This is a genomic window from Salegentibacter agarivorans (assembly GCF_900113135.1).
Classification (GTDB): domain Bacteria; phylum Bacteroidota; class Bacteroidia; order Flavobacteriales; family Flavobacteriaceae; genus Salegentibacter; species Salegentibacter agarivorans.
Genome location: NZ_FOOH01000029.1, coordinates 1 through 50,845, shown reverse-complemented (window position 1 = coordinate 50,845; position 50,845 = coordinate 1). Strand labels below are relative to the sequence as shown.

General features: G+C 37.9%; 45 protein-coding genes. 30 read left to right on the top strand and 15 right to left on the bottom strand.

What is annotated here, in order from left to right:
- Nucleotides 1–509 precede the first annotated feature (509 nt).
- The 13 genes from pth to BM084_RS16580 all read left to right on the top strand — a co-directional run bounded on the left by pth (nucleotide 510) and on the right by BM084_RS16580 (nucleotide 13,257).
- The gene (gene pth, locus BM084_RS16640; RefSeq protein ID WP_057482765.1) at nucleotides 510–1,139 is read left to right on the top strand and encodes an aminoacyl-tRNA hydrolase; all 630 of its coding nucleotides are present in this window, start codon (nucleotides 510–512) and stop codon (nucleotides 1,137–1,139) included.
- Nucleotides 1,140–1,146: 7 nt separating this feature from the next.
- The gene (locus BM084_RS16635) at nucleotides 1,147–2,085 is read left to right on the top strand and encodes a bifunctional riboflavin kinase/FAD synthetase (RefSeq protein ID WP_093306139.1); all 939 of its coding nucleotides are present in this window, start codon (nucleotides 1,147–1,149) and stop codon (nucleotides 2,083–2,085) included.
- On the top strand, nucleotides 2,075–3,394 hold the full coding sequence (locus tag BM084_RS16630; RefSeq protein WP_075325539.1) for an HTTM domain-containing protein: 1,320 nt from the start codon (nucleotides 2,075–2,077) through the stop codon (nucleotides 3,392–3,394). The genes BM084_RS16635 and BM084_RS16630 overlap by 11 nt, the downstream gene beginning before the upstream one ends.
- A gap of 59 nt (nucleotides 3,395–3,453) precedes the next feature.
- Nucleotides 3,454–4,665 carry an alpha/beta hydrolase-fold protein gene (locus BM084_RS16625; RefSeq protein ID WP_093306137.1) on the top strand — a complete coding sequence of 404 codons (1,212 nt, stop codon included), beginning with the start codon at nucleotides 3,454–3,456 and terminating at the stop codon, nucleotides 4,663–4,665.
- Nucleotides 4,666–4,747: 82 nt separating this feature from the next.
- Entirely contained in the window at nucleotides 4,748–6,019 is a 1,272-nt protein-coding gene (gene serS / locus BM084_RS16620) for a serine--tRNA ligase (RefSeq protein ID WP_075325541.1), read from the top strand.
- A gap of 13 nt (nucleotides 6,020–6,032) precedes the next feature.
- A complete protein-coding gene (locus tag BM084_RS16615; RefSeq protein WP_317040680.1) occupies nucleotides 6,033–7,856 on the top strand; it encodes a tetratricopeptide repeat protein in 1,824 nt (607 codons plus the stop codon).
- A gap of 9 nt (nucleotides 7,857–7,865) precedes the next feature.
- Nucleotides 7,866–8,174 (top strand): DUF4286 family protein, encoded by a 309-nt coding sequence (locus tag BM084_RS16610; protein ID WP_075325543.1) that lies wholly within the window; start codon nucleotides 7,866–7,868, stop codon nucleotides 8,172–8,174.
- Nucleotides 8,175–8,177: 3 nt separating this feature from the next.
- Nucleotides 8,178–9,008 (top strand): 16S rRNA (adenine(1518)-N(6)/adenine(1519)-N(6))-dimethyltransferase RsmA, encoded by an 831-nt coding sequence (gene rsmA / locus BM084_RS16605; protein ID WP_075325544.1) that lies wholly within the window; start codon nucleotides 8,178–8,180, stop codon nucleotides 9,006–9,008.
- Nucleotides 8,989–10,338 carry a magnesium transporter gene (gene mgtE, locus BM084_RS16600; protein WP_093306133.1) on the top strand — a complete coding sequence of 450 codons (1,350 nt, stop codon included), beginning with the start codon at nucleotides 8,989–8,991 and terminating at the stop codon, nucleotides 10,336–10,338. The genes rsmA and mgtE overlap by 20 nt, the downstream gene beginning before the upstream one ends.
- A gap of 354 nt (nucleotides 10,339–10,692) precedes the next feature.
- Nucleotides 10,693–11,673 (top strand): 2-hydroxyacid dehydrogenase, encoded by a 981-nt coding sequence (locus BM084_RS16595; RefSeq protein ID WP_093306131.1) that lies wholly within the window; start codon nucleotides 10,693–10,695, stop codon nucleotides 11,671–11,673.
- A 183-nt stretch (nucleotides 11,674–11,856) separates the two neighbouring features.
- Entirely contained in the window at nucleotides 11,857–12,243 is a 387-nt protein-coding gene (locus tag BM084_RS16590) for a VOC family protein (RefSeq protein ID WP_075325547.1), read from the top strand.
- Between the two features lie 101 nt (nucleotides 12,244–12,344).
- Nucleotides 12,345–12,830, top strand: coding sequence for a DUF6428 family protein (locus BM084_RS16585; RefSeq protein WP_075325548.1), 486 nt, complete (start codon nucleotides 12,345–12,347; stop codon nucleotides 12,828–12,830).
- Between the two features lie 10 nt (nucleotides 12,831–12,840).
- A complete protein-coding gene (locus BM084_RS16580) occupies nucleotides 12,841–13,257 on the top strand; it encodes an arsenate reductase ArsC (protein WP_075325549.1) in 417 nt (138 codons plus the stop codon).
- Nucleotides 13,258–13,380: 123 nt separating this feature from the next.
- On the opposite strand, the gene BM084_RS16575 is transcribed toward BM084_RS16580, so the two are convergent.
- The 5 genes from BM084_RS16575 to BM084_RS16555 all read right to left on the bottom strand — a co-directional run bounded on the left by BM084_RS16575 (nucleotide 13,381) and on the right by BM084_RS16555 (nucleotide 18,211).
- Nucleotides 13,381–14,031 carry an SDR family oxidoreductase gene (locus tag BM084_RS16575; protein WP_075325550.1) on the bottom strand — a complete coding sequence of 217 codons (651 nt, stop codon included), beginning with the start codon at nucleotides 14,029–14,031 and terminating at the stop codon, nucleotides 13,381–13,383.
- Nucleotides 14,032–14,119: 88 nt separating this feature from the next.
- Nucleotides 14,120–15,922, bottom strand: a complete 1,803-nt coding sequence (locus tag BM084_RS16570; RefSeq protein WP_075325551.1) for a GNAT family N-acyltransferase — start codon at nucleotides 15,920–15,922, stop codon at nucleotides 14,120–14,122.
- A 6-nt stretch (nucleotides 15,923–15,928) separates the two neighbouring features.
- Complete coding sequence (locus BM084_RS16565; RefSeq protein ID WP_075325552.1) at nucleotides 15,929–17,179, bottom strand: aspartate kinase; 1,251 nt, start codon at nucleotides 17,177–17,179, stop codon at nucleotides 15,929–15,931.
- Nucleotides 17,180–17,185: 6 nt separating this feature from the next.
- Nucleotides 17,186–17,656, bottom strand: a complete 471-nt coding sequence (locus tag BM084_RS16560; protein ID WP_075325553.1) for a GNAT family N-acetyltransferase — start codon at nucleotides 17,654–17,656, stop codon at nucleotides 17,186–17,188.
- Nucleotides 17,657–17,728: 72 nt separating this feature from the next.
- Nucleotides 17,729–18,211, bottom strand: a complete 483-nt coding sequence (locus BM084_RS16555) for a GNAT family N-acetyltransferase (RefSeq protein WP_075325554.1) — start codon at nucleotides 18,209–18,211, stop codon at nucleotides 17,729–17,731.
- Nucleotides 18,212–18,414: 203 nt separating this feature from the next.
- Here BM084_RS16555 and fbp point away from each other — a divergent pair, with 203 nt between their 5' ends.
- Nucleotides 18,415–19,422, top strand: coding sequence for a class 1 fructose-bisphosphatase (gene fbp, locus BM084_RS16550; protein WP_075325555.1), 1,008 nt, complete (start codon nucleotides 18,415–18,417; stop codon nucleotides 19,420–19,422).
- Nucleotides 19,423–19,485: 63 nt separating this feature from the next.
- On the opposite strand, the gene BM084_RS16545 is transcribed toward fbp, so the two are convergent.
- Nucleotides 19,486–19,908: a tellurite resistance TerB family protein gene (locus tag BM084_RS16545; protein ID WP_093306129.1), complete on the bottom strand. Its 423-nt coding sequence runs from the start codon at nucleotides 19,906–19,908 to the stop codon at nucleotides 19,486–19,488.
- Nucleotides 19,909–20,062: 154 nt separating this feature from the next.
- Between BM084_RS16545 and BM084_RS16540 the strand changes: the two genes are divergently transcribed.
- Genes BM084_RS16540 through BM084_RS16530 form a run of 3 tightly spaced genes read left to right on the top strand, consistent with a single transcriptional unit; the run spans nucleotide 20,063 to nucleotide 25,219 of the window.
- Nucleotides 20,063–21,082: a ligase-associated DNA damage response exonuclease gene (locus tag BM084_RS16540; RefSeq protein WP_075325556.1), complete on the top strand. Its 1,020-nt coding sequence runs from the start codon at nucleotides 20,063–20,065 to the stop codon at nucleotides 21,080–21,082.
- A 49-nt stretch (nucleotides 21,083–21,131) separates the two neighbouring features.
- Nucleotides 21,132–22,727 (top strand): ATP-dependent DNA ligase, encoded by a 1,596-nt coding sequence (locus tag BM084_RS16535; RefSeq protein ID WP_093306126.1) that lies wholly within the window; start codon nucleotides 21,132–21,134, stop codon nucleotides 22,725–22,727.
- A gap of 17 nt (nucleotides 22,728–22,744) precedes the next feature.
- Complete coding sequence (locus BM084_RS16530) at nucleotides 22,745–25,219, top strand: ligase-associated DNA damage response DEXH box helicase (RefSeq protein ID WP_075325558.1); 2,475 nt, start codon at nucleotides 22,745–22,747, stop codon at nucleotides 25,217–25,219.
- On the opposite strand, the gene BM084_RS16525 is transcribed toward BM084_RS16530, so the two are convergent.
- The gene (locus BM084_RS16525) at nucleotides 25,216–25,725 is read right to left on the bottom strand and encodes a DUF1440 domain-containing protein (RefSeq protein WP_075325559.1); all 510 of its coding nucleotides are present in this window, start codon (nucleotides 25,723–25,725) and stop codon (nucleotides 25,216–25,218) included. The genes BM084_RS16530 and BM084_RS16525 overlap by 4 nt on opposite strands.
- 101 nt (nucleotides 25,726–25,826) lie before the next feature.
- Here BM084_RS16525 and BM084_RS16520 point away from each other — a divergent pair, with 101 nt between their 5' ends.
- The gene (locus BM084_RS16520; RefSeq protein ID WP_075325560.1) at nucleotides 25,827–26,606 is read left to right on the top strand and encodes an amidohydrolase; all 780 of its coding nucleotides are present in this window, start codon (nucleotides 25,827–25,829) and stop codon (nucleotides 26,604–26,606) included.
- Here the strand turns inward: BM084_RS16520 and BM084_RS16515 are convergent.
- Together BM084_RS16515 and BM084_RS16510 are read right to left on the bottom strand one after the other, a co-directional pair.
- The gene (locus BM084_RS16515; RefSeq protein ID WP_075325561.1) at nucleotides 26,593–28,206 is read right to left on the bottom strand and encodes an Ig-like domain-containing domain; all 1,614 of its coding nucleotides are present in this window, start codon (nucleotides 28,204–28,206) and stop codon (nucleotides 26,593–26,595) included. The genes BM084_RS16520 and BM084_RS16515 overlap by 14 nt on opposite strands.
- Nucleotides 28,207–28,264: 58 nt before the next feature.
- Entirely contained in the window at nucleotides 28,265–28,945 is a 681-nt protein-coding gene (locus BM084_RS16510) for a ComF family protein (protein WP_093306123.1), read from the bottom strand.
- A gap of 61 nt (nucleotides 28,946–29,006) precedes the next feature.
- Here BM084_RS16510 and BM084_RS16505 point away from each other — a divergent pair, with 61 nt between their 5' ends.
- The 7 genes from BM084_RS16505 to BM084_RS16475 all read left to right on the top strand — a co-directional run bounded on the left by BM084_RS16505 (nucleotide 29,007) and on the right by BM084_RS16475 (nucleotide 38,091).
- On the top strand, nucleotides 29,007–29,891 hold the full coding sequence (locus BM084_RS16505; RefSeq protein ID WP_083634133.1) for a hypothetical protein: 885 nt from the start codon (nucleotides 29,007–29,009) through the stop codon (nucleotides 29,889–29,891).
- Between the two features lie 63 nt (nucleotides 29,892–29,954).
- Nucleotides 29,955–31,493, top strand: coding sequence for a glycine--tRNA ligase (locus tag BM084_RS16500; RefSeq protein ID WP_093306121.1), 1,539 nt, complete (start codon nucleotides 29,955–29,957; stop codon nucleotides 31,491–31,493).
- A 118-nt stretch (nucleotides 31,494–31,611) separates the two neighbouring features.
- The gene (locus BM084_RS16495; protein ID WP_075325565.1) at nucleotides 31,612–34,578 is read left to right on the top strand and encodes a GEVED domain-containing protein; all 2,967 of its coding nucleotides are present in this window, start codon (nucleotides 31,612–31,614) and stop codon (nucleotides 34,576–34,578) included.
- Between the two features lie 21 nt (nucleotides 34,579–34,599).
- A complete protein-coding gene (locus tag BM084_RS16490) occupies nucleotides 34,600–35,151 on the top strand; it encodes a DinB family protein (RefSeq protein WP_075325566.1) in 552 nt (183 codons plus the stop codon).
- Nucleotides 35,152–35,191: 40 nt separating this feature from the next.
- A complete protein-coding gene (locus BM084_RS16485) occupies nucleotides 35,192–35,962 on the top strand; it encodes an exodeoxyribonuclease III (protein ID WP_075325567.1) in 771 nt (256 codons plus the stop codon).
- A gap of 121 nt (nucleotides 35,963–36,083) precedes the next feature.
- On the top strand, nucleotides 36,084–37,031 hold the full coding sequence (locus BM084_RS16480) for an OmpA/MotB family protein (RefSeq protein WP_075325568.1): 948 nt from the start codon (nucleotides 36,084–36,086) through the stop codon (nucleotides 37,029–37,031).
- 22 nt (nucleotides 37,032–37,053) lie between these two features.
- Entirely contained in the window at nucleotides 37,054–38,091 is a 1,038-nt protein-coding gene (locus BM084_RS16475; RefSeq protein WP_093306119.1) for an NADP(H)-dependent aldo-keto reductase, read from the top strand.
- 27 nt (nucleotides 38,092–38,118) lie between these two features.
- Here the strand turns inward: BM084_RS16475 and BM084_RS16470 are convergent, their stop codons facing one another.
- The 6 genes from BM084_RS16470 to panC form a co-directional block, all read right to left on the bottom strand.
- Nucleotides 38,119–39,258 carry a M23 family metallopeptidase gene (locus tag BM084_RS16470; protein ID WP_075325570.1) on the bottom strand — a complete coding sequence of 380 codons (1,140 nt, stop codon included), beginning with the start codon at nucleotides 39,256–39,258 and terminating at the stop codon, nucleotides 38,119–38,121.
- Between the two features lie 78 nt (nucleotides 39,259–39,336).
- Nucleotides 39,337–40,701 carry a DNA repair protein RadA gene (gene radA / locus BM084_RS16465; RefSeq protein ID WP_075325571.1) on the bottom strand — a complete coding sequence of 455 codons (1,365 nt, stop codon included), beginning with the start codon at nucleotides 40,699–40,701 and terminating at the stop codon, nucleotides 39,337–39,339.
- A 19-nt stretch (nucleotides 40,702–40,720) separates the two neighbouring features.
- The gene (locus BM084_RS16460; protein WP_075325572.1) at nucleotides 40,721–41,869 is read right to left on the bottom strand and encodes an alpha/beta hydrolase; all 1,149 of its coding nucleotides are present in this window, start codon (nucleotides 41,867–41,869) and stop codon (nucleotides 40,721–40,723) included.
- Between the two features lie 37 nt (nucleotides 41,870–41,906).
- On the bottom strand, nucleotides 41,907–42,872 hold the full coding sequence (locus BM084_RS16455; protein WP_075325573.1) for a lysylphosphatidylglycerol synthase transmembrane domain-containing protein: 966 nt from the start codon (nucleotides 42,870–42,872) through the stop codon (nucleotides 41,907–41,909).
- Between the two features lie 4 nt (nucleotides 42,873–42,876).
- Entirely contained in the window at nucleotides 42,877–43,227 is a 351-nt protein-coding gene (gene panD / locus BM084_RS16450; RefSeq protein ID WP_075325574.1) for an aspartate 1-decarboxylase, read from the bottom strand.
- Nucleotides 43,228–43,230: 3 nt separating this feature from the next.
- Nucleotides 43,231–44,088 carry a pantoate--beta-alanine ligase gene (gene panC / locus BM084_RS16445; protein WP_075325575.1) on the bottom strand — a complete coding sequence of 286 codons (858 nt, stop codon included), beginning with the start codon at nucleotides 44,086–44,088 and terminating at the stop codon, nucleotides 43,231–43,233.
- Between the two features lie 110 nt (nucleotides 44,089–44,198).
- Here panC and BM084_RS16440 point away from each other — a divergent pair, with 110 nt between their 5' ends.
- From BM084_RS16440 to BM084_RS16420, 5 genes are all read left to right on the top strand, one after another.
- A complete protein-coding gene (locus BM084_RS16440) occupies nucleotides 44,199–45,011 on the top strand; it encodes a glycogen/starch synthase (RefSeq protein ID WP_075325576.1) in 813 nt (270 codons plus the stop codon).
- A gap of 28 nt (nucleotides 45,012–45,039) precedes the next feature.
- Nucleotides 45,040–46,593 carry a BamH family beta-barrel-assembly machinery protein gene (locus tag BM084_RS16435; protein WP_245764398.1) on the top strand — a complete coding sequence of 518 codons (1,554 nt, stop codon included), beginning with the start codon at nucleotides 45,040–45,042 and terminating at the stop codon, nucleotides 46,591–46,593.
- Nucleotides 46,594–46,609: 16 nt separating this feature from the next.
- Complete coding sequence (gene glmS, locus BM084_RS16430) at nucleotides 46,610–48,457, top strand: glutamine--fructose-6-phosphate transaminase (isomerizing) (RefSeq protein ID WP_075325578.1); 1,848 nt, start codon at nucleotides 46,610–46,612, stop codon at nucleotides 48,455–48,457.
- Nucleotides 48,458–48,719: 262 nt separating this feature from the next.
- Nucleotides 48,720–50,234: a F0F1 ATP synthase subunit beta gene (gene atpD, locus BM084_RS16425; protein ID WP_037317700.1), complete on the top strand. Its 1,515-nt coding sequence runs from the start codon at nucleotides 48,720–48,722 to the stop codon at nucleotides 50,232–50,234.
- Between the two features lie 78 nt (nucleotides 50,235–50,312).
- A complete protein-coding gene (locus tag BM084_RS16420) occupies nucleotides 50,313–50,606 on the top strand; it encodes a F0F1 ATP synthase subunit delta/epsilon (protein ID WP_075325579.1) in 294 nt (97 codons plus the stop codon).
- The last annotated feature ends 239 nt before the right edge of the window (nucleotides 50,607–50,845 follow it).

Sequence of the window (50,845 nt, the reverse complement as noted above, 5' to 3'; positions counted from 1 at the left end):
AAAAAGCTGTTCCAGGATCTTTTAAGCTGGATCAGGAGAAGGTTACGAATGATGGTGATGAAAAGCTGGAAAAGCTGGAAACCTCTTCACCGACAACTAAGGCGTATGGGTTATAAGGGGAATTTTCTGAAGATATCGGTAACCCGATGGAGAAACTCCTCCACCAATTTAATACACTATGCCCTGCCCAATAAGTACTTCTCAGAATTAGGGTTGTACGCAATGGACACAGTTGAAGGGAATACTTTGCATCAGTACTATCAAACAGTACTGAATAAGATTTAACATGAGCCGTGTACGAGACCCGTATGCACGGTTCTGTAAGAGGGATGAAGATAATAAATGCTCAAATATTTATTATCTTCACCCTACTTGATTGTTTTAAAAGTTTTTCAAAATCAACCTTAACAAACTACCTGGGAAGCCAGTTCAGCATTTAAATCTGGATTATCGGGTAAAAACTTTTAGTTAGATATTCTAATAATTTTATCTTTACCAAAACAATTGTTATGCTGTCTTTCTTCGGAAAAATACTCAGTAAGAAAAAGCCCCAGGAAGAAGAACAAGATCCCATGAAGAAATTTTTGATCGTAGGTCTGGGAAATCCAGGTCCTAAGTATGAGAACACCCGTCACAATATTGGATTCAAAATCTTAGATTATATAGCCGAAAAGGAAGAGGTGAGTTTTTCTACAGAAAAATTAGGAGATATAGCTACATTTAAGTTTAAAGGCCGAACCTTTATAATGCTAAAACCTTCAACTTATATGAATTTAAGCGGGAAGGCTGTTAACTACTGGCTTCAAAAAGAGAAAATTGAATTACAGAATTTATTGGTGATTACAGATGATCTAAATTTAGCATTTGGTACTATTCGGCTAAAAACCAAAGGTAGTGATGGTGGTCATAATGGCTTAAAAGACATTCAAAACACCTTAAACACCACGAAATACAATAGGTTTAGATTCGGGATTAGTGACGAGTTTTCCAAAGGTCAGCAGGTAGATTATGTTTTAGGAGAATGGGGAGAAGAAGAGCGAAAGGAATTGCCAGAACGTTTACAGAAATCAGCCGAATTGGTAAAATCTTTTGGCACTGCAGGCGTTTCAAATACTATGAATTCATTTAACGGAAAATAAGTTGGCCTTGAAAATACATAAAGGAGCAAATGCTTTTAAAGGTGAAAAACAAACCGTAGTCACCATCGGTACTTTTGACGGGGTTCACGCCGGGCATCAAAAAATTATAAAACGGCTGGTAGATGCCGCTAAAATTGAAAACCTTGAATCTGTTATCTTTACTTTTTTTCCGCATCCAAGAATGGTTCTGCAAAAAGAAAGCGGGTTAAAACTTATAAATACCATAGAAGAACGTACCGAAATCCTTGAAAAAACAGGGATAGATCATTTGGTGGTGCATCCTTTTACCCAACAATTTTCAAGACTTACCGCGCAGGAATTTGTTCGTGATATTCTGGTAAATCGTTTAAAAGCAAAAAAAGTAATTATTGGTTACGATCATCGTTTTGGTAGAAATCGTACCGCAGATATAAATACCTTAAAACAGTTTGGTGAAGAATATGGTTTTGATGTAGAAGAGATCACCAAGCAAGAAGTAGATCAGGTAGCAGTAAGTTCTACAAAAATTAGAAATGCACTTCTAGAAGGCCGGGTAGAAAAGGCCAATAGTTATATGCAATCTCCTTTTTGCTTAACTGGAAAGGTGGTAAAAGGCCGTGGATTGGGAAAAGAATTTAATTATCCTACCGCTAATTTAAATATTGCAGAAGATTATAAGTTAATTCCAAAAAACGGGGTGTATGTTGTGTGTTCTAAAATTGAAGGAGAACGCTTTTTTGGGATGATGAATATTGGCACTAATCCCACTGTGGGAGGAAAAGACCAAACCATAGAAACTTATTTCTTTAACCTGGACCGGGATCTTTATGGCACCGAGCTAAAAATAGAAATGCTGGTAAGGATTCGCGATGAGAAAAAATTTGATTCTGTAAATGCTTTAAAAATCGCAATGAAACAGGACGAAGCTTTCTCAAGGCAATATATTAGAGACAATTATGCTCAATAAATGGCTTTTTAAGCAGGTAGATAATTCGGCGCTTATTGCTTTCCGAATTATTTTTGGCTTGCTTATTACCATTGAAGCCATCGGTGCAATTTTCACCGGTTGGATTCGCAGAACTCTCATTGAGCCCGACTTTACTTTTAATTTTATAGGTTTTGAATTCCTGCAACCGCTGCCAGGAAACGGAATGTTATATTACTACGGAATTTTAGGGCTGTTCGGTATTTTTGTAATGCTGGGCTTTAAATATCGTTTCAGTATTTTTTGCTACACCATTATGTGGGCGGGAGTTTACCTAATGCAGAAATCTTCTTATAATAATCATTATTATTTATTGATGCTTTTATGCGGAATAATGTTTTTTCTTCCCGCACACCGCTATTTATCTTTTGATGCCTGGAAAAAACCCTCGTTAAAAAAAATTGCCATGCCACGATGGGTTTGGCTTTTTATCGTACTACAGTTATGGATAGTTTATACTTACGCTTCAATTGCAAAATTATATCCAGATTGGCTTGATGGTACTTTGCCGGCTATGCTAATGCGTGGAAAAGCCGATTACTGGCTGGTGGGAGAATTTCTTCAGCAGGGATGGGTTAGGTATGTAATAACTTATTTCGGCTTAATCTTCGATTTATTAATTATCCCGGCGCTCTTATGGAAACCAACAAGAATGCCGGCTTTTATCCTTGCCATTTTCTTTCATCTTTTTAATAGTTTTATTTTTCATATTGGGATCTTTCCTTACTTATCGTTGGCTTTTTGCCTGTTCTTTTTTCCTTCAGAAAAGAGCAATAAATATATACTTCGGAATAAAAAACCTTATTATAATAAAGGAGAAATTATTATTCCCTCGTATAGAAAACCATTAATTACAGTGCTTTCTATTTGGTTTGTAGTTCAAATCGCTTTACCGCTTAGGCATTGGTTTTTTCAGGATAATGTGTTATGGACAGAAGAAGGCCACCGTTTGAGTTGGAGAATGATGCTGCGCTCCCGCTCTGGAAAAACCACTTTTAAAGTGGTAGAGAAAGGAAAAAGAGACACGATTTATGTGAATAAAGCACGCTATTTAAGCCGAAAACAAATTCGTTCGGTAAGTGCTAAACCTGATATGATGTGGCAGTTTGCGCAGCATCTTAAGTCAGATTATGCTGAAAAAGGAAAAGAGGTACAAGTGTTTGTAAAATCTAAGATAAGTATCAACGGACGTCCTTATGAGCCGTTTATTGATCCAAAAGTAGATCTCGCTGCAGAAGAATGGCAGCATTTTAAACACCACGATTGGATTTTACCTTCAAAATTAGATTGAGGATTTGTAGGATTTTTCTCATTTGAATTAATAACTTAGATGAGTTTAAAAATCAAACGATGAAATTTAAATTATTACTAGTCTTAATTTTATTTAATTTTTCAGTTTACGCTCAACAGAAAATTCAAATAGGAGAAACGCGAAGCTTTCATTCAGAAATATTAGATGAAAATAGAAAGCTGCAAATCTATTTGCCCAAAAGTTACATAAAGGGAGAAAAAACCTATCCGGTGTTATATCTCCAGGATAGTTATTACAACTTTACGCACGCGGTGGGAACAGTAGAATATCTTGTTCTTAATCAACTTATTCCTGAAATGATTATTGTTGGAATATTAAATACCCGGCGAATTCGGGATCTTACTCCTGCATCTCACGGGTTAAGCGAATATCACATGAATAGATTACCTAATCGCGGGGGAGCCGATAATTATCTCAATTTTATGGAGAAAGAATTAAAACCTTTTGTAGAAGAAAACTATCGCGCGGCTCCCTATAATATTTTAGTAGGACATTCCTTGGGCGGACTTCTTAATACTTATTGTTTCTTCAAAAAACCCAATCTTTTTAATGCCTACCTAACTATTAGTCCGAGTTTATGGTATACCAATAACTTATTAGATAAAGAATTAGATGAGGTAATCAAAGATAATCAGGAGATAGATTCTAAGTTTTATTTGACTATAGCCAACGAAGGAGGAACAATGTTGGGGAATGTATATAAGCTTGCTGGAAAACTTGAATCTTATATTTCAGAAGATAAAGAAGTTGATCTAAAATTTAAATTTGAGCCTATGTTTGAGCAAACTCACGGTAGTATTGGATTGCCATCAATTTTTAACGGACTGCAATTTATTTTCGAGGATTTGGAATATGAATTACCGGACAATAAAGAAGTGATTTTCGCAGAAAATGGGTTGCAGAAAATGATTGAAGAAATCCAGGATCACTATGCTAAACTGTCCAGGGAATATGGTTTCAGAATTAGTGATGAGGGGGCTATGAACAATTTGGGATACAATTTCTTTAATAAGGAAGGTTTTGCGGATGCGGCTGTGAAGGTCTTCAAATTAAATTCTGACAATCATCCCGATTCATTTAATGCCTATTCGAACTTGGGAGCGGCGTACGAGAAAGCTGGAAACATTGAGGAAGCTAGAAAATATTATGAGAAAGCATTGAAAATGTTGAAAGCCACCGGTGATCCCGAATGGGAATTTTACCAAAACGATCTTGATGATCTAAATGCACAAGAAAAAAGGAAAGTTTAAATGCAGATTAGCTTTAAGCCTTAAGTGAATTTCTTTTCTAGTTTTGTTACATTTGCAGCTTCAAATTAGGAAATAGAAAGCTATGTTACAGGTTAATAATATCAAGGAAAATAAAGAAGAATTTATTAAAGGACTCAAAAAACGAAATTTTGAGGCTGAAAGTATTCTTGAAGAAGTTTTACAGTTAGACGAAAAACGTCGTGCTACCCAGGTAAAACTCGATGATATTTTAGCTGAATCTAACCGGCTTTCCAAAGAAATTGGAATGATGTTCAAAAATGGCGAACATCAAAAAGCTAACCTAATTAAAGAGAAAACAGGGAATCTAAAAGAAGATTCTAAAGCGCTTTCTGAAGAACTTTCAGAAACAATCTTGAAACTTGAAACCTTACTCTATACTATTCCTAACGTACCACACGAATCTGTGCCCGCAGGAACTTCCGAAGATGATAACGAAGAGATTTTTAAGGAAGGTGATGTGCCGGTACTTGCAGAAGGTTCATTGCCACACTGGGAACTTGCCAAAAAATACGATATTATAGACTTTGAGCTGGGGAATAAAGTAACCGGCGCCGGATTTCCGGTTTATAAAGGAAAAGGAGCACGCTTACAGCGTGCTTTGATCACTTATTTTTTAGATAAAGCTATTGATGCCGGTTATACCGAATATCAATTGCCTTTAATGATTAACGAAGCGTCTGGTTTGGGAACAGGACAGTTGCCGGATAAAGAAGGGCAAATGTACCATGTCACGGCTGATGATCTTTATATGATTCCAACTGCCGAGGTGCCTATGACGAATATGTACCGCGACCGTTTGTTAACCGATAAAGATTTTCCAATTGCCTGTACCGGTTATACGCCTTGTTTTAGACGGGAAGCAGGTTCGTATGGCGCCCACGTTCGCGGACTTAACCGATTACACCAATTTGATAAAGTGGAGCTGGTAAGAATTGAAAAACCTGAAGATTCTTATGCGGCTTTAGATAATATGGTGGAGCATATTAAAGATATTCTGGCCGATCTAAAATTACCTTACCGAATTTTAAGACTTTGCGGCGGTGATCTTGGTTTTACAGCAGCGTTAACTTACGATTTTGAAGTGTTTTCTACCGCACAAGATCGCTGGTTGGAGATTAGCTCTGTTTCAAATTTTGAGACTTTCCAGGCTAACCGACTTAAACTTCGCTATAAGAATAAAGAAGGTAAAAAAGAGTTGGTGCACACCTTAAACGGAAGTGCTTTAGCCTTGCCTCGTGTCCTGGCCGGAATTCTTGAAAATTACCAAACAGAAGATGGAATTAAAGTTCCCGATGTCCTGGTGCCGTATACTGGTTTCGATCTTATAGATTAAGCGCTTAAAAATATTGATTCACAGGGCAAATCCTTATCTTTACGGGATGCGCGCGGCCTTTGTTATATTATTTTTGTTTTGCTCTATTTCAGGTGCTAGCGCGCAGTCTGAGGTTTTGGCGCGTAATTTTTTTGATCAGGGAGAATTTGAAAAAGCCCTGAAAACCTATGAAAAATTAGTTGAGGAAAATCCGCAGAATACTTCTTATTTTTTCGGATTGGTAGAAAGCCATCAGCAATTGGAGAATTTCTCCCGGGCTGAAGAATTACTTCGAAATAAATTAAATAATTCGGCAAATAATCCAACGCTTTTAATAGAATTGGGGCATAATTATGAACTTCAGCAGAACACCGAAAGAGCGGAGCAATTCTATGCAGAAGCCTTAAGCGCGGTAGATGCTCGTCCTAATTACGCCTATTCCATAGCCAGAACTTTTCAGAAATACAGTTTGCTTGAAAATGCTGCAGCAACCTATGAAAAGGCAATGCAACTAAATAATGAGCTAAACTTTAATATGCAACTTGCAAGAATATATGGGGAGCAGGGTAAAACCGAACTTATGTTTGAGAATTACCTGGAACTTGTAGATGCAAATCCTGATTTTTTCCCGATCGCCAATCGAGAATTCGGTAAGTATATCTCAGCAGATGCTTCAAGTGAAGCCAATACAATTTTTAGAAGGTTGTTGCTCACTAAGCTGCAAAAAGATCCCAGCCTACTTTATAACGAAATGCTGAGCTGGCTTTTCACACAGGAAGAGGAATTTTTGAAGGCTTTTTCTCAGGAAAAAGCAATATACAGGCGTAGTGATAAAAGTTTACAAAGTATTTTAAATCTTGCGGTTATGGCTCGGGAAGCTTCAGATTTTGAAGCCGCTAAAGAAATTGTTGAATACGTAATAGAAGAAGCACCTTCAGAAAATATCGTGTTACAGGGTAACCAGTTTTTATTAAAAATGCGGGTAGAAAATGAAAAAAAGGAAAATTATTCTGAAATAGAAAAGAGATATACTGAATTATTAGAACAATTTGGCACCGGACTAAACACGCTGAATTTACAACTTGATTTCACAAATTTCCTTGCCTTTAAGCAAAATAAAAAAGAAGAAGCTATCGCTTTATTGAAACAGGTTTCAGATAAGGCAAATCGCGATTTTGATAAAGCGATGATAAAAATTGCAATGGCCGATATTTTGGTGATTCAGGAGAAATTTAACGAAGCGCTTATCTATTATTCCCAGGTTCAAAATTTGGTAAAAAACGATCAAATCTCTCAAAACGCCCGATTTAAAGTGGCAAAAACCAGTTATTTTAAGGGGGATTTTAAATGGGCAAAACAGCAGTTGGATGTTTTGAAATCTTCTACGTCGCAACTTATTGCCAATGATGCAATGGAGCTTAGTTTGCTTATTGAAGACAATTCTATAGAAGATTCTACCCAAACCGCGCTTAAAAAATATGCCCGGGCTGATTTGCTCGCTTTTCAGGAGAAAAATTCTGAATCAATTGAACTTTTAAGTGAGATTTTAAACCTTCATAAAGGAGAAAAAATTGAAGATGAAGCTTTGCTAAAACAAGCTCAACTATTTGAAGAAACCGGCCAGCTGAGAAATGCTGAGAATAATTATCTCGCAATAATCAAAGGTTTTAATGCTGATGTTCTGGCCGATAACGCTCATTATTATTTAGCCGAATTATATGCAAATGAGTTGCAGAATCCTGAAAAAGCCAAAGAATATTACGAACAAATAATTTTTAATTTTGCCGATAGTATTTATTTTGTGGAAGCTCGCAAAAAATATCGTGCGTTAAGAGGAGATTACGAAGAAACCCCTTAAAAAATCAAGATGTATATATATAACGTAACTATAAATATTGAGGAAGCTATTCACGATGAATGGGTAAAATGGATGAAGGAAGAACATATTCCCGAAATGCTGGATACCGGAAAATTTAAAAAAGCTTTAATGACCCGCGTGATGGTAACTGAAGCTATGGGTGGCATTACGTATTCGGTGCAATACACCGCCGAAAGTAAAGCTGAACTTGATAAATATTATGAAGAAGATGCTGAAAGGTTAAGAGGAAAAAGTAAAGCTTTTGAAGGCAAGTTTGTTGCTTTTAGAACCGAAATGCAGGTAATTAGCGAGCAATAATTTATGGGAAAATATAAGAAAAGAGCCAGATCTTCACAATCTGAAGACGGTGAAGTACGGGCAAAAAAGCATCTTGGGCAGCATTTTTTAACCGATGAAAATGTTGCTGAGCAAATAGCCGAAACCCTTACCTATAAAGGTTACAATAAAGTGCTTGAAATTGGCCCCGGAATGGGCGTTCTCACCAAATATTTGTTAAAACAGGATGCTGAGGTTCACGTAATAGAAATTGATACCGAAAGTGTTGCTTACCTGCAGGAGCATTATCCGCAACTGGAAGATAGAATTCATCAATTCGATTTTTTGAAGTATGATGTAGCAACTGCTTTTCGGGACGAAGCTTTTGCGATTATTGGTAATTTCCCCTACAATATTTCAACCCAAATTGTTTTTAAAGTTTTAGAATTAAAACACCAAATTCCTGAGTTTTCTGGAATGTTTCAAAAGGAAGTCGCGAAGCGAATTTGCGAAAAAGAAGGCAATAAAACCTACGGAATTCTCTCGGTATTGGTTCAGGCTTTTTATGAAGCTGAATATTTATTTACCGTTCCGCCTTCAGTCTTTAACCCGTCACCCAAAGTAGAGAGTGGGGTTTTGCGTCTAACAAGAAAAGAAGATTTTAGCCTGCCCTGTAACGAGAAATTATTTTTTAGGGTAGTAAAAACAGCGTTTCAGCAGCGTAGAAAGACGATGCGCAATAGTTTAAAAACTTTCAATTTACCCGATAATTTAAGGGAAGATCCTATATTTGACAAACGTCCTGAGCAACTCGGTTATCAGGATTTTATAGATTTGACCCTTAAAATTGAGCCGTATGCAGTTTCAAATCAGTAGTGAGTTAATAGAAAAATTACAATTCCTCATAGAACAGCAGAATAACGAGGAATTGCTATTGCACCTTGAAGATGTGCACCACGCTGATATTGCTGAAATTTTAACTGAACTTTCTTTAGAAGAAGCTACTTATATTGTTAAGCTTCTGGACAGCCAGAAAACGGCCGAGGCATTAATGGAGCTGGAAGAAGGCGTGCGGGAACGTATTCTTGATACCCTTTCGGCAAAAGAAATTGCTGAAGAGCTTGAAGAAATGGATACCGATGATGCTGCCGATATCATTTCTGAACTTTCTCCCGAGCGTCAGCAAAATGTTATTGCCGAACTCGTAGACGAGGAACACGCTGATAATATTGTAGAACTGCTGCGTTACGATGAAGATTCTGCCGGCGGACTTATGGCTAAGGAACTTGTAAAAGTTAACGAAAACTGGAGTGTGACCGGTTGTATGACCGAGATGCGCGAACAGGCTGAAAATGTTACCAGGGTACATTCTATTTACGTTGTAGACGATAAAAATAAGCTTAAAGGCAGGCTTTCACTTAAAGATTTACTCACCGCACCAAGTCACGCGAATATCCAGGATGTTTATATTCCGCAGGTAGATTATGTAAATGTGCATACCGAAGGCGAAGAAGTGGCCCGGGTAATGCAGAAATATGACCTGGAAGCAATTCCCGTGGTAGATGAAATGGGTCGTTTAGTGGGAAGAATTACCATTGATGATATTGTAGATTTTATTAAAGAAGAAGCCGAAAAAGATTACCAAATGGCTTCCGGTATTTCAGAATCTGTAGAAGCCGACGATAGTTTATGGCGCCTTACCAGGGCTCGATTACCCTGGTTGGTTCTTGGACTTTTTGGAGGTTTGGGTAGTGTTTACATTATGAAAGGGTTTGAAGAAGCCCTGGAGCAATTTCCAATTTTATTCTTTTTCACTCCTTTAATTGCCGCGATGGCTGGAAATGTTGGTGTACAATCTAGCGCGATTATTGTTCAGGGACTTGCAAATGATAATTTACGGGGTAGCTTATTACAGCGTTTAATAAAGGAAGTAGGCCTTAGTTTAATAAATGGAGTTGCATTAGGAATCCTGGTTATTTTATTTGGGTTAATTGTTGGGCAGGACCAATTGGTGAGCATTACCATAGCTGCATCTTTACTTTCGGTAATTATTGTGGCCGCACTGGTGGGAACTTTTGTACCCATTATTTTAAATAAACAAGGTATTGATCCCGCGATTGCTACCGGTCCTTTTATCACAACCAGCAATGATATCTTCGGAATTTTTCTCTTCTTCTATATTTCTAAATTAGTACTTGGTTTTTAACTAACAGGCTTCAGGCTTTAAGTTTTAAAAATCATTCTTTAACTTTGGTTTTTCGTAATGAAAGTTCCCTTGAATAAATCTGGGGAATTAATTTGAAAACTAAATTAGGTTGTTTGAATTGTCATCCTGAACTTGTTTCAGGATCTAGCATGTTAGAAGCTGAAACAAGTTCAGCCTGATGTAAAATTTTCACACAGCCTCATAAAACCTCACTTAGTGAGTAAACAAATGAAACCGCCTTCATTTCAAAATCCATTTTTTCTAACTTAATTTTATTTATAATGCGGATAAGCCAGTTTTGAGCTTAATCCCGGCGGGCGTTATATATAAAAATTAAAAACTCAATTTAGAGCAATGATTATCTTACATTCAGATACCAATCATCCAACTTTAATCAAACAATTACAAGATGCCGGGCATCAAAATATTGAAGGCTTTACCCAATCTCGGGAAGAAACGCTGGAAAATCAACATCTCTACGATGGGATCGTTATTAGAAGTCGATACACTATAGACAAAGAATTTATTGACGCCGCACCAAATTTAAAATTTATCGCAAGGGTAGGCGCCGGGCTGGAAAATATTGATGTAGAATATGCTGAATCACACGGAATCACTTTATTTTCTGCACCTGAAGGAAACCGAAACGCTGTAGGCGAACACACTTTAGGAATGCTTCTTTCGCTTTTTAATAGGTTAAATAAGGCTGATAGGGAAGTACGCGATGGTCTCTGGCACCGTGAAGAAAACCGTGGCTTGGAATTAGACGGAAAAACTGTGGGAATAGTAGGCTACGGAAATATGGGAAAGGCTTTTGCTAAAAAATTACGCGGATTTGAAGTTGAGGTAATCTGTTACGATATTAAAGAGGGTTTAGGCGATGAAAATGTCCGTCAGGTCTCTTTAGAAGAATTTAGGGAGAAATGTGATGTAGTAAGTTTGCATACGCCCTGGACGCCCGAGACTGACCAAATGGTAAATAAAGAATTTATTGATGCTTATAAAAAACCGTTCTGGTTTATAAATACTGCCCGCGGAAAAAATGTAGTTACGGCAGATCTTGTAGATGCTTTAAAAGACGGCCGTGTACTTGGTGCAGGGCTTGATGTTCTGGAATACGAAAAAGCGTCATTTGAAAGTCTTTTTTCTAATAAAAAGAACGTTTCGTTAAGTATAGAAAATCAAATTCCAGATGCTATGCGTGAACTTATGTTTTTGAATAACGTGATTTTGAGCCCCCACGTTGCCGGTTGGACCTTAGAATCTCACGAGCGCCTGGCCAGTGTAATCGCCGGTAAGATCATAGATAAATTCGGAAGAGGAGAAGAAAAGTAATTTTTTCTAAATATTTAGAATAAACCTCACAGGACTCCGAGACCTGTGGGATTCTTTATGATTTTTCGTCATTGCTAGGAAGTGATAGCAGACGCGGCAATCTGTAACTTGTTTTAGTAATTGATCGTAGTGCAATTATTTCTACCGAATTATCGTATTTTCAGGAAAATTAATTCAGAAAAAATGGATAAAAGGGTTACAGGAATTGGTGGAGTTTTCTTTAAAACCAAAGATCCGAATGCGGTAAAAGAATGGTACAGCAAGCACCTTGGTTTAAATACAGACCAATGGGGTTGCACATTTTGGTGGCTGGACGAAAACGGAAACAAATGTTCTACTCAATGGAGTCCGTTTAAAGAAAATACCAATCATTTTAAACCTTCAGAAAAAGATTTTATGATGAATTACCGCGTGGAAAACCTTGAAGAATTGCTGGAAACTTTAAAAGCCGAAGGTGTAGAAGTTATGGATGAAATTCAAAAAGTAGAAGAAGGGAAATTCGGCTGGATTATGGATTTGGAAGGAAATAAAATAGAGCTTTGGGAACCTAACGATAAAGCTTTTCTCTAAGCTAAAACATTCTTTTTTAAGTATAAACAGAAATAATATTTGATTCTTCTTTTTTCTAATTCTTATTAATCGTAATATTGCGATATACAAATATTAAAATTATGAAAACATCAGAACTATTCGATTTGTTGAGACAACATCAGGAAAAACCCCTGTTGTTTGAGTACGCACCCAACTTATTGGTTGGAGCAAATTATCATATTACCGAAGTAAAACACCTAAAGATAGACTCGGTAGACTGTGGCGCGGGAACCGATGCCTGGAACGAAACTATTATTCAGTTATGGGAAAGTCCGGAAGAAATTGGAAAAACCGAATTTATGCAAGTTTCCAAAGCTTTATCTATTTTAGATAAAGTTGGCCAAATGAAAGCGTACGATATAGACGCTGAGGTAAAGTTTGAATACAGCAATGCAAATTTTCACACCGCTCAATTATTCGTAACCGGCTTTAGTATTAAAAATGGAAATTTATTAATGAAATTAGACGTAAATCCAACCGATTGCAAGGCGAAAGAAACCTGCGGTGTTGCAGAGCCGGCAATGGAAAGTGCTAACGCATGTGCACCCGGTGGTGGTTGCTGCTAAAAAACCTAATATGAAGAACGTACTCGTACTTTGTACCGGAAATTCTTGTAGAAGCCAGATGGCGCATGGATATTTAAAGCATTTTGCCAAAGAGAGGGCTACAATTTACAGCGCAGGAATTGAAACCCATGGGTTAAATCAACAAGCTGTAGCCATTATGAAGCAGGATGGAATAGATATTTCTAGCCATACCAGCAACCACGTAGATGAATATGCTGCTATAGATTTTGATTTTATCATTACCGTTTGCGATCACGCGAACGAGAATTGCCCGTTTATTCCTTCGGAAAATGCAGTGAGATTACATCAGAATTTTAAAGATCCTTCAAAAGTAGAAGGTTCTGAAGAAGAAGTTCAGAAGACTTTTAAAACCACCAGGAATGAAATTAAAGCCTGGTGTGAAAAATTTGTGAATGATAATCTATAAAACAAAAAATGCTGTTTGTAATTTAAACGTCATCCTGAACTTGTTTCAGAGCCTGCCCCGGTTTTGGATCGGGGATCTAATATTTGAAATTATCAAACAGCATTTTATAATTTGATCTCTTTATTAATTATTCTGGCTCAATTCAATAAGAGCAGATTTAATAGATTCTTCTCCTTCCAGCGCCTCGAATGCCATATTTTTTCCTAAAGGATCGGCAAGGCACATCACCAGTAAAAAGGCAACATCATCACGTGAAATTTCTCCACGTTCATTCAGTTTTAAGTCTAATTTTACCTTGGCAAGCCCCATATCATCAGTCAAAGCACCTGGCCTAACGATAGTATAAACAATTCCGCTATCTACTAAATAATCATCGGCTTCTTTTTTGGCTCTCAGGTAATGTTCAAGGTCTCCACCTTCTTCCGGCTTATCGGTTCCCATCGCGCTAAGCATGATGAATTTTTTTACGTTGAATTTCTTAGCAGCATCAACCATTTTTTTAGCACCTTCCTGGTCTACCGCCGTGGTTTTGTCAGGGCCGGTGCTACCACCAGAACCTGCTGCAAAAATTACCCGGTCAATTCCTTTAAAAGCGTGTTCTATATCACCTTCAAGGTCTGCCATCACGCTTTCAACATCCATATCGTCAAAGATTTGCTTCTGTTCCTCTTTACGAATCATTGCGATTGGCTTAAAATTTTCGGTATTATTTAAAATTTCAATAACCCTTTTTCCTGTTTGTCCGGTAGAACCGGCTATCAATATCTTTTCCATTTTTTCTTTAAATTTTAATCAGTTTGAAGATAAGGATGAATTAAAAACCTTCATAATGAATGCTTCAGAATAACATGAAATTAACAGCTTAATGTATTGAATTAAATTTTTCTTCCAGTTCTTTCTGAAACTCTTCCATCACCGGCTTTACGGTGCTTTCAGGTAAATCTTCAATTTTTATATACATTAATCCATCTACCGCATTATTAAAAAGTGGGTCTACATTAAAGGCTACTACTTTTGCATTCTGTTTAATGTATTTTTTAATTAAAACCGGTAAACGCATATTTTCTGGCTCAATTTCATCAATAATTTTATCGAATTTATTGAGATCGGCATCGCTGGCGTCAAAAACAAGATCTTTATCGGCGTCTTTTAGTTTTACTTTAAACTCTTTTTTCGGTTTAATATATTGCGCCACATTTGGATCGAAATAATGAGATTTCATAAACTCGATCATTAAAGATTTAGAGAAATTTGAGAATTTATTACTAATGCTCACGCCACCAATAAGGTATTTATGCTCGGGAAAACGTAGGGTACAATGTACAATCCCTTTCCAAAGTAAAAAGAGCGGCATTGGTTTTTGCTGATATTCTTTAATGATAAATGCGCGACCCATTTCTATAGACTGGCTCATCATTTTATGCAATTCTGGCTCAAACCTAAATAATTCCTGTAGGTAAAACCCATCAATCCCGTGCCGGGCATAAATTTCATTTCCCATACCCATACGGTAAGCACCGGCTACCTTTTTGGCTTCATTATCCCATAAAAACAAGTGGTAATAATATTCGTCAAATTTATCAAGGTCGGTAGCATTGTTGGTGCCTTCACCAATTGCCCTAAAAGTTATTTCCCGTAACCTTCCAAGCTCGGCTACGATATGCGGAATCACCTCTTTTTTTGCAAGGAAAACTTCGTAATTCTTACTGGAGAGTAACCGCTTGTCCATTTGGCGGCAGTTTTCTACCTCTATTTCCATAAGTGCCTGCGCCGTTTCTGCTGCAATTTTTTTGGGAGATTTTGGAAGTTTTAGGTGTTTGGGTATTTTCTCAAAAAGTTTTTTCTTTTCAAAAACGTTGGCCAGCATATAGGTTTTCCGACGTAAAAATGCAGTGAAAGCTTCTAAATTTGAATGTTCTAATTGGTCTTCTACCAAAATGGGATTACCAATTCTCACCTTAATTTTTCTTCTTTTTTGGGTAAGCATTTCGCTGGGAAGTTTGGCGGTACGCAAAATATCGCTCATAGAAGCCAACTTATAGAAAAAAGTAGAATTTTTAGCGTGGAAATAAATAGGGACAACCGGAACTTTTGCCTTTTGAATAAGTTTCATTGCAGCAGGTTCCCAGGGCTTGTCTACAATAAGTTTCTCGTCTTTATAGGTAGAAACTTCGCCTGCCGGAAACATACCCAGGGCGTGGCCTTCTTTTAAATGAGAAATCGCTTCTTTAATTCCGCCTAAACTAGACTTTGCATCCTTATGGTCTTCAAAAGGATTCACCGGCATAATATAAGGCCGTAACGGGTCTAAACGATGCAAAAGAAAATTAGCAATTACCTTATAATCGGGGCGCTGGTGTAGTAATAATTTCATTAAAATCATTCCATCAATTCCGCCAAGAGGATGATTAGAAATGGTAATAAATGCACCAGATTTGGGAATTCTTTTTAAATCTTTCTCGGGAATTTCAAAATCTATTTCAAAACCTTCTAAAATTGAATCAATAAAATCAATTCCATTTAAGTTTTTTCTTTTCTGGTATTCTTTATTTAACCTGGAAAGTTTAGTAGTTCGAAGAATTAACCAACCTATTGAGGTTCCAAACAGACCTAGTTTTTGGAGGTTCATTACTTTGGCAACTTCCCTGGCACTTACAATTCCCATATAAATTTAGTTTCGGGTTACAATTTGAAGCGTGTTATGGGTAAGCTGTTTTAGCAGTATTTCTTTATCTTTTTCAAGGCTTTTAATCGCTTCATCGTTAAAATGCCGAATGGTAAAAAGGGAAACTCCTGGCACAAAACTCACTTTAAACCTGGCTTTTAAATGCTGAATTAATTTTTCTAACAGGTTAAATTTATTGTCTACACAAACCGAAAAACTAATCGCAGAATTTTGAATTAAATCTACCTTCATTTGATATTGATGAAAAAGCCTGAAAACCTCACTGATATTTTCTTCTACCATAAAGGAAAAATCCAGTGTGGAAAGTGAAATTAAAACCAGGTCTTTTTTAACGATAAAACAAGGAATTTCAGGAAAAATAAGTTGCCCTTTTCCAACTTTGGTACCTTCGCTTTCGGGATTTAAAAAGGGTTTTACAAAAAGCGGAATTTCTTTTTGTTGAAGTGGTTGTAAAGTTTTTGGGTGAATTACCGACGCTCCATAAAATGCTAATTCAATAGCTTCTTCATAAGAAATTTGCTGAAGTAACTCCGGGTTTTGAAATTCTCGAGGATCGGCATTTAAAACTCCGGGAACATCCTTCCAAATAGTTACATTTTCAGCATTTAAGCAATAAGCGAAAATTGCCGCGGTATAATCACTACCTTCTCTACCAAGCGTGGTGGTAAAGTTATTGGGATCTGAACCAATAAAGCCCTGCGTAATATTTACCTGGCTTATATTTAGATTGGTTTGAATTGCTTCGTGGGTATCTTCCCAATTTACACCGGCATCCCGGTAAACACTATCGGTTTTAACAAGATGCCTCGCATCAAGCCAGTTATTTGCTATGTTTTGGGAATTGAGATATTCACTAACTATGGTAGTAGAAACCAACTCACCATAGCATATTACCTGGTCGTAAACAAAGTCGTACTGCTCAGACTTATTATGCTGAAGAAAATTTCTAAGTTCAGTAAAAAGTGTATTTATTTTATTGAAAACCGGGGATTTAATTTCCGCAAAAAGTTCGTTTATTATCTCAAAATGTGCATCTTCAACCGCTTGTAGGCTTTCGGGAATTTGCTTTTCAAAAAGATAATCTTTAATAACAATTTCCAGCGCATTGGTGGTTTTTCCCATCGCCGAAATCACGATCACTTTAGGGCCGTTACCGGTTTTCTCTAATACATTTTGAACATTTTTTACTCCTGCCGCATCTTTTACCGATGCGCCTCCAAACTTAAAAACCTTCATAAAAATTTAATCGATGTTTTTCTGAATTCCGGTTTCATCCATATGCACGGTGTACCAGTTTTTCTTGATGTCTGCTCCCGTATTTTCATAGAATTCCTGGGCATTTTTGTTCCCTTCAGAAACTACCCACTCTACTCTTTTAACGCTATTTTCGTGGCCATATTTTACGACTCTTTTATAAAGAGCACCGCCAAGACCTGTGCCCCGCATACTTTCTCTAACAATTAGATCTTCCAGGTGAACGGTACGGCCTTTCCAGGTAGAAAACCTAAAATAAACCAGCGCCATCCCTTCAATTTTACCTTTTACATCTGCGACAAAACATTTAAAATTGGCTTCATCAAAACCCTCATGTTCCAAATCACTTACGTGAATTTGAACCTCATCTGCTGCACCCTCGTAAGAAGCAAGTTCTTTAATAAGTTCCAAAACCGCGGGCATATCTTCCCGCTTAGCTTCGCGTATAACGTATTCCATAAGTCTGGTATTTCTACAAAAGTAGGAATAGATTTTAATAAAAAGGGCTAATTATATAGGCTTAGCGTATTATTAACGTGTTTTCTCGAGAAATTTGTCCATTGCTTGCTCTTCCATTTGCACAGTACACCAATGGGTAAAAACAGTGGCACCACTACGGCTGTAAAAATCACGTGCGTGGGTATTCCAGTCTAAAACCACCCATTCGGTACGTTTTACACCTTCTTCTTTCGCAAATTGAATCACACGTTTATAAAGGGCATTTCCTAAACCTTTGCCTCTCATATTCTCTCTTACTACCAGATCCTCGAGGTGTACGGTTTTTCCTTTCCAGGTAGAATATCTAAAATAGCATAATGCCATTCCTTCAATCTTTCCTGCAGCTTCGGCTACAAAACAGGTAAACGACGGATTTTCCCCAAAACCATCTGTTTTCAGGTCTTCCGCAGTAATAATTACTGCCTCGGGCTCTTTTTCGAATTCAGCCAGTTCCTGTATAAGTTCTATAACCGCTGACATATCTTCTGGCCTTGCTTTTCTAATTGTAAATTCCATTTTTTAATTTGTTTTCGTTACAAAAGTAAAGATTGAAATTTCAAATTAGGGATTTCATAAAATATCCGCTGAAAAAATTAGTAAGTAAAGTCTGAAAATAGGTTGTATTAAAATTTCGTAAAATTCAATATAATTTTTACGAAAACGTTTTAGTAACTAAATAAAATGAATAATTTTGACGCAACTAACGATATTAGTACATAATGGTTAAGAAAAATCAGACTTTAGGCGAATTTATAATAGAAAATCAGGAAGCATTTCCTTATTCTTCGGGTGAACTTTCCCGCTTAATTAGGTCCTTACGCCTGGCGGCTAAAGTGGTAAATCACGAAGTGAATAAAGCAGGCTTAGTAGATATTTTAGGCTTGCATGGAGATACCAACATCCAGGGAGAAGATCAGCAAAAACTAGATGTTTATGCAAATGAGACTTTTATTCAAACCCTGATAAATCGTGAAATTGTCTGTGGAATTGCTTCCGAAGAAAACGACGATTTTATAACTATTTCAGGTAAAAATAACGATAATAGAAATAAATATGTGGTGCTTATGGATCCGCTAGACGGAAGCTCCAATATTGATGTAAATGTATCTGTTGGAACTATTTTTTCTATTTATCGTCGTGTGACTCCAATCGGAACCCCAGTTACAAAAGAAGATTTTTTACAACCCGGCAATAAACAGGTGGCTGCCGGTTATATTATTTATGGGACTTCTACGATGCTGGTTTATACCACGGGCTGCGGAGTGAATGGGTTCACCCTCAATCCCGCGCTGGGATCTTGGTATTTATCACATCCCGATATGAAATTTCCGGAAGACGGGAAGATTTACTCTATGAATGAGGGTAATTATGTGCATTTTCCCGATGGTGTAAAGAAATACATAAAGTACTGCCAAGAAGAAAAAGAAGACCGTCCCTATACATCAAGGTATATTGGTTCTATGGTTTCAGATATTCATCGGAATATGATTAAAGGCGGAATTTTTATTTATCCTAAAAGTTCTAAAGCCAGCAACGGAAAACTGAGATTATTATATGAATGTAATCCTATGGCCTTTATCGTGGAACAGGCGGGAGGTAAGGCCACCGATGGTTTTAGTCGAATTATGGATATTCAACCTACAGAATTACACCAACGTGCGCCATTTTTCTGCGGAAGTAAAAATATGGTAGAGAAAGCTGAAGAATTTATGCAGACATATGGATAGAGATAATGGCCTAATAGAAAAGTGATATAATTTTCAGTTAGGCCATTATTCAATATTTTAATCTTATTTATCCAGTAAATACTGGTAATCTTCAAAATTAAGTTGACCGCTAAAAATCTGGATAGATCTTTTTATAATTTTTTCTGCATTTTCACTTGAAAAACCAAGACCTATAGCATAACGTTTAATGAGGGTTTCTTCTTCATTATCTATTTCGTTATCGGCAAAAATAATCTTAAAGAGGTCGTGCAACCGCTCTAAACGTTTTTCGGCACTATTATAAGAGTTAATAGGGAATTCAGCCGGGCGTTTAATCACCATTTTATATTCCTGTTCGCTTATATCTAGTTTACGGGCAAAACGCTCTAAAAGAACACGTTCCTTTTCATTGATTTTTCCATCTACACTCGCCAGGTTTACAATAGATGCAAAATGGTTAATGTTGCGAAGATGTTCCCCCGAATCAAATAAATCTGAAAATGACATTTTTAATATTTTGGTACTGCAAATATACTTAAAGCTTAAAATAAAATTCATCAAAAAACTTTTAAAAGTTTAGGATTTCATCAATCGCTAATCTTTTCTTAATCCCTTTTTTAAGCCTTTCATTTTCGGTAATTTCATTTTAAGTACTCAAAAAATGAAACCACCATTACTGGCTTTTAATAAAAAAGGAATTTACTGCGAAGCTGCAGATGTGTATCTGGACCCTTGGAAACCGGTAGACAAAGCTATTATTTCCCATGGCCACGCCGATCATTCTCGGTGGGGGCATAAAAAATATATTACGCATCACAGCAATGTTCCTATTATAAAGCATCGCCTGGGTGAAATTGAAGTTTCCGGGAAAGAATGGAATGAAACTTTTAGCATTAATGGCGTAAAATTTTCCCTTCATCCCGCCGGGCATATTATTGGTTCTTCGCAAATTAGGGTAGAATATAAAGGCGAAGTTTGGGTTTTTACCGGCGATTATAAAGATGAAGACGATGGTGTAGCGGTGCCTTATGAACCGGTAAAATGCCACACATTTATCACCGAATGTACTTTTGGTTTGCCTGCTTTTAAATGGCAGCCGCAAGCGGAAGTTTTTACCGAAATTAATAAATGGTGGCAGCAAAATAAGGAAGACGGTAGAACCTCTGTGATCTTTGGATATTCCCTCGGAAAAGCACAGCGTTTACTGAAACATCTTGACACTTCTATCGGTAAAATTTACACTCATGGCGCTATAGAAAATATGACAGAGGTGATTCGCCCTTTATCTGAAATGCCCGAAACTACGAGGGTTACCCGTGATACCAAAAAGAATGAATTTAAAGGAAGTATCGTGGTGGCTCCTCCAAGTGCCCACGGCAGTCCCTGGATTAAGAAAATGGTGCCTTATGTTACAGCTTCTGCAAGTGGCTGGATGACATTTCGCGGAGCCCGAAGAAGACGTGCTATAGATCGTGGTTTTGTTTTGTCTGATCATTGCGATTGGCAGGGACTTTTGAAATCTATAAAAGCTACCGGGGCCGAAAAAGTTATCTGTACTCACGGTTATACCGATATTTTCTCCCGCTATTTAAGAGAATTAGGCTATGATGCCCGAACTGAAGAAACACAATATGAAGGGGAAATGGGAGAGGAAGAATCGAAAAAAGAAATCGAAAACTAAATGCTTTGTCACTTCGAAAGCGGTCGAGAAGTAAATAAACTAAACTAAAATGAAGGACTTTGCAGAGCTTATAAAAACCCTGGACAGCACCAACAAAACCACTTTAAAAGTTGAGGCCTTAACGCATTATTTTAAAAATGCCGAAGAAAAAGACAAGGTTTGGACCATCGCTATTTTATCACATCGCCGCCCGCCAAGACCTGTAAACACCACTTTAATGCGTCAATGGGCATCAGAACTTGCCAATATTCCCTTGTGGTTATTTGAAGAATCCTATCACATTGTAGGCGATCTGGCCGAAACAATCGCGCTGGTGATTCCATCGGCAGAAGAATCTTCAGAAAAAAGTCTGAATCAATTTCTTCAGGAAATACTGGAATTAAAACCTAAAACCGAAGCAGAGAAAAGGAACTATTTACATAAAAACTGGCTTGCACTTAATTATTACGAACGCTTTGTTTTCACTAAACTTATCACCGGAAGTTTTCGAATAGGAGTAAGTCAAAAATTAATGACACGTTCACTTTCAAAGGCAACTGATATCGACGAAGATATTCTTGCCTATAAGATGATGGGTAACTGGAAACCTGAAAAAACCACTTTTAAAAAACTGATTTTAGAAGAAAACGAAGAAGATTATTTATCAAAACCTTACCCGTTTTACCTGGCCTACGCAATAGATGGAGAAGTTGAAGACTTGGGAGATGTAGCCAATTGGAGTGCAGAGCATAAATGGGATGGCATCCGATCCCAGGTGATTGTTAGAAATGACGAACTTTTTGTTTGGAGCCGTGGGGAAGAGCTGGTCACCGATAAATATCCTGAATTTGAAGATTTCGTAGGTAAAGTTCCTAATGGAACGGTAATAGACGGCGAAATATTACCTTTTCCAGATGGCAAAATTGGGACCTTTAAAGATCTGCAAACCCGAATTGGAAGGAAAAATATCAGTAAAAAATTACTGGAAAAAACTCCCGTAATTTTAAAGGCTTACGATGTTTTGGAATGGAAAGGAGAAGATATAAGAACCGAGCCGTTTATAGAAAGGAGAAAAATTCTGGAGAAGCTTTATGCTGAAGTTGCTGCTGAGGAAATTCCCTTGCATTTATCTGAACGAATTTCTTTTAAAAACTGGGTTGAAGTAGCCGAAGAAAGAGAGCGTGCGCGAGAAGAAAAATCGGAAGGATTAATGCTAAAAAGATTGGATTCGCCATATTTAGTAGGAAGAAAAAAAGGCGACTGGTGGAAGTGGAAAGTAGATCCGCTTACAGTAGATGCAGTGCTCACTTATGCCATGCGTGGTCACGGTAGACGAAGCAATTTATTTACAGATTATACTTTCGGGTTGTGGGACGATGATAAAAAGGAACTGGTGACTTTTGCCAAAGCCTATTCCGGTTTAACCGATGCCGAATTTAGAAAACTGGATAATTGGATCAAGAAAAACACTTTAGAGAGGTTTGGCCCAGTTAGAAGCGTAACTCCACACCATGTTTTTGAAATCGCTTTTGAAGGAATTGCAGAATCCAAACGCCATAAAAGTGGAGTAGCAACCCGTTTCCCAAGAATGGTACGCTGGCGAACCGATAAAAATATACACGAAGCAAATACGCTGGGTGAGTTGCGGGATTTAATACCGGACTAATACGGAAGGATTAAAACATGAATAGAAATCAACTTACTGAAATTGCTGAAACCTGGTTTTCTAACCAGGGGTGGAAACCTTTTGCTTTTCAGAAACAAACCTGGACGGCTTTTTTGCAAGGGAAAAACGGACTCTTAAACGCGCCCACAGGAAGTGGAAAAACCTATGCACTTTGGGTGCCTATAGTGCTGGATTATTTAAAGAAAAACCCGGATTATAAAACAAAGCAGAAAAAAGGTTTAAAAGCAATTTGGATTACACCACTTCGTGCTCTTTCAGTGGAAATTGAACAATCGGCGCAACGATTTGCTGATGAAATTGGAAGTGGTTTAACTATAGGAATTCGCACAGGAGATACCCCGCAAAAAGTTCGGGCTGCGCAAAAGAAATCAATGCCCGATTTGCTGATTACTACTCCAGAAAGTTTGCAATTATTACTTTCTTCAAAAAACTACGATAAAACTTTTAAAAACCTAAGTGCCGTGGTGGTTGACGAATGGCACGAATTACTGGGCACAAAACGAGGTGTGCAAATGGAACTGGCGTTATCTCGTTTAAAAACGGTTTCAAAAAATTTAAGAATTTGGGGAATCTCAGCCACGATTGGGAATTTAGAACAGGCGCGGGAAGTTTTACTCGGTCCTAATTCAGAAGCCTTCCAAAATTCGGTATTGATAAGAGCGAACTTGAAGAAGAAGATCAGCGTAAAATCTATTATTCCAGAGAAAATGGAAAAGTTTCCCTGGCGTGGGCATTTGGGTTTACACTTGATTGATGAGGTAGTGCCGATTATAAAGAATTCCAGAAATACGTTGCTTTTTACCAATACTCGCTCGCAATGTGAATTATGGTTTCAGAAATTAATGCATAAATATCCGGAGTTTGCCGGGGAAGTGGCAATGCACCACGGCAGTATTAACAAGGAAACCAGGCTTTGGGTGGAACAGGCCATTAGAAATGAAACTTTAAAAGCTGTGGTTTGTACGTCGAGCCTTGATTTGGGAGTGGATTTTGCCCCTGTGGAAACCATTATTCAAATTGGTGGGCCTAAGGGTGTGGCCAGGTTTTTACAACGAGCAGGCAGAAGCGGCCACCAACCTGGAAAAGAAAGTGTAATTTATTTCTTACCCACTCACGCTATAGAACTTATTGAAGCTTCAGCTTTACAAAAAGCGGTACAGAAGACTGCCGTGGAAGATAGAATTCCGTATTTGTTAAGTTTTGATGTTCTGATGCAATACCTCACAACTTTAGCGGTTTCCAATGGGTTTTTTCCGAAGGAAATCTGGCCGGAAATTAAATCTACGTTTTGTTTCCAGGGAATTACTGAAGATGAATGGTTATGGATCTTGAATTTTGTAACTAAAGGTAGCCAGAGTTTGCAGGCTTATGATGAATACAAGAAAATTGAAATTGAAGAAGACGGACTTTTTAAAGTAAATAACCGTGGGATTGCAATGCGCCACCGTTTGCAGATTGGAACGATTGTGAGCGATGCGGTTTTAAGTGTAAAATACCTAAAAGGCGGTTATATTGGTACAATTGAAGAATGGTTTATTTCCAAACTAACGCCCGGAGACGTATTTACCTTTGCCGGTAGAAACCTGGAATTAGTGCGAATTAAAAGTATGCAGGTTTTAGTTAGAAAATCGAAGAAAAAGACTTCTAAAGTCCCCAGTTGGATGGGCGGTAGAATGGCATTTTCCGCGCAGATGAGTGAATTGCTTCGGGAAGAAATGTATGCCGCTTCTGCTTCTACTTCTGCAGTTTCTTCGGAAAAATCAGAAGAATTAAAAGCTTTACAGCCAATTTTGGAAAGGCAGCAAAAAGAATCTATTATTCCAAAGCAGGATGAGTTTTTAATTGAAACTTTTAAAACCAGGGAAGGTTATCACGCAATCTTTTACCCGTTTGAAGGTCGATTTGTACACGAGGCTTTGGGAAGTTTACTGGCGTATCGCATCAGTTTGCTTTCTCCAATTTCCTTTAGTATTGCTTTTAACGACTATGGCTTTGAATTGCTCTCAGACCAGGAAATTGATATGCAGCAAGTTTTGGATAACGATCTTTTTTCCGCAGAATTCCTTATGGATGATCTTTATAAAAGTTTAAACGCTACAGAAATGGCCAGGCGAAAATTCAGGGATATTGCAGTAATTGCCGGGATGGTTTTTACCGGTTACCCGAATAAACTGATTAAAAGTAAACATTTGCAAAGCAGTTCGCAGTTGCTATTTAGCGTTTTTAAAGATTATGAGGACGATAATTTATTGTATTTGCAATCTTTCAGGGAGACTTTTGAGCACCAGTTGGAAGAAGGCCGATTAAGATTTGCTTTAGAACGCATTCAGCATCAAAATATCATTTGGAAAAACTGCGAAAAACCAACGCCGTTTTCTTTCCCCATTATTACCGACAGGTTACGAGAAAAATTATCTTCAGAAAAACTGGAAGACAGGATTAGAAAAATGTTGAAAAGTCTGGAGAATTAATTTCTTTCATTCAGTCTTTTAAGAACGGTACTTCTAACAACTTCAGTGGTAATTCCAAACAGTACGTGGGCAAACAGCTCGTTCATTTGCATTTTAATGGGCACATCTGTAGGCTTAGGCTCCAGCCCCATCATAGGAAGCGAAGTTTCGTGTGTTGAAATCCAGGTAGAACCACCTAAAATTATCCCATCCCTAATATTTAATTCTTCGTTGTCTTTCTTTCCAAAACCATAAGCAGCCCCAACGCTGGCACCCATAGGGAAATTTACTAATTGCTCGGCCAATTCTTCATTATTAACACTTATAGGAGACCCGGTGATTTTTGTAGAAAGATCGTCTACAATTTTAATTTGGGCAGAACGTTGCTCTATTTTTCTAACCGGTAGAAAATGTTCAACCAGGCTTTTTACCGCTGTACCGGCAAGTCCGCCAAGTACTCCTGCAAGAAGCCCGCGGCCGGTAGCTTTAGAATAAGAATCTTTATTTAGTAAGGCTTGTACTTTCATAATTAGCTATTTTACAGATTAAAACTATCCATTATGTGAGTTTTCTACAATTGTTTAACAAGGATTTAGCAGCAGATATTTAAAATTTGGTAATTTTGAATATGGCACAGAAATTAAACACCGCACTAATTCAGGCAAATTTAAAATGGGAAGATCCCCAGGCTAATCGCAGCTTTTTTTCAAAAGAAATTAAAGCACTTTCAGAAGAAATTGATCTTATTATTCTTCCGGAAATGTTTACTACCGGGTTTAGTATGAACGCCAGTAAATTAGCCGAAAAAACCGATGGTTTAACGCTAAACTGGATGCGTGAAATGGCAAAATTGAAAGACGCTGCAGTTACCGGAAGCGTGATTATTTCTGAAAATGATAATTTCTACAATCGGCTTTTCTTTGTTTTTCCTGACGGAAGTTATAAAATCTACGATAAACGACATACGTTCACGCTTGCTAAAGAAGATAAAACCTATACCGCCGGAAAAGATAGATTAATTGTTGATTATAAAGGCTGGAAAATTTGTCCGCTGGTTTGTTATGATCTTCGTTTTCCTGTTTTTGCAAGAAATACCGAAGATTATGACCTTTTGATCTATGTTGCCAACTGGCCAAGCAAGCGTGTTTTTGCGTGGGATACACTATTAAAAGCCCGGGCTATAGAAAATATGAGTTACTGTATTGGCGTTAATCGTACCGGAAATGACGGTGATGGCTACGAGTATAATGGCCACACAGCAGCTTACGATTGTTTGGGAAAAAATCTTACAGAGCTGTACCGCGAAGAACCTTTTGTAAAAGAAATTACGCTAGATAAAAAACATCTTGAGGAAACGCGTGGGCAGTTAAAATTTCTCCAGGATCGCGATGAATTTACTCTAAAGTAAAAGTCTCTGGCATATCCCAATTAGACCTAACATCTATAGTATCCCGATAATATTGAATTTCTTCCGGTTGAATTCTTTTTAAGTAATTTCCGGTATCCCATTTTCGGTTTTCATTATCATCAAAAATTACCCGAATAAGGTATTTACCGGGCTTTAAATACTGAAAATGTAAATTGGTATCGCCATTAGAATATTTTTCTGTCTGTACTTCTCCTTTTTCATTAGTAAGCTGAACCAGCAACGGAAATCGATTAACATTCTGAAGCCTTAGAATAATACTGCCATAATCTGCATAAGATTTGGTATTTAAACTTTGCTGAAGGGTATCGTTGGTTTCTTCAAAAAGATCGGTAATAGCACCGGGTAAAGCAGTTACGCGATAATCGGTGCTTTCTTCTTTTTCAAAAGAAATTACAATTTCGTTTTCCAACCTGCGCATTTCAGCATTAAAAGGAACAATTACTGAATCTCCATCCCGAATACTAATAAGCTCCCGGTTAAAATTTGTAATTGGAGTGTTGGCTTTCAACTTAAAATCCTGGCCAAACCCTATTCCGCCAGAAGGTTCTGTGGTAATATTTAGGGAATCACGGTCGGCTTCTGCTATTTTTGTGAATAGGGTGTCACGGCGGGTAGGGCTAACTACTTCAAAAGAAAGGCTGTCGTATTCGGGACGAATATTATACCAATAGTAAAGTGTATCGGTTTTTCTATCTTTTACAATTCTGGATTTAAAACCTTCAGGTTCTGGGGTTAATAAATTAATTTCTACACTATCTACTCCTTTTTTCCCTTCGTAACCGAATAAAATTTGATTTCCTTTTAGGAGTTTTGGTCTTTTAGGCTCAAATTCCAGTTCTTCTGTAAAGATGGTGATTTGGTAAGTAGAATCTGTAGGTAGCGTGATATAATCTTCAATAAACCCTATTTTTTCGTTCTTAGGATTAAAATTATAATTATCGTTTTTGTCTTCTACTGCAAGAATCTGGTACGTGCCTTCCTTAAGGTTTTCCAGTTCAAAATTTACGCTACTATCTAACGTGTAAGTTATATATCTTGGAGTTTGTTTGTAGACCAGGGAATCTGAAAAAGTTGAATCTACTTCATATAAAAAAATAGAAATAAATTCGTTTGGAGCTTTCAAATTAGCGTCTTTTATAGTTCCAGAAATTTTTAAAGAGTCCAGGTAGTCACCGGTGGAGAAAACATATTTAAAATATGGTAATGGGTTGCCCTCGTTATTATCTACAATACTTTTTCCAAAATTTATGGTATAAGTAGTATTTTCCTGAAGAGAATCCATATTTTGGATACGTACATCTTTACGTGCCGTACCCATTGGAATAATTGTGGGCCGTGGTTCTATTGGAGGCGAAATTACTATTTGTTGGCGTGCATCTTCTAACTTCACATATTCGTTAAAGAAAATCCTGATTTCTTCTGCAGAGAAATTAGTATTGTAATTTTCTGGGTTTGCCCTAATAAATTTTGGCGGTTCTTCGTCTTCAGGGCCCCCTTCAGGCATTCCTTTTTTAGCGCATCGCACACACAGCAAAAGTAGAGCAACCACAAGTAAAATTCCCGGAATTCTTTTCAGCATAATTTAAAAATGAAATCTAAAGGCAAAGAAACAATTATTTTAGGTTTTAACGTGAGTATCAATCGGTAATTGCCATAGTCGCTATACTTAATTTAGTGTTTTTAATTTCCAGTAACTTATTGCCGCAAGCTTCCAAAGTAGCTCCCGTGGTCACCAAATCGTCTACCAACAGGATATGTTTGTTCTCTACTATTTCTGAATTTTCTATTATAAATGTAGCATCAATACTGCCCCACCGGCCAAGACGTTTTTTAAAGGTTTGGGTGCGTGAACCAGATTTTTTTACCAGAACGTTTTCAATAAATTCGGTATCTAATTTTTTGGCGAGTTCCTGTCCAAAGCCGGTAACCTGGTTGTATCCCCTTTGTTTTAATTTTATACGATGAAGTGGAACTGGGATTACACAATCAATTTTTTTAAACGCGGGATGTGATGCCAGTTCTTCTCCCAGCCAGGATCCCAGGAAGGCTCCCACCTCTTCCTGCTTTTTATACTTAAGATTATGAATAAGATTTTGCACCATTCCTTTCTTTTTAAAATAAAGTAGGGAAGTTGCATTTTCTAGAGGTAAACGGGCAGAAAATACTTTTTTGCTAAGGTTTTCGTTATCAAGGTGATAATTAGTGGTTGGGAGTTTATGTAAACAGGAAGTACAAATTACTTTTTCTGTCTTTAACAAAGGGCTGTCACAGCAGTTACATACTGCAGGATAGAATAGGTTTGCTAAATCGTGAAACATTTGTTAAGTCCTTGCTGTTTACCTTATTAAACTCCTAAATTTACAAACAAAATTTATTAATATGATGACCGAAAAGAAAAACAACACCGCGCTTAAGATTTTAACCGGAGTGTTAGCTGTGGCCTTACTGGCCTTAGGTATCTATACAATTAAATTCTATAACGAAGAGAAAGAGAATAAAGCAATTCTTACCAAGGAGAAAGAGGTAATAGAAGACGAGCTTAATGATCTAATTAAGAAATACGATGAGGCCATAGATGAAAATCAGGTGATGGATCAAAACCTGGTAGATGCCAGGAATAGAATAGAGCGTTTACTGGATTCAGTAGAAGATAATGAAGCCAACCTGGTTTTAATTTCTCGCTATCGCAGGGAAATTAGCAATTTAAAATCCGAGAAAGATCGTTTATTTAGAGTGGTAGATAGTCTAAACCGCCAAAACCAAATGATGTCTCAAACTTTAGACAGTACTAACATAATTCTACAGGAAAGAACCAGGGTTTCAGATTCTTTACAAACTACCAACCAGGATCTTTCTAACAAAGTAGATCGGGCAGCGCAGCTTAAAGTCACCAATTTACGTGGGGAAGGAGTTATTGTAAGAAATAGTGGTAAACTGGTAGAAAACGACAGAACCCGAAGAATAGACCAAATTAGAACTTGCTTTACTATAACGGCTAATGATCTTGCCGGGCCGGGAGAAAGGAATATGTATGTGCAGGTTTATAATCCTGAAAATGAATTGGTAGGTGATGAAATTGTGGTAGAACACGAAGGCGGGCCTATGGTATATAGCGCGGCTTCTAAAGTTTATTACGAAAACAACGAGTTGGATGTGTGTTTGTTAGCTAATACCAACGAAAATAGATTGCTGGAAGGTACTTATAAAGTTTACGTATATGCCGATGCGATTTTACTGGGAACAGCATCTTTTAACCTAAGATAATTAAAACTTAAAATTCAAAGGCCGCCCTGCTGTTTATCAGGGCGGTTTTTTTATTTTTGTGCTATGGCAAAACAAGAAGATTTTTTTAAAAATGTAATATCCCATGCTAAAGAGTATGGGTATATTTTTGCATCGAGCGAAATTTACGACGGACTTAGTGCTGTTTACGATTACGGGCAAAATGGGGCTGAATTAAAGAAAAACATCAAAGATTACTGGTGGAAAAGTATGGTGCAGTTGCACCAAAACATCGTTGGTTTAGATGCGGCGATTTTAATGCACCCTACCACCTGGAAGGCTTCGGGTCACGTAGATGCGTTTAACGATCCTTTAATTGATAATAAAGATTCTAAAAAACGATATCGGGCCGATGTTTTGGTTGAAGATTATGCTGAAAAGATCAATCAAAAAGCACAAAAGGAAATTGCAAAAGCAAGGAAACGTTTTGGAGATAAGTTTGATGAAGAAGAATTTGTAAGTACCAACCCCAGGGTTATTCGTTATAAAAAAGAGGAGAAAGAAATTCTTGAGCGCCTTGCCAAATCACTTACCGATGAAAATTTGGCCGATGTTAAAGCGCTAATTGAAGAGTTGGAAATTGCCTGTCCCGAAACGGGTTCTAAAAACTGGACAGATGTTAAGCAGTTCAATTTAATGTTTGGAACCAAGCTGGGTGCTTCAGCCGATTCTGCTACAGACTTATATTTGCGTCCTGAAACTGCCCAGGGAATTTTCGTGAATTTTTCTAACGTGCAAAAAACCGGTCGGATGAAAATTCCTTTTGGAATTGCACAGATAGGAAAAGCTTTTAGAAATGAAATTGTTGCGAGACAGTTTATCTTTCGCCAGCGGGAATTTGAACAAATGGAGATGCAATTTTTTGTGCGTCCCGGCGAAGAATTAAAATGGTTTGAGCACTGGAAAGAAACCCGCCAGAATTGGCACGCTTCTTTAGGTTTAGGCGAAGAAAATTACCGTTTTCACGATCATGAAAAAATGGCGCATTATGCTAATGCTGCTACCGATATAGAATTTAATTTCCCTTTTGGATTTAAAGAATTAGAAGGAATTCATTCCAGAACAGATTTCGATTTAAAAGCACACGAAGAACATTCAGGGAAGAAATTACGTTTCTACGATCCTGAATTAAAAGAAAATTACGTGCCTTATGTAATTGAAACTTCAATTGGCTTAGACAGAATGTTCTTAGCGGTTTTTTCAGCTTCATTAAAAGAAGAAGAACTGGAAGGCGGAACAACAAGAACGGTTTTAAAACTACCTGCTGTATTGGCGCCAACCAAGGCGGCGGTACTGCCACTAGTTAAAAAAGATGGTTTGCCAGAGCTTGCTCACGAAATTATTGAAGAATTAAAATGGGATTTTAGAGTTCAGTATGACGAAAAAGATGCGATTGGCCGTAGATATCGCAGGCAGGATGCTGCGGGAACACCATTGTGTATAACTGTAGATCACGATTCACTTGAAGATAAAAAAGTGACGGTGCGTTACCGTGATACTATGGACCAAAAACGCGTAGATATTACAGAGCTTAAGACACTTATTGAACAGGAGATAGATTTTAAGACCTGGATGAAGAAATAACTTAAAAGTGTTTTTTAAAATTATTAAAAGGAGCGATTAATCAACTTAATCGCTCCTTTTGTTTTAGATACGCATAGAATCATTATTTTTAGAAAGTAAAAGAAGAAGTCTCATCACAATGAAGAAAATTTTATTCCTTTTAGTTTTAATTTTTGGTTTTCATTCTATATTTCTGGGTCAGGATAGAGAAACAGCAGGCCCGGTTTATATAGACTCTGCCAAAGCAGTAACTTCTTCTGCAATGTCTAAAAGGAAATTAATTCCGCCGGCAAAAGAATTCAAAATCTACAATCCAAGAAATCGGGGAATTAACAAAATTGTTCCGGGAAAAGGTTTACCAAAAACCAAGGATGAAGCGCTTCAGCAAAAAATGGGTGAAATCCCTGTGAAGGCTCCCAACTTTACGTTTGAAGCTGCTTCTACACAAGCCACTCCTACAGATCCTACCGGGGCTGCGGGGCCAAACCATTATGTAAACGGATGGAATTCGGCTTTTTCAATTTTCGATAAATCGGGCAACAGAATTATGGAACCTGCTTCTCTTGCCAGTATTGGTGGCGAGTTTACCAATGAAACCCTTGGAGACCCTATTATTTTATACGATGAATTTGCCGATAGGTTCATAATTTCACAGTTCAGCGATACCCCCGAAAGTTTTTTAATCGCAGTCTCACAAGGTCCAGACCCAATGAATGACGGTTGGTACACTTATCGCTTTACCACAAACGGGGTTTTGCCAGATTACCCGAAGATTTCAGTTTGGGGAGACGGTTATTATATCACCACTAATAAAAATACCAGGACCGCCGCCACAAGTCAGGTGGTGTATGCTCTGGAAAGGGACCAAATGCTGGCCGGGGAAACTGCCCAAATTATGTCATTTCCATTGCCCGGTATTAGAACTAACGGATTTTACAGTCCGGCCGGTTTTTCAGGGATTGGAAACGAAATACCTCCTCGGGGAAATTCGCCTATAGTCTTTCTACAAGACGATTCGTGGGCAGGGGTTAATGAAGATCATCTAAAGCTCTGGCTTATTGATGTAGACTGGAATAACCCTTCGGCTTCAACTATTTCAGAATCACAAGAATTAGGAGCGGCAGAGGGAGTTTCGCCTTTTATAGCCACATTTGACGGAGGCTCTTTTTCGAATCTTTCACAACCCGGCGAAGATACTCCCGAAATTGACGTATTACAGGCTACAATGATGTATATGACCATTTACAGACGATTTCAAAATTATAATGCTGTGGTTATGAATTTTGTGGTAGATGTAGATCCCAGTGCGGCCGAGCACGCTGGAATACGTTGGTATGAATTACGCCAGCAAACCGATGGCGGTCCCTGGAGTGTTTACCAGGAAGGAACTTACGCCCCCGATAATAGCGACCGATTTAGCGGAAGTATAGGCCTTGATGCGGAAGGGAATATTGCTCTAGGTTACACGGTTTTAAATGATAATCCGCAAAATCCGGTTTTTCCCTCGCTGCGATATACGGGGAGATACCTTAATGATGAACCGGGAATTATGACTATTGAAGAGCAAAATATTATTGAAGGCGAAAGTCCAAATCCCAATTCCCGCTACGGGGATTATGCGCATTTAAGTGTAGACGCGGCAGATGGACTCACTTTTTGGCATAACGGTGAGTATTTTGTAGGCCAGGAAAGGAAAAATCACGTAGGCGTTTTTAAGATAGCACCAGATTTTGATAATAATCTTGGTGTAGTTTCTTTGGTTAGTCCGCAAGATGCAAGTTTAGGTACAAACGAAGAAATAACTATTAAAATCAGAAACTATGGTAGAAATGCGCAATCTAATTTTGAAGTTAGTTATAGCATAAATGGCGGTGCTGAAGTGACTGAAACTTTTGAAGAAAGTATTGCAGCAACAAGCTCTGCAGAATTCACTTTTTCTGAAACCGCCGATCTTTCTGAAGTTGGAGAAACCTACGAATTTCTTTTCAGCACTAATTTAGAGGGAGATGAAAATAGAGAAAATGATACAATAACTACTTCAGTTAGACATTTGCCGCCAAACGATGTTGGAGTAACTTCAATTGATGCTCCTCAAACCGGTGAGAGCTTAGGAAATTCAGAAGAAATAACCGTGAGTATAGAAAATTTTGGAGGCGAACCACAACAGGATATTCCGGTTTTTTACCAGGTTGGTAATAACACACCGGTAAGAGAAGTTTTTAATGACACGCTGGAAGTGGGAGGTCTTGAAGTTTATACTTTTAATCAAACTGCAGATATTTCACCTTCCGGAAGCTATAGAATTACCGCCGGCACACGACTGGAGAACGATTTTGATGCCAGAAACGACACAAGTGTAAGATCTGTAGCTAATTTAGATTGTATTCCTGAAGGCTCTGATTGTAGTTTTGGTGACGGAATTTCGTTTTTTGAATTAGAAGATGTTCTTAACGAACGTATTCCCTGTGGAAATGGTTATGCCGATTTTATTGGTCTTTCGGCTACTTTAGACCGTTCACAGGGGGAATTTACCGTTTCGGTGCAATCTCACTTTGCTGAAGAGGATAAGGAACAATTCTCAATGTGGATAGATTTTAATGACGATGCCGTTTTTGACGATGACGAACGCGTAATCTCTTCTGAAGTTATTCCTAATGCTAATACGTGGTATTCTTACAATTTTAGTATTCCCGCTGATGCATCTTTAGGGCAACATCTTCTGCGAATAAGAGCCGGAGACACCAGTTTTGACGGTGATCTTAATAATCCGTGTGAAGTAATGGATTATGGAACCACCCACGATTATTCAGTAAATATTACCGATTCTACTTTAGATATTGAAGATTTTATTCTTAACGAAGCCGAATTGGTGGTGGTTTCAGAAGAAAATAAACAGTTTAGAGTAATTATGGAAACCGATTATGATGAAACCCTAAGAATTACGGTTCATAATATTTTAGGACAAAAAATGTTAGAAAATCAGGTAGAAAATAACGGTACAGGCTATGTTTATGAGCTTGATATGTCTTACGCAGCACGAGGGGTTTATTTAGTAAGAATGGGAACGCGCGAAGTAGGAAAAGTAAAACGCTTTATAGTAGAATAGACTTAAATCATAATTTTAAAGGTGTATACTCAAGAATTTACACACAGGCTTGATGAACTTACGCACAGGTTTAAAAAGACATTTGGAGAGCTCAGTGAAAGCCAAATTCACAGGAAACCAGATGCCGAGACCTGGAGTATTGCCCAAAATTTAGAGCATCTGATTTTAATAAATGAGTCGTATTTCCCGGTGATTGATAGGCTGAGAAATAAAAATCATAAAAAACCATTTACGGCAAAATTGGGTTTTTTGGTAAATTTCTTCGGAAAAGTTATTTTAAAATCGGTACAACCTGATACTTCAAAAAAGACCAAAACCTTTTCAATTTGGAAACCTTCTGAAAATACAGCTTCAGAAGATATTCTAAAAAGATTTATAGAACACCAGGAAAAATTAAAACAGAAAATCCTAGATTCTGAAGACTTACTGGAGCAAAACTCGGTAATATCTTCTCCTGCAAATCCTAAAATTGTCTATAAACTTGATGCTGCTTTTAAAATTATTCTTGCTCACGAAGAACGACATCTTCAGCAGGCTAAAAAGCTACTGGAAATTCAGCAATCCAGCTTGTAAATCTTGCATTTAGCCTTATTTTTGAGGAAAATTGACTTAAATGAAGATTATTTCCTATAACGTAAACGGAATTAGAGCTGCCGTTAGAAAAGGCTTTTTAGATTGGGTGCAACAGGCAAATCCAGATGTGGTTTGTTTACAGGAGATAAAAGCAAATCCTGAGCAATTAGACCTCGACGATTTTAAAGAAGCCGGCTATCCTTATCATTACTGGTATCCCGCTCAAAAAAAAGGTTACAGCGGTGTGGCAATTTTAAGTAAGCATAAACCGCTGCATATTGAATATGGCACCGGCATAGATTATATGGACTTTGAAGGCAGAACCATTCGTGCCGATTTTGAAGATTTTTCAATTATAAGTTTGTATTTACCCTCGGGGACAAATATTGCCCGTTTGGAGCATAAACTCCAGTTTATGGACGATTTTCAGCATTATGTAAATGAGTTAAAACAAGATTTCCCCAATTTAATAATTTGCGGAGATTATAATATTTGCCACCAGGCTATAGATATTCACGATCCTGTGCGCTTAAAAAATGTATCAGGTTTCTTACCTGTAGAGCGTGAGTGGATAGATAATTTTATGAAAAGTGGTTTTATAGATTCCTTCAGGCATTTTAATGAGGAAGGTGATAATTATTCCTGGTGGAGTTACCGTGCAAATGCCCGCGCCAACAACAAGGGCTGGCGTATAGATTATAATTTGGTGGCCGAGCCTTTACAAGAAAAACTAAAAAGAGCCGTTATATTACCCGAGGCCAAACACAGCGATCACTGTCCTGTTTTGGTAGAATTGGAATCAGATTTTTAGAAAGCACGTCATTACGAACCAAGTGAAGTAATCTCTACCAAGTTGCAGATTGCTTCACCCGATAATTATCTGGCTCGCAATGACGGTAAATTAGAAGATAATTGAACTTAAAATTATAAAAATGAAAAAAATACTTGTTTTAGCAGTTTCAGCAGTTCTTATTATGACCTCCTGTGTGTCCTCAAAAAAATATGAAGAACTCGAAGGCAGGCACGCCGATTTAAAACGCGAAAACCGAAATACACAATCTGAACTCGATAAATATCGAAATTTAGATGAAGAATATTCAGCATTAAAAAAGGATTATGCTGCAGCTACTGCTGAAAGGGATCGACTAAAAGATGAGTTGGAAAGCTCTAGAAAGAACTATGCAACCCTTAAAAATTCTTACGATGCCTTAGAGGAAAACAGCTCGGCAGCGATTGCAGAAAATTCACGGCAAAACCGTCAACTTTTAGCTGAATTAGAAGAAAAAGAACAGGCGTTGGTAAAGGAGCAAACAAGGTTAGATAAATTACAACGTGATCTTGATGCACGTTCCAGAAGGGTAAACGAACTGGAAGAATTAATTGCGGCCAAAGATGCTAAAATGAATGCATTAAAAGATGCAATTTCAAAAGCTTTAACCAATTTTGAAGGTAAAGGTTTAACTGTAGAACAGCGCGACGGAAAGGTCTATGTTTCTATGGAGAATAAATTATTATTTAGCTCGGGAAGTTGGGCTGTAAATGCTGAAGGAAGACAGGCCGTGCAACAATTAGGTCAGGTTTTAGCAGAAAATCCCGATATCGCGGTTTTGATTGAAGGGCATACCGATAATGTACCTTATGGCGGAAGTGGACCTTTAAATGATAACTGGGATCTTTCAACAAAAAGAGCGACTTCAATAGTTCAAATTTTGAAAGAAAATAATAATATAGATCCGCAGAATTTAACCGCAGCCGGGCGTGGGGAATATGCACCAATCGCAACAAATGAAACTGCTGAAGGAAAAGCAAAAAACCGAAGAATTGAGGTGATTTTAACACCAAAATTAGATGAGGTTACTAAATTGCTGAATGAAGAATAATAACGATGCAGAAATATAATAAATGAAATATACCACACTCCCGAACACCGATATAAAAGTTAGTAAAATTTGCCTGGGAACAATGACCTGGGGCGAACAGAATACAGAAGCCGAAGGCCACGAACAAATTGAATTTGCCCTTGAAAAAGGTGTAAATTTCCTTGACACGGCCGAGATGTATTCTATACCCGGAAAAGCCGAAACCCAGGGCAGTACCGAAAAAATTATTGGTACCTGGTTTAAAAAATCGGGAAAGAGGGAAGATGTAATCCTGACTTCTAAAGTAGTTGGTCCCGGAAATTCTATGGAGCATATTCGGGATAATCTTGGATTTTCTAAGGAAGCTATAACCGATGCTCTGCATAAAAGCCTGAAGAGATTACAAACCGATTATATAGATCTTTATCAACTTCACTGGCCGGAAAGAAATACCAATTTCTTTGGGAAATTAGGTTACGAGCACGATGAAGAGGAAAAATGGGAAGAAAATTTCCAGGAAGTACTTGAAACTTTAAATGAGTTTGTAAAAGAAGGAAAAATAAGGCAGGTTGGTTTGTCTAATGAAACGCCTTACGGACTTTCCCGTTTTCTGGAAGAAAGCAGAAAGCACGATCTTCCAAAAATGATCACGATACAAAACCCTTATAATTTATTGAATAGAAAGGATGAAATTGGCTTAACTGAAATTCTTCATCGTGAAAATGTGGGTTTATTTCCTTATTCCCCATTAGGAATGGGAACTTTAAGTGGAAAACATTTAGACGGAATTCAGGAAAATTCAAGATTAGGTTTGTTTCCGCAGTATAAAAGATATTCAAATGAGCACGCAGTAAAAGCCACCATAGCTTATGCTGAAATTGCTAAAAAGTATAATTTGAATTTCGCGCAAATGTCCCTGGCTTTTGTGAATACGCGTCCGTTTGTAAGCAGTAATATTATTGGTGCAACTTCCATTAAACAATTAGAAGAAAATATTGGTAGTATAGAGGTAAAGCTTTCAGAAGAAGTTTTAGAAGAGATCAATAAAGTTCACGAAGCTTATCCCAATCCTGCGCCATAAAAATCTGATTAATTCCCCCTTCGGGGGTTAGGGGGCTATTGGTGTAACCAAACTGTGATGGATAAAAGAGGCTTTATTCCCTAAAGTTCTTACGTGAAACCACTCACTGGTTTTTCCTAAGAACTGAAGCGTATCCTGAGCTTTCAAAGTACTTAGAATCCTGGAATTTGACGTGGTTGGCTTGTTTCTAAGATTGGCTCTGCTACTCTGTACGATCAATTTGTGCGGAATATTATCTAATTTCTCGGGTTCGGTTTGCAGTGAATTGGCCTGGTAAACAAAATATAGCGGATTTATCGCGCCACGGTAACTTTTATAAATACCAAAATGAAGGTGTGGCGGCGTGGTCCTGGCATTTCCTGTATTGCCCACAAAACCTAAAGTATCTCCTCTTTTTACACTTCCGGTAATATTTGCAATACTATCTAAATGCGCATAATAAAGCGACTGATTGCGCTTGCGGTCTCGTAGCCAAACCTGTTTACCGCCAAGGCCTTTTTCACCGGTATAGCCAATACTGCCGTTTGTAGCCGCTACCACAGGTGTTCCTCTTTTTGCGAAAATATCAATGCCTTCGTGGCTTCTTGCACCACCATCACGATTATCGCCCCAATAACTTTGTACGTTAGTATTGACTCCAGAAGCTACCGGAAAAAAATAAGCAGGACTTTTCTCCATTTTAAATGCAAATGGAGTGGTGGCTTCAATTTCCGGCTGGATTACCACTTTGTAAGTCGCTGTTTTTTCAGCTTCAAAACTTAAAGTTTTCTTCTGAAAATCTGAAGATTTGACTTTTTCAAATTTATTGATTGTATCAGCGATTTTTTCGAAAAGCTCAATAAAAACCAATTGTTTTGTAGAATCGGTTTCTACTTCTAAATTAAGAACTTCACCGGGTTGGAGTTGGATTTCATAAGAATACACTGAAAAACTTTTAGGAAAGAATTTACCGGTTTCGGCGTAAGGAAGGTTTACACTTACACTATCCTTAAAAGCGGTTTCAACCGAATTTTCCCAAATGGAGAACAATTCATCTGAAACATTAAAATCCCGTTTATACTGTTCTTTTGCGGTTGGATTGGTAATAAAATCGGAGGCTTTATTGATTTGCGAACATCCCGAAATTATTAAAATAAGAAATAAGCTTAAAATTTTTATCTGCTTCATAGTCTTGCGTTTCCGTGCAATTTAAAGCAGTAATTATGCCAGATTAAGATGCTATTTTTTCAACATTCTATTTTTTTATTACCCAAACAAATGGCTTACAACATCCTCAATTTTCGCCACTTTCACTACGTTAATATTGAAGTTATTTTTTGGGATCTTGCTTTGTTTGGAAACCAAAATTGAAGCAAAACCAAGTTTTTCGGCTTCAATAATGCGCTGTTCCACGCGGGTCACAGGTCTAATTTCACCGGCAAGTCCAACTTCAGCAGCAAAACAAATATCTTTTGGAATAGAGATGTCTTCATTGGAAGATAAGATCGCAGCGATTACAGCAAGGTCTATTGCGGGATCGTCTACACTAATTCCACCTGTAATATTTAGGAAAACATCTTTGGCGCCTAATCTAAAACCGGCTCGCTTTTCTAAAACCGCCAATAACATATTCAGTCTTTTTACATTATAACCGGTGGCAGAACGTTGTGGAGTTCCATAAACAGCTGTGCTAACCAGCGCCTGAATTTCTATCATAAGCGGGCGCATTCCTTCCAGCGTGGCTGAAATTGCTGTTCCGCTTAGATCTTCGTCATTTTTGGAAATGAGGATTTCAGAAGGATTACTTACTTCCCGTAGTCCGCTGCCCTGCATTTCGTAAATTCCCAGCTCGTGGGTAGAACCAAAACGGTTTTTATGGGCTCTTAGAATTCGATATACGTGGTTTCTGTCGCCTTCAAACTGCAAAACGGTATCAACCATATGCTCCAGCACTTTTGGGCCGGCAATGCTTCCTTCTTTTGTAATATGGCCAATTAAAATAACCGGAGTATTGGTTTCTTTGGCGAATTTTATAAGTTCTGCGGTACATTCCCTAATTTGGGAAATACTCCCCGGCGCACTTTCAATATAATCGCTGTGTAGGGTTTGTATGGAGTCTATAATAATTACTTCAGGCTCAATAGCTTCAATTTGCCTGAAGATATTTTGAGTTTTGGTTTCGGTAAGAATATAGCAATTGGCAGCAACGGGATTGATGCGTTCTGCACGCATTTTTATTTGCTGCTGACTTTCTTCGCCCGAAACGTATAAAACTTTGTAGTTTAATTGAAGTGAAATTTGAAGGAGAAGTGTACTTTTTCCTATGCCCGGTTCACCGCCCAGTAGGGTGAGCGATCCCGGAACAAGTCCGCCGCCTAAAACACGATCCAGCTCATTATTGCCGGTATGCCATCGGTTTTGAGGACTATTTTCAATTTCAGCTATTTTTAATGGCTTGGCGGTACGCTTAGCTTCGCGTTCGCTAGGAGATTTCCAATCTTTTGCATCGGGTTTTTCTACAATTTCTTCAGCAATAGTATTCCATTCTCCACAAGCGCTGCATTTGCCCTGCCACTTTGCATATTGGCTGCCACAATTCTGGCAATAAAACGTTGATTTAACCTTGGCCATTTAGCTTTGATTTTTCCCGCTAATAACCGAAATCTTTTTTAATTGCATCAGCTTTTGCCAGCATAAAATCGGTATCTAAGAATGCAATTTTTTCCTGTCCGTAAGCATTTTGATAGGTGCGCATTGCTTTTTTAGGATTGCCGGTTTCTTCTTCATAACGGGCTTCAAAAAAAGTTCCCAGCATAGTGCCCGGATAATTATCGTAAGCTAATTTGCTTAATTCTTTATAATCATCCCATCTACGGGTTTTTTCTATCGCGTTATGAACGGCCATAAAATCTTCTAATCTTATTTTTTTCTGAATATTAAAAAGCTCATTAATGCTCTCATATTTATCAGTTAAAAACTTAACAGAAGACACCGAAGTTTGCAATAAAAGTTCGTTATAATCTTTTTGGCTAATAGGCCGGTAAACGCTAAACATGCTTTCTAAGGCAGAGGGTATTGCTTTTCCTACCAGTGAATAGTGCGTGGCATTATCAAAATTATCGAACTTATAAGTTACCAAATCGTTTTCTATTGCCGCAAGCTGGGAGTTTAGATCTTCAATTCCCTTTTTTAATTGTGGAATATCTGATGTTCCCGTAGCCAGATAAATCCATTTTTTAGTTTCAGATTTAGCTAAATTACTGCTGATGCGATCTGCCATTGGAGGCGCTAAATCTGGGCTAAGATTGATATAGCCATCAAAAATAGGATCGGGTTTTAGTAAATAATAATTGATAAAATTTGCGGTATAATCGTGGCCGGCAATCACCCTGAAATCTGCAGTTCGATATTTATTATCCAGGTGCTGCATAAGCTCCATTCCCAGGAACTCAAAAAAGGCTGCGCCTTTATCTGCCGGAAGAAAATTTCGCTCGTCATAATAAGCATCGTCCATACGGGTTTTGCTCTGGTTAACGCCAACCACAATCATTTCGGGCGCATCTTCCCAGTAGGAAGCATAGTCTACATTACCTGCCATAGGCTCAAACAGGTAGTCACCATCTAACACAAGAATTACCGGATATGTTTTTTCGGTATTTTCCTCGTAGTTTCGTGGGAGTTGAATCTTGATTTCTCTTGTTTCACCGAGCTTTTCGGAAGAAATCGTTTCGTAAAGAGTTTGTGCTGAGCTTAGTAGCGGCGCCACTAGCAGCACAAAAATGAGTAATTTTTTTACCATAGGTGTTAGGTTTTGTTTAACCTACACAAGATATATATTATTTTTGACGGTTGAAAATGGGAAGAAATATAAAGGATAATCCGCCTAAGATGAGCACCATTAGGGTTTGCGTACCCCAGGTGAGCCAGCCAAATGCTTCGCCACTTTGTTTGGAAATGCCAAAAAGCATCAAAATTGCGCCAATAGCTACAGGATAAACGCCAATTCCGCCATTTGTTGCAGAAATGGCAAAAGAACCTACTACAAAAGCAGCCATGATTATTGAAAATTCAGTATTTCCTAATCCTGGTATTGAAAATACAATAACATAAAACATTAAAATATACATGAACCAAATGAAAAGGGTATGAAAGATAAAAGCCCATTTTTGTTTCATTTTCAAAATACTGCGCATTCCTTCTAAAAGCCCATAAGCCATTTTCTTAATGCGTACCAGGAACGGAAGTTGAGATCTTTTAATAATTTGAAGTCCTAGAACTCCTAATAATACCAGGGCTAAAAGAATTCCCAGGCTAAATAACGGATTGATTTCGTTGGCTCTAAAATAAGCGAGAAGGTGTTCGGTTTGAAGAAATAAAGTGATGGCTGTAATGCTAAGCATCACGATAACATCGGCTATTCTTTCAGAAATAATGGTCCCGAAAGCTTTTTCAAAAGGAACTTTCTCATAAGAAGAAAGGCTGGCGGCTCTAAGCACCTCACCAGATCTTGGAATTCCAAAGTTAGCCAGGTAGCCGGCCATTACCGCCATAAAACTATTGGCTAATTTAGGTTTGTAGCCCAGGGGTTCCAGCATGAATTTCCACCTATATGCCCTGGACAGGTGAGAAAGGCCTCCAAAAAGCATGGAGAGTAGTAAAAACCAGGGATTGGCCGTTGAAATATTTTCCCATAATTCCTGCCGTTCCTGTGGGGTGGCACTTTTAAGAGAATACCAGATTAAAAAAACTCCCAATAATAATGGGAGTACGATTTTAAGTATTTTAATTATCTTTTTTTTCACCTGATTAACTCAAGAGATTGGTTTCTTCGTTTGGGAAAACCAGGGAGGGTTTAAAAGCTTTCGCTTCTTCAAAATCCATAATCGCATATGCGATAAGAATTAAAATATCGCCTTTAGCCACTTTTCTTGCTGCAGCACCGTTTAAAGTAATTTCGCCAGAATTTCTTGGCCCGGGAATTACGTAAGTTTCTAAACGTTCACCATTGTTATTATTTACAATTTGAACTTTTTCGCCTTCAATAATATTTGCAGCTTCCATAAGATCTTCATCTATAGTGATGCTTCCAATATAATTTAAATCGGCGCCTGTAACTTTTACTCTATGAATTTTTGATTTTACTACGTGAACTTGCATAGATTATTCTTCGTTGTTTAAAGCGATATTATCTATAAGCCTAATATCGCCGGCATAAGCCGCTATAAAAGCGCGGTAATTATGACCTTTTCTTTTTCGGTTAATTTTTTTTAAAGTTTGGGTATTTGCAATTTCAAAATATTCCAATTCCAGAACGGGATGATTTTTAAATTGTTCTTTTACCCAGTTGTGTATATAATCTGCACTTTTTGTGCCAAATAGTTCCCTGGTTTTAAGAAGGGTCTGGTAAATAAACGAAGCTTCTTCTCGTTGCTCTTTATCTAATCTTTCATTACGTGAACTTCTTGCCAAACCGTTATCTTCCCGTAAAATGGGACAGCCAATAATTTCTACCGGAAGCTCTGCTTTTTCGGTTAATTTCCTAACAATTTGCAATTGCTGAAAGTCTTTTTCTCCAAAAAAAGCTTTGTGTGGCTCTACTATTGTAAATAGTCTTTTTACAATTGTTCCTACCCCGTCAAAATGTCCGTTTCGGTATTTTCCCTCCATTACCTGCTCCAAACCGTCAAAATTAAACTGTTCAGAACTTATATTTTCGCCATATAATTCGTTAGCGGTGGGAGCAAAAATCCAGAGGTGGTCACTGGCCTCTTCAAGGAGCTTAATGTCTTCGTCTAAAGTGCGTGGATATTTCTCAAGATCTGCAGGATTGTCAAATTGAGTTGGGTTAACAAAGATGCTGATAATCACCCGGTCACAACTTTCTAAAGCCTGTTTCACTAAAGATAAATGCCCGTGGTGTAGAGCACCCATTGTAGGGACTAAGCCAATGATTTTGGCTTTGGATTTTTCGGCATTAATGGCCGCTTTTAAAGGGGTTTTTTCTTTGAAAACCTGCATTTTATTATAAAATTAACAGCGTGCAAACTTAATATATTACCAGCAATCTGCATAAATTTTTGTAATTTTGCGTGTTTTTTGTTCGCAATCGCAATTAAAGCAATCAATTTATGAAAGATAAGAGGATATTGTACGTATCATCTGAAGTTATTCCTTACCTGCCTGAAACCGAAATATCATCCACGTCTTTTGAAGCCGCAAAAATGGTAAATAATATTGGAGGGCAAATTAGAATTTTTATGCCCCGGTTTGGTAACATCAACGAACGTCGCCACCAGCTACACGAAGTGATAAGGCTCTCGGGGATGAATTTGGTGATTAATGACCTGGATATGCCGTTAATAATTAAAGTGGCTTCGATCCCAAAGGAAAGAATGCAGGTTTACTTTATAGATAACGAAGATTATTTTAAAAGAAAAGCTACTCTTACCGATGAAGAAGGCAATATGTTTGACGACAACGACGAACGAGCCATCTTTTTTGCCAAAGGAGTAATAGAAACCGTTAAGAAATTAAACTGGTCTCCCGATATTATTCACGTTCATGGCTGGCTGGCATCTTTGCTGCCGCTATACCTTAGACGCTATTATGGAAATGAGCCATTATTTAGTGGAGCAAAAATAGTTACCTCAATATACAATCAAGACTTCGAAGGAACGTTAGATGAAGATATGCAGGAGAAAGTTTTGTATGACGGGATGGAAAAAGAAGATATAAAGCATTTAAAAACCCCAAACTACGTTAATTTAATGAAGCTTGCGGCAGATCATTCAGATGCTATAATCACTGCAGGCGAAGACCTTCCTGAAGATCTTTCAAAATATATTGGCAGGCTTAATAAGCCAATACTTCCATATAAAAACAGGGAAGAATTTAGCCAGGCTTATCAGGATTTTTACACTAACGAAGTTTTATCTGAATAGAAATTTTTATCGAATGAATTTAATGAGAATGATGTACAAAACAGCAACTTTATTTGTTGTTGTTTTTGCTTTTGTGGGCTGTGATGATGAATATAGCACCGTTGGCGGTGAAATTATAGAAAACCCGAGTAACCTTGAGCTGGAAGAAGTTGAAGTAACCGCTTACAGCAAAAAACTAAATTCAGTACAAACCAATAACCTGAGCAACCATTTACTTGGCGTTTATAATCACCCTATCTACGGGCAAACTACAGCCAGTATTCTCAGCCAGCTTTCTTTACCTACCAATAACCCAACTTTTGGGGTAGAACCAGAGCTTGATAGCGTGGTTTTAACCATTCCTTATTTTAGTACCGAAGGAGATTTAGACGAAGATGGGAATATTCAATACGCTTTAGATTCCGTTTACGGAAATACACCCATAAAAATCTCACTTCAGGAATCTAATTATTTTCTGAATACTTTAGATCCCGAGGCCGATTTCCAGGATAGCCAAAAGTATTATTCAGATCAGCAGGAATTATTTGAGGAGAACCTAATTGGTGATGTTATCTATGAAAATGACAATTTTGTGCCTTCTTCTCAAGCCATCGTTTCTTATGAAGAAAACGACGAAGGTGAACAGGATACCATTACTTCTGGTCCCGCTTTAAGAATAAAACTGCCGGTAGAATATTTTGAAAAGAAAATTATTGATAAAGAAGGTTCCAGTGTGCTTAGCAATAATAATAATTTCAAGAATTATTTACGCGGAATGTTCATTAAAGCCGAGGCAACGGCTGAAGATGGGACTATGATGTTATTTAATCTTAAGGCTGGTGATGCTGGAATTGAGCTTTTCTATACTACTGAAGTAGAAACCACTAATGATGACGGTGATACTGAAACGCTAAGAGATCCAAGAAGTTATAAACTTAGTTTTGGAAGCACCATTGTAAATACTTTTAAAGGCGAATATCCTGGAGATGTTTTGCAGGCTATAGAAGAAAGTAATGAAGATTCTGGAGCCGAAAAACTCTTTCTTAATGGAGGGGAAGGAACCATGGCAGTGATTGAGCTTTTTGAAAGTGAAGAACAAATAGCGGCATTTAGAGAAAACGAATGGTTAATTAACGAAGCAAATCTTTCGTTCTATGTTGACCAGGATTTTGTGGCCGGTATTGACGAGCCATCTCGTTTGTATCTATACGATTTGGATAATAATAGAATTATAGCCGATTATAGTTTTGCAAGAAATTTTGTGCAGGATGGTAATGAAAATAATCCGTCTACGTCGCTTACTTCTTTCTCTACACCTTTAGAAATTGATGAAGATGAAAACGGGGTGCGTTATAAACTAAATGTTACGCAGCACGTTTCCAATATTATTGAAGAAGAGGCAGATAATGTAAGATTAGGCCTTGCTATTACTCAAAATATTAATATTACCAATAACGCGGCGGTTAGGAATACTGAAGCGGTGAAATTCTATCCTGCAATGGGGATAATTAGCCCAAAGGGCACTGTACTACACGGTAACCTTTCTAACAACGAAGAAAAAAGATTAAAACTAAGAATTTACTATACTGAGATTAATAATTAAATAACACCAATATACTATGTGCGGAATTGTAGGATATATTGGGCATAGGGATGCTTATCCCGTTGTCTTAAAAGGACTCCAAAGACTGGAATATCGTGGGTACGATAGTGCAGGAATTGCCCTTTATGATGGAAAGGAACTTAAACTTTGTAAAACCAAAGGGAAAGTTGCCGATCTAAAAGAAAAGCTTGAAAACACTATTACAACCAATGGAAATGTAGCTATTGGGCATACACGTTGGGCAACGCACGGGGTTCCAAACGATGTGAATTCTCACCCTCATTACTCAAATTCTGGAGATATTGTAATTATTCATAACGGAATTATAGAAAATTACGATGCGCTTAAAAAGGAGTTAAAAACTCGTGGTTATACTTTTAAAAGTGATACTGATACCGAGGTTTTGGTTAATCTTATAGAAGATGTAATTATTAATGAAGGTGTTAAGCTTGGTAAAGCAGTGCAAATTGCATTGAACCAAACTGTTGGAGCCTATGCAATCGCGGTTTACAATAAAACAAAGCCAGACGAGATTGTAGTAGCTCGTTTAGGGAGTCCGCTTGCAATTGGCGTTGGAGAAGATGAATTCTTTATCGCTTCAGATGCCTCTCCTTTTATTGAATATACCAATAATGCAATTTACCTGGAAGACGGGGAAATGGCTGTGGTGAGAAGAGGTAAAGAGGTTAAGGTTAGAAAGATTAAGGATGATACTTTGGTAGATCCCTATGTTCAGGAGCTTCAATTAAATCTTGAGCAGATTGAAAAAGGTGGTTACGATCACTTTATGCTTAAAGAAATTCACGAGCAACCTACTGCAATTAAAGATACTTATCGTGGTAGAATGTTACCTGATGAAGGTTTAATAAGAATGGCCGGGGTAGATGATAACTTAGAGCGTATTGCTAATGCAAAACGAATTCTTATCGTAGCCTGCGGTACCAGCTGGCACGCCGGTTTGGTAGCTGAATATATTTTTGAGGAACTTGCCAGAATTCCTGTAGAAGTAGAATATGCTTCAGAATTCAGGTATCGTAATCCTATTATTTCAGAAAAAGATGTAATTATAGCAATCTCCCAAAGTGGGGAAACTGCCGATACTATGGCGGCTATTAAGCTTGCCAAGGAAAAGGGTGCATTTGCTTTTGGAGTTTGTAATGTGGTAGGTTCTTCCATTTCCAGGGAAACCCACGCGGGGGCTTACACTCACGCTGGTCCTGAAATTGGGGTAGCTTCAACAAAAGCTTTTACTACGCAAATTACCGTGCTTACCTTAATGGCGCTAAAACTTGCAAAACATAATGGTACGATCTCTAATACAGATTTCATGACCTATTTGCAGGAAATGGAGCGTATTCCTGCAAAAATTGAAAAAGCATTGGAAGGTGATGAGCATATAAAGATGATCGCCGATATTTATAAAGATGCCAGGAACTGCCTTTATTTAGGTAGAGGGTTTAACTTCCCAGTAGCTTTAGAAGGAGCGCTTAAACTTAAAGAGATTTCCTATATACACGCTGAAGGTTATCCTGCTGCCGAAATGAAACACGGCCCAATTGCGCTTATAGATGAAGAAATGCCGGTTGTGGTTATTGCAACCAAAAAAGGACATTACGAAAAAGTAGTAAGCAATATCCAGGAAATTAAATCCAGAAGCGGTAAAATTATCGCGATTGTGACTGAAGGTGACGAAGAGGTGAGAGACCTTGCCGATCACGTGATTGAAGTACCAGAAACTTTAGAGCCGTTAACACCGCTTCTAACAACTATTCCACTTCAGTTATTGTCATACCATATTGCGGTATTACTTGGAAAGAATGTAGATCAGCCAAGAAACCTGGCCAAATCTGTTACAGTTGAGTAAACTTTCAGAATAAATTATAAGAGTACAGAGATCCCTTTTGAAGATATTTCAGAAGGGATTTTCTTTTAAAATAATACTTTCAGAAGAATTTTTGCCGGCTTTAATAAGCTTCAAAAAAGTTATTTTAAGAGAGGTATGATTTTATTAAGAAAAAACTATCTTTGCAGCCTGAAAATACCCTTGTGCTATTTTAACACATTGTGAATTATTGCATTGAGTATTTCCAGATATTTTAAATACGAAAACATTAAAGAATTAAATAATGTCTAAAGTAACAGGTAAAGTTGCCCAAATTATTGGCCCTGTAGTTGATGTTGTGTTCGACTCAGAGAATGCTGAATTGCCAAAAATCTACGATTCTTTGGAAATCACCAGAAAAGATGGTTCCCTTCTAATTTTAGAAGTGCAATCTCACATTGGTGAAGAAACAGTGAGAACAGTATCTATGGATTCTACCGATGGTTTAAGCCGCGGGGTAGAAGTAGTAGCAACTGGAGCGCCTATTCAAATGCCGGTTGGTAAAGAAGTTTATGGCCGTTTGTTTAACGTGGTAGGTGATGCTATTGACGGGCTTGGGAATTTGCCAAAAGCCGGAAATGACGGTATGTCTATTCACAGGGAAGCGCCAAAATTTGAAGACTTATCTGTTTCTACAGAGGTTTTATTTACCGGGATTAAAGTAATTGACCTTATTGAGCCTTATGCAAAAGGAGGTAAGATTGGTCTTTTTGGTGGTGCCGGTGTAGGTAAAACAGTACTTATACAGGAATTAATTAACAATATCGCTAAAGGCCACGGTGGTCTTTCGGTATTTGCCGGAGTAGGAGAGCGTACTCGTGAAGGGAATGACCTTCTTCGAGAAATGCTTGAATCTGGTATTATAAAATATGGTGACGCTTTTTCTGAATCTATGGAAGAAGGTGGTTGGGATCTTAAAAAAGTAGATAAAACTGCTATGTTAGATTCTAAAGCAACTTTCGTTTTTGGACAGATGAATGAGCCACCTGGAGCACGTGCTCGTGTAGCGCTTTCTGGACTTACAATTGCGGAATATTTCCGTGATGGAGCCGGAGAAGGCCAGGGGAAGGACGTTCTTTTCTTCGTAGATAACATTTTCCGTTTTACACAGGCAGGTTCAGAGGTGTCTGCACTTCTAGGGCGTATGCCATCTGCGGTGGGTTATCAACCAACTTTGGCAACAGAGATGGGTGCTATGCAAGAGCGTATTACTTCAACTAAAAACGGATCTATTACATCTGTACAGGCGGTTTACGTACCTGCGGATGACCTTACTGACCCGGCGCCGGCAACAACGTTTGCCCACCTGGATGCAACAACGGTACTTTCACGTAAAATTGCCGAGCTTGGTATTTATCCTGCGGTAGATCCTTTAGAATCTACTTCAAGAATTCTTACCGCTGATATTTTAGGTGACGATCATTATAAATGTGCACAACGTGTAAAAGAGCTTTTACAGCGATATAAAGAATTGCAGGATATTATTGCTATTCTTGGTATGGAAGAGCTTTCTGAAGAAGATAAGCTTGCGGTATCCCGTGCAAGACGTGTGCAACGTTTCCTTTCGCAGCCTTTCCACGTAGCCGAACAGTTTACCGGTTTAAAAGGAGTTTTGGTTGATATTAAAGAAACTATTAAAGGATTTAATATGATTATGGATGGGGAATTAGATCACCTTCCGGAATCTGCCTTTAACCTTAAAGGAACCATTGAAGAAGCGATCGAGGCCGGTGAGAAAATGTTGGCTGAAGAAGACTAATTAAAAAGTAAACAATGGTCAGTGAGCAGTATTCAGTAAATATTTTTTGCTGAATGTTGTAAACACAAACTAAAAAATATGTACTTAGAAATAGTAACTCCTGAAGCTGTAGTTTTTAAAGCTGATGTTGATGCGGTAAAAGTTCCCGGTCACGATGGGGAATTTCAAATGCTGAACAATCACGCTCCTATAGTTTCTACATTGGTTGAAGGGGAAGTTAAAATTCAACTTGCTGCCTCTAATAAAGAATTAGACGATGAGCTTTCTGAAGATTTTAGAAAAGACTCTGCAAACAGCAACATTCTTTATTATACCATTAAAGGTGGTGTATTAGAAATGAAAGACAATAAAGCCATTATACTTGCTGATTAATTTCAGGAAATTTAATATAAGAAGAGCCGGGCAATTGCCCGGCTTTTTGTTTGCCCTGCACGCAAACAATTCCGGGACTTGAAAGAAAGTCCGCTCACCTGATCGGAGGGAAGAGCAATGCGAAGTCAAGTGCGTCACTGGCAACGGTGGGGTGTGAAGGAAGACCTAGCAAGTTAGTGGAACATAGAGAAATCGAACCGATTCTGGCATATATTGGGGGTAAGGTTGCAAAAAGTGCC

Bases quoted from the DNA above. Each gene is read 5' to 3' on its own strand.
- pth (WP_057482765.1), top strand. From the start codon at position 510: ATGCTGTCTTTCTTCGGAAAAATACTCAGTAAGAAAAAGCCCCAGGAA.
- BM084_RS16630 (WP_075325539.1), top strand. From the start codon at position 2,075: ATGCTCAATAAATGGCTTTTTAAGCAGGTAGATAATTCGGCGCTTATT.
- BM084_RS16625 (WP_093306137.1), top strand. From the start codon at position 3,454: ATGAAATTTAAATTATTACTAGTCTTAATTTTATTTAATTTTTCAGTT.
- serS (WP_075325541.1), top strand. From the start codon at position 4,748: ATGTTACAGGTTAATAATATCAAGGAAAATAAAGAAGAATTTATTAAA.
- BM084_RS16610 (WP_075325543.1), top strand. From the start codon at position 7,866: ATGTATATATATAACGTAACTATAAATATTGAGGAAGCTATTCACGAT.
- rsmA (WP_075325544.1), top strand. From the start codon at position 8,178: ATGGGAAAATATAAGAAAAGAGCCAGATCTTCACAATCTGAAGACGGT.
- mgtE (WP_093306133.1), top strand. From the start codon at position 8,989: ATGCAGTTTCAAATCAGTAGTGAGTTAATAGAAAAATTACAATTCCTC.
- BM084_RS16595 (WP_093306131.1), top strand. From the start codon at position 10,693: ATGATTATCTTACATTCAGATACCAATCATCCAACTTTAATCAAACAA.
- BM084_RS16590 (WP_075325547.1), top strand. From the start codon at position 11,857: ATGGATAAAAGGGTTACAGGAATTGGTGGAGTTTTCTTTAAAACCAAA.
- BM084_RS16585 (WP_075325548.1), top strand. From the start codon at position 12,345: ATGAAAACATCAGAACTATTCGATTTGTTGAGACAACATCAGGAAAAA.
- BM084_RS16580 (WP_075325549.1), top strand. From the start codon at position 12,841: ATGAAGAACGTACTCGTACTTTGTACCGGAAATTCTTGTAGAAGCCAG.
- BM084_RS16575 (WP_075325550.1), bottom strand. From the start codon at position 14,031: ATGGAAAAGATATTGATAGCCGGTTCTACCGGACAAACAGGAAAAAGG.
- BM084_RS16570 (WP_075325551.1), bottom strand. From the start codon at position 15,922: ATGGGAATTGTAAGTGCCAGGGAAGTTGCCAAAGTAATGAACCTCCAA.
- BM084_RS16565 (WP_075325552.1), bottom strand. From the start codon at position 17,179: ATGAAGGTTTTTAAGTTTGGAGGCGCATCGGTAAAAGATGCGGCAGGA.
- BM084_RS16560 (WP_075325553.1), bottom strand. From the start codon at position 17,656: ATGGAATACGTTATACGCGAAGCTAAGCGGGAAGATATGCCCGCGGTT.
- BM084_RS16555 (WP_075325554.1), bottom strand. From the start codon at position 18,211: ATGGAATTTACAATTAGAAAAGCAAGGCCAGAAGATATGTCAGCGGTT.
- fbp (WP_075325555.1), top strand. From the start codon at position 18,415: ATGGTTAAGAAAAATCAGACTTTAGGCGAATTTATAATAGAAAATCAG.
- BM084_RS16545 (WP_093306129.1), bottom strand. From the start codon at position 19,908: ATGTCATTTTCAGATTTATTTGATTCGGGGGAACATCTTCGCAACATT.
- BM084_RS16540 (WP_075325556.1), top strand. From the start codon at position 20,063: ATGAAACCACCATTACTGGCTTTTAATAAAAAAGGAATTTACTGCGAA.
- BM084_RS16535 (WP_093306126.1), top strand. From the start codon at position 21,132: ATGAAGGACTTTGCAGAGCTTATAAAAACCCTGGACAGCACCAACAAA.
- BM084_RS16530 (WP_075325558.1), top strand. From the start codon at position 22,745: ATGAATAGAAATCAACTTACTGAAATTGCTGAAACCTGGTTTTCTAAC.
- BM084_RS16525 (WP_075325559.1), bottom strand. From the start codon at position 25,725: ATGAAAGTACAAGCCTTACTAAATAAAGATTCTTATTCTAAAGCTACC.
- BM084_RS16520 (WP_075325560.1), top strand. From the start codon at position 25,827: ATGGCACAGAAATTAAACACCGCACTAATTCAGGCAAATTTAAAATGG.
- BM084_RS16515 (WP_075325561.1), bottom strand. From the start codon at position 28,206: ATGCTGAAAAGAATTCCGGGAATTTTACTTGTGGTTGCTCTACTTTTG.
- BM084_RS16510 (WP_093306123.1), bottom strand. From the start codon at position 28,945: ATGTTTCACGATTTAGCAAACCTATTCTATCCTGCAGTATGTAACTGC.
- BM084_RS16505 (WP_083634133.1), top strand. From the start codon at position 29,007: ATGATGACCGAAAAGAAAAACAACACCGCGCTTAAGATTTTAACCGGA.
- BM084_RS16500 (WP_093306121.1), top strand. From the start codon at position 29,955: ATGGCAAAACAAGAAGATTTTTTTAAAAATGTAATATCCCATGCTAAA.
- BM084_RS16495 (WP_075325565.1), top strand. From the start codon at position 31,612: ATGAAGAAAATTTTATTCCTTTTAGTTTTAATTTTTGGTTTTCATTCT.
- BM084_RS16485 (WP_075325567.1), top strand. From the start codon at position 35,192: ATGAAGATTATTTCCTATAACGTAAACGGAATTAGAGCTGCCGTTAGA.
- BM084_RS16480 (WP_075325568.1), top strand. From the start codon at position 36,084: ATGAAAAAAATACTTGTTTTAGCAGTTTCAGCAGTTCTTATTATGACC.
- BM084_RS16475 (WP_093306119.1), top strand. From the start codon at position 37,054: ATGAAATATACCACACTCCCGAACACCGATATAAAAGTTAGTAAAATT.
- BM084_RS16470 (WP_075325570.1), bottom strand. From the start codon at position 39,258: ATGAAGCAGATAAAAATTTTAAGCTTATTTCTTATTTTAATAATTTCG.
- radA (WP_075325571.1), bottom strand. From the start codon at position 40,701: ATGGCCAAGGTTAAATCAACGTTTTATTGCCAGAATTGTGGCAGCCAA.
- BM084_RS16460 (WP_075325572.1), bottom strand. From the start codon at position 41,869: ATGGTAAAAAAATTACTCATTTTTGTGCTGCTAGTGGCGCCGCTACTA.
- panD (WP_075325574.1), bottom strand. From the start codon at position 43,227: ATGCAAGTTCACGTAGTAAAATCAAAAATTCATAGAGTAAAAGTTACA.
- panC (WP_075325575.1), bottom strand. From the start codon at position 44,088: ATGCAGGTTTTCAAAGAAAAAACCCCTTTAAAAGCGGCCATTAATGCC.
- BM084_RS16440 (WP_075325576.1), top strand. From the start codon at position 44,199: ATGAAAGATAAGAGGATATTGTACGTATCATCTGAAGTTATTCCTTAC.
- BM084_RS16435 (WP_245764398.1), top strand. From the start codon at position 45,040: ATGATGTACAAAACAGCAACTTTATTTGTTGTTGTTTTTGCTTTTGTG.
- glmS (WP_075325578.1), top strand. From the start codon at position 46,610: ATGTGCGGAATTGTAGGATATATTGGGCATAGGGATGCTTATCCCGTT.
- atpD (WP_037317700.1), top strand. From the start codon at position 48,720: ATGTCTAAAGTAACAGGTAAAGTTGCCCAAATTATTGGCCCTGTAGTT.
- BM084_RS16420 (WP_075325579.1), top strand. From the start codon at position 50,313: ATGTACTTAGAAATAGTAACTCCTGAAGCTGTAGTTTTTAAAGCTGAT.